The sequence below is a fragment of the Moraxella sp. genome (assembly GCF_030525845.1).
Taxonomy (GTDB): Bacteria; Pseudomonadota; Gammaproteobacteria; order Pseudomonadales; family Moraxellaceae; genus Moraxella.
The window spans coordinates 1-57,671 of sequence record NZ_JAUNDY010000005.1; the positions used below are offsets into that span (position 1 = coordinate 1).

At 43.3% G+C, this 57,671-nt stretch carries 50 protein-coding genes (1 of these 50 running past the window's edge); 31 read left to right on the top strand and 19 right to left on the bottom strand.

Annotation, left to right across the window (positions count from 1 at the left end; all coding sequences use genetic code 11):
- Window positions 1–39 precede the first annotated feature (39 nt).
- Window positions 40–4,899 carry a type ISP restriction/modification enzyme gene (locus Q4B79_RS03090; protein ID WP_303085060.1) on the top strand — a complete coding sequence of 1,620 codons (4,860 nt, stop codon included), beginning with the start codon at window positions 40–42 and terminating at the stop codon, window positions 4,897–4,899.
- Window positions 4,900–4,949: 50 nt separating this feature from the next.
- Here the strand turns inward: Q4B79_RS03090 and trmA are convergent, their stop codons facing one another.
- Window positions 4,950–6,077, bottom strand: coding sequence for a tRNA (uridine(54)-C5)-methyltransferase TrmA (gene trmA / locus Q4B79_RS03095; protein ID WP_303084966.1), 1,128 nt, complete (start codon window positions 6,075–6,077; stop codon window positions 4,950–4,952).
- Between the two features lie 113 nt (window positions 6,078–6,190).
- Here trmA and Q4B79_RS03100 point away from each other — a divergent pair, with 113 nt between their 5' ends.
- Window positions 6,191–6,733, top strand: a complete 543-nt coding sequence (locus Q4B79_RS03100) for an ATP-binding protein (RefSeq protein ID WP_303084967.1) — start codon at window positions 6,191–6,193, stop codon at window positions 6,731–6,733.
- 22 nt (window positions 6,734–6,755) lie between these two features.
- Here the strand turns inward: Q4B79_RS03100 and Q4B79_RS03105 are convergent, their stop codons facing one another.
- Complete coding sequence (locus Q4B79_RS03105; RefSeq protein WP_303084968.1) at window positions 6,756–7,901, bottom strand: beta-ketoacyl-ACP synthase III; 1,146 nt, start codon at window positions 7,899–7,901, stop codon at window positions 6,756–6,758.
- A 187-nt stretch (window positions 7,902–8,088) separates the two neighbouring features.
- Here Q4B79_RS03105 and Q4B79_RS03110 point away from each other — a divergent pair, with 187 nt between their 5' ends.
- Window positions 8,089–9,480 (top strand): DUF3482 domain-containing protein, encoded by a 1,392-nt coding sequence (locus tag Q4B79_RS03110; RefSeq protein ID WP_303084969.1) that lies wholly within the window; start codon window positions 8,089–8,091, stop codon window positions 9,478–9,480.
- A gap of 235 nt (window positions 9,481–9,715) precedes the next feature.
- On the opposite strand, the gene Q4B79_RS03115 is transcribed toward Q4B79_RS03110, so the two are convergent.
- Window positions 9,716–9,823: a hypothetical protein gene (locus tag Q4B79_RS03115; protein ID WP_303084970.1), complete on the bottom strand. Its 108-nt coding sequence runs from the start codon at window positions 9,821–9,823 to the stop codon at window positions 9,716–9,718.
- A gap of 11 nt (window positions 9,824–9,834) precedes the next feature.
- On the opposite strand from Q4B79_RS03115, the gene Q4B79_RS03120 reads away from it, so the two are divergent.
- The 4 genes from Q4B79_RS03120 (at window position 9,835) to Q4B79_RS03135 (ending at window position 15,075) form a co-directional block, all read left to right on the top strand.
- Entirely contained in the window at window positions 9,835–10,215 is a 381-nt protein-coding gene (locus Q4B79_RS03120) for a hypothetical protein (protein WP_303084971.1), read from the top strand.
- Window positions 10,208–10,744, top strand: coding sequence for a formyltransferase family protein (locus tag Q4B79_RS03125; protein ID WP_303084972.1), 537 nt, complete (start codon window positions 10,208–10,210; stop codon window positions 10,742–10,744). Before Q4B79_RS03120 ends, Q4B79_RS03125 begins: the two co-directional genes overlap by 8 nt.
- 463 nt (window positions 10,745–11,207) lie before the next feature.
- Window positions 11,208–12,809: an isocitrate lyase gene (locus Q4B79_RS03130; protein ID WP_303085061.1), complete on the top strand. Its 1,602-nt coding sequence runs from the start codon at window positions 11,208–11,210 to the stop codon at window positions 12,807–12,809.
- A 100-nt stretch (window positions 12,810–12,909) separates the two neighbouring features.
- Entirely contained in the window at window positions 12,910–15,075 is a 2,166-nt protein-coding gene (locus tag Q4B79_RS03135; protein WP_303084973.1) for a malate synthase G, read from the top strand.
- A 236-nt stretch (window positions 15,076–15,311) separates the two neighbouring features.
- On the opposite strand, the gene dld is transcribed toward Q4B79_RS03135, so the two are convergent.
- The 3 genes from dld to clpB form a co-directional block, all read right to left on the bottom strand.
- Window positions 15,312–16,991 (bottom strand): D-lactate dehydrogenase, encoded by a 1,680-nt coding sequence (gene dld, locus Q4B79_RS03140; RefSeq protein WP_303084974.1) that lies wholly within the window; start codon window positions 16,989–16,991, stop codon window positions 15,312–15,314.
- Between the two features lie 51 nt (window positions 16,992–17,042).
- Entirely contained in the window at window positions 17,043–17,555 is a 513-nt protein-coding gene (locus Q4B79_RS03145) for a hypothetical protein (RefSeq protein ID WP_303084975.1), read from the bottom strand.
- 101 nt (window positions 17,556–17,656) lie between these two features.
- On the bottom strand, window positions 17,657–20,233 hold the full coding sequence (clpB, locus tag Q4B79_RS03150; RefSeq protein ID WP_303084976.1) for an ATP-dependent chaperone ClpB: 2,577 nt from the start codon (window positions 20,231–20,233) through the stop codon (window positions 17,657–17,659).
- 260 nt (window positions 20,234–20,493) lie between these two features.
- Here clpB and Q4B79_RS03155 point away from each other — a divergent pair, with 260 nt between their 5' ends.
- The 8 genes from Q4B79_RS03155 to Q4B79_RS03190 all read left to right on the top strand — a co-directional run bounded on the left by Q4B79_RS03155 (window position 20,494) and on the right by Q4B79_RS03190 (window position 26,348).
- Window positions 20,494–21,048 (top strand): carboxymuconolactone decarboxylase family protein, encoded by a 555-nt coding sequence (locus Q4B79_RS03155; RefSeq protein ID WP_303084977.1) that lies wholly within the window; start codon window positions 20,494–20,496, stop codon window positions 21,046–21,048.
- Between the two features lie 253 nt (window positions 21,049–21,301).
- Entirely contained in the window at window positions 21,302–21,664 is a 363-nt protein-coding gene (locus Q4B79_RS03160; protein WP_303084978.1) for a roadblock/LC7 domain-containing protein, read from the top strand.
- Between the two features lie 50 nt (window positions 21,665–21,714).
- Window positions 21,715–22,203, top strand: a complete 489-nt coding sequence (locus tag Q4B79_RS03165; RefSeq protein WP_303084979.1) for a PAS domain-containing protein — start codon at window positions 21,715–21,717, stop codon at window positions 22,201–22,203.
- Entirely contained in the window at window positions 22,203–22,949 is a 747-nt protein-coding gene (locus Q4B79_RS03170) for a phosphate/phosphite/phosphonate ABC transporter substrate-binding protein (RefSeq protein WP_303084980.1), read from the top strand. Before Q4B79_RS03165 ends, Q4B79_RS03170 begins: the two co-directional genes overlap by 1 nt.
- Before the next feature lie 185 nt (window positions 22,950–23,134).
- On the top strand, window positions 23,135–23,734 hold the full coding sequence (locus tag Q4B79_RS03175) for a hypothetical protein (RefSeq protein WP_303084981.1): 600 nt from the start codon (window positions 23,135–23,137) through the stop codon (window positions 23,732–23,734).
- Between the two features lie 120 nt (window positions 23,735–23,854).
- Window positions 23,855–25,150 carry a hypothetical protein gene (locus Q4B79_RS03180; protein WP_303084982.1) on the top strand — a complete coding sequence of 432 codons (1,296 nt, stop codon included), beginning with the start codon at window positions 23,855–23,857 and terminating at the stop codon, window positions 25,148–25,150.
- A gap of 9 nt (window positions 25,151–25,159) precedes the next feature.
- On the top strand, window positions 25,160–25,708 hold the full coding sequence (locus Q4B79_RS03185) for an ATP/GTP-binding protein (protein ID WP_303084983.1): 549 nt from the start codon (window positions 25,160–25,162) through the stop codon (window positions 25,706–25,708).
- A gap of 16 nt (window positions 25,709–25,724) precedes the next feature.
- A complete protein-coding gene (locus Q4B79_RS03190; RefSeq protein WP_303084984.1) occupies window positions 25,725–26,348 on the top strand; it encodes a hypothetical protein in 624 nt (207 codons plus the stop codon).
- 11 nt (window positions 26,349–26,359) lie between these two features.
- On the opposite strand, the gene Q4B79_RS03195 is transcribed toward Q4B79_RS03190, so the two are convergent.
- Complete coding sequence (locus Q4B79_RS03195; protein ID WP_303084985.1) at window positions 26,360–26,902, bottom strand: ATP-binding cassette domain-containing protein; 543 nt, start codon at window positions 26,900–26,902, stop codon at window positions 26,360–26,362.
- Window positions 26,903–26,975: 73 nt separating this feature from the next.
- Window positions 26,976–29,147, bottom strand: coding sequence for a TonB-dependent siderophore receptor (locus Q4B79_RS03200; protein WP_303084986.1), 2,172 nt, complete (start codon window positions 29,145–29,147; stop codon window positions 26,976–26,978).
- Window positions 29,148–29,362: 215 nt separating this feature from the next.
- Here Q4B79_RS03200 and Q4B79_RS03205 point away from each other — a divergent pair, with 215 nt between their 5' ends.
- From Q4B79_RS03205 to purU, 4 genes are all read left to right on the top strand, one after another.
- The gene (locus Q4B79_RS03205; RefSeq protein WP_303084987.1) at window positions 29,363–30,391 is read left to right on the top strand and encodes an ABC transporter substrate-binding protein; all 1,029 of its coding nucleotides are present in this window, start codon (window positions 29,363–29,365) and stop codon (window positions 30,389–30,391) included.
- A gap of 162 nt (window positions 30,392–30,553) precedes the next feature.
- Window positions 30,554–31,477 (top strand): ABC transporter permease, encoded by a 924-nt coding sequence (locus Q4B79_RS03210; RefSeq protein WP_303084988.1) that lies wholly within the window; start codon window positions 30,554–30,556, stop codon window positions 31,475–31,477.
- Window positions 31,474–32,268 (top strand): ABC transporter ATP-binding protein, encoded by a 795-nt coding sequence (locus tag Q4B79_RS03215; protein ID WP_303084989.1) that lies wholly within the window; start codon window positions 31,474–31,476, stop codon window positions 32,266–32,268. The genes Q4B79_RS03210 and Q4B79_RS03215 overlap by 4 nt, the downstream gene beginning before the upstream one ends.
- A 22-nt stretch (window positions 32,269–32,290) precedes the next feature.
- Entirely contained in the window at window positions 32,291–33,148 is an 858-nt protein-coding gene (gene purU, locus Q4B79_RS03220; protein ID WP_303084990.1) for a formyltetrahydrofolate deformylase, read from the top strand.
- Between the two features lie 51 nt (window positions 33,149–33,199).
- On the opposite strand, the gene ndk is transcribed toward purU, so the two are convergent.
- Together ndk and Q4B79_RS03230 are read right to left on the bottom strand one after the other, a co-directional pair.
- On the bottom strand, window positions 33,200–33,631 hold the full coding sequence (gene ndk / locus Q4B79_RS03225; RefSeq protein ID WP_303084991.1) for a nucleoside-diphosphate kinase: 432 nt from the start codon (window positions 33,629–33,631) through the stop codon (window positions 33,200–33,202).
- Between the two features lie 132 nt (window positions 33,632–33,763).
- A complete protein-coding gene (locus Q4B79_RS03230) occupies window positions 33,764–35,947 on the bottom strand; it encodes a carboxy terminal-processing peptidase (protein WP_303084992.1) in 2,184 nt (727 codons plus the stop codon).
- Window positions 35,948–36,187: 240 nt separating this feature from the next.
- Between Q4B79_RS03230 and nagZ the strand changes: the two genes are divergently transcribed.
- The 5 genes from nagZ to uvrB all read left to right on the top strand — a co-directional run bounded on the left by nagZ (window position 36,188) and on the right by uvrB (window position 42,248).
- Entirely contained in the window at window positions 36,188–37,261 is a 1,074-nt protein-coding gene (nagZ, locus tag Q4B79_RS03235) for a beta-N-acetylhexosaminidase (RefSeq protein ID WP_303084993.1), read from the top strand.
- Between the two features lie 2 nt (window positions 37,262–37,263).
- Window positions 37,264–37,914 carry a leucine efflux protein LeuE gene (leuE, locus tag Q4B79_RS03240; RefSeq protein ID WP_303084994.1) on the top strand — a complete coding sequence of 217 codons (651 nt, stop codon included), beginning with the start codon at window positions 37,264–37,266 and terminating at the stop codon, window positions 37,912–37,914.
- Window positions 37,915–38,029: 115 nt separating this feature from the next.
- Complete coding sequence (locus Q4B79_RS03245) at window positions 38,030–39,376, top strand: lytic murein transglycosylase (protein ID WP_303084995.1); 1,347 nt, start codon at window positions 38,030–38,032, stop codon at window positions 39,374–39,376.
- 147 nt (window positions 39,377–39,523) lie between these two features.
- The gene (locus tag Q4B79_RS03250; RefSeq protein ID WP_303084996.1) at window positions 39,524–40,039 is read left to right on the top strand and encodes a DUF2059 domain-containing protein; all 516 of its coding nucleotides are present in this window, start codon (window positions 39,524–39,526) and stop codon (window positions 40,037–40,039) included.
- A gap of 127 nt (window positions 40,040–40,166) precedes the next feature.
- A complete protein-coding gene (gene uvrB, locus Q4B79_RS03255; protein WP_303084997.1) occupies window positions 40,167–42,248 on the top strand; it encodes an excinuclease ABC subunit UvrB in 2,082 nt (693 codons plus the stop codon).
- Between the two features lie 12 nt (window positions 42,249–42,260).
- Here the strand turns inward: uvrB and Q4B79_RS03260 are convergent, their stop codons facing one another.
- A complete protein-coding gene (locus Q4B79_RS03260; protein WP_303084998.1) occupies window positions 42,261–42,482 on the bottom strand; it encodes a PspC domain-containing protein in 222 nt (73 codons plus the stop codon).
- A gap of 265 nt (window positions 42,483–42,747) precedes the next feature.
- On the opposite strand from Q4B79_RS03260, the gene Q4B79_RS03265 reads away from it, so the two are divergent.
- The 4 genes from Q4B79_RS03265 (at window position 42,748) to Q4B79_RS03280 (ending at window position 46,905) form a co-directional block, all read left to right on the top strand.
- A complete protein-coding gene (locus Q4B79_RS03265) occupies window positions 42,748–44,418 on the top strand; it encodes a formate--tetrahydrofolate ligase (RefSeq protein ID WP_303084999.1) in 1,671 nt (556 codons plus the stop codon).
- A 640-nt stretch (window positions 44,419–45,058) separates the two neighbouring features.
- The gene (locus Q4B79_RS03270) at window positions 45,059–45,937 is read left to right on the top strand and encodes a DegV family protein (protein WP_303085000.1); all 879 of its coding nucleotides are present in this window, start codon (window positions 45,059–45,061) and stop codon (window positions 45,935–45,937) included.
- A gap of 134 nt (window positions 45,938–46,071) precedes the next feature.
- Window positions 46,072–46,548 carry a transcription elongation factor GreA gene (gene greA, locus Q4B79_RS03275; RefSeq protein ID WP_303085001.1) on the top strand — a complete coding sequence of 159 codons (477 nt, stop codon included), beginning with the start codon at window positions 46,072–46,074 and terminating at the stop codon, window positions 46,546–46,548.
- A 3-nt stretch (window positions 46,549–46,551) separates the two neighbouring features.
- Window positions 46,552–46,905, top strand: coding sequence for a SirB2 family protein (locus Q4B79_RS03280; RefSeq protein ID WP_303085002.1), 354 nt, complete (start codon window positions 46,552–46,554; stop codon window positions 46,903–46,905).
- Window positions 46,906–46,947: 42 nt separating this feature from the next.
- Here the strand turns inward: Q4B79_RS03280 and Q4B79_RS03285 are convergent, their stop codons facing one another.
- Both Q4B79_RS03285 and Q4B79_RS03290 read right to left on the bottom strand, forming a co-directional pair.
- Window positions 46,948–47,418 carry a Dps family protein gene (locus Q4B79_RS03285; RefSeq protein ID WP_303085003.1) on the bottom strand — a complete coding sequence of 157 codons (471 nt, stop codon included), beginning with the start codon at window positions 47,416–47,418 and terminating at the stop codon, window positions 46,948–46,950.
- 138 nt (window positions 47,419–47,556) lie between these two features.
- Entirely contained in the window at window positions 47,557–48,243 is a 687-nt protein-coding gene (locus tag Q4B79_RS03290; protein ID WP_303085004.1) for a YcxB family protein, read from the bottom strand.
- A 130-nt stretch (window positions 48,244–48,373) separates the two neighbouring features.
- Here Q4B79_RS03290 and serS point away from each other — a divergent pair, with 130 nt between their 5' ends.
- Window positions 48,374–49,639: a serine--tRNA ligase gene (gene serS / locus Q4B79_RS03295; RefSeq protein ID WP_303085005.1), complete on the top strand. Its 1,266-nt coding sequence runs from the start codon at window positions 48,374–48,376 to the stop codon at window positions 49,637–49,639.
- A 348-nt stretch (window positions 49,640–49,987) separates the two neighbouring features.
- Here serS and Q4B79_RS03300 read toward each other — a convergent pair whose 3' ends face one another.
- Window positions 49,988–50,296 (bottom strand): lipoprotein, encoded by a 309-nt coding sequence (locus Q4B79_RS03300; RefSeq protein ID WP_303085006.1) that lies wholly within the window; start codon window positions 50,294–50,296, stop codon window positions 49,988–49,990.
- Window positions 50,297–50,506: 210 nt separating this feature from the next.
- Here Q4B79_RS03300 and tkt point away from each other — a divergent pair, with 210 nt between their 5' ends.
- Both tkt and Q4B79_RS03310 read left to right on the top strand, forming a co-directional pair.
- Window positions 50,507–52,510, top strand: coding sequence for a transketolase (gene tkt / locus Q4B79_RS03305; protein ID WP_303085007.1), 2,004 nt, complete (start codon window positions 50,507–50,509; stop codon window positions 52,508–52,510).
- Between the two features lie 77 nt (window positions 52,511–52,587).
- On the top strand, window positions 52,588–53,304 hold the full coding sequence (locus Q4B79_RS03310) for a hypothetical protein (protein WP_303085008.1): 717 nt from the start codon (window positions 52,588–52,590) through the stop codon (window positions 53,302–53,304).
- 304 nt (window positions 53,305–53,608) lie between these two features.
- Here Q4B79_RS03310 and cydX read toward each other — a convergent pair whose 3' ends face one another.
- From cydX to ccmI, 5 genes are all read right to left on the bottom strand, one after another.
- On the bottom strand, window positions 53,609–53,722 hold the full coding sequence (gene cydX, locus Q4B79_RS03315) for a cytochrome bd-I oxidase subunit CydX (RefSeq protein ID WP_303085009.1): 114 nt from the start codon (window positions 53,720–53,722) through the stop codon (window positions 53,609–53,611).
- Window positions 53,723–53,732: 10 nt separating this feature from the next.
- On the bottom strand, window positions 53,733–54,872 hold the full coding sequence (gene cydB / locus Q4B79_RS03320) for a cytochrome d ubiquinol oxidase subunit II (protein ID WP_303085010.1): 1,140 nt from the start codon (window positions 54,870–54,872) through the stop codon (window positions 53,733–53,735).
- A gap of 2 nt (window positions 54,873–54,874) precedes the next feature.
- A complete protein-coding gene (locus tag Q4B79_RS03325) occupies window positions 54,875–56,458 on the bottom strand; it encodes a cytochrome ubiquinol oxidase subunit I (protein WP_303085011.1) in 1,584 nt (527 codons plus the stop codon).
- Window positions 56,459–56,675: 217 nt separating this feature from the next.
- The gene (adk, locus tag Q4B79_RS03330) at window positions 56,676–57,326 is read right to left on the bottom strand and encodes an adenylate kinase (RefSeq protein WP_303085062.1); all 651 of its coding nucleotides are present in this window, start codon (window positions 57,324–57,326) and stop codon (window positions 56,676–56,678) included.
- Window positions 57,327–57,507: 181 nt separating this feature from the next.
- Window positions 57,508–57,671 carry the final stretch of a c-type cytochrome biogenesis protein CcmI gene (gene ccmI, locus Q4B79_RS03335; RefSeq protein ID WP_303085012.1) on the bottom strand. Its footprint extends 1,102 nt past the window's final position, so only the last 164 of its 1,266 coding nucleotides appear in the window; its start codon lies off the right edge, out of view; the stop codon is at window positions 57,508–57,510.

A 57,671-nucleotide genomic window follows, 5' to 3' on the forward strand; every position in this document is an offset into this window, starting at 1 on the left:
AACCAACAAACCAAACAACCAACCAAAACATTATCGGATATTTTAGAACAATATCAAGCCCTTTCGCACAGCCAGCGTGAAAAAGGCACTTATTTTGAACGCCTTTGTATTGATTATCTAACCACCGAAAACCATTACAAAACCCTTTATCAATCCGTCCTCCCCTTTGCCGACTGGATTAGCCAGCACAAACCCACCTTTCCAAAAACCGACACAGGCATAGACCTTGTTGCCATAGGGTTTGACGGTGCATTAACCGCCATTCAATGCAAAAATTATTCAGCCGATTATCGCATTGCCAAATCCGACATTGACAGCTTTTTTACCGCTTCTGGCAAAAGCGATTTTAGTCATCGCCTGATTATCGCTACCACCGACCACTGGTCGGACAATGCCCAAAACGCCCTAAGCGACCAGCAAATTCCTGTCAATGTCATCAGCCGTACAGACCTTGAAAACAGCGTCATTGACTGGGAGCGATACACGCCCAATCAAACGCCCATCTTGCACACCAAAAAGACATTAAGAGACCACCAGTCAGAAGCCCTAAATGCCGTCAAAAAAGGCTTTGAAACCGCCAATCGTGGCAAACTCATTATGGCGTGCGGTACTGGCAAAACTTTCACATCACTCAAAATCGCCGAAGACCAAGCAGGCATTGGCAAAATGGTGTTGTTTTTAGTGCCAAGTTTGGCTCTTTTATCCCAATCTTTGACCGAATGGACACAGCAGTCCGATACTCCCATCTATGCCTATGCCGTCTGCTCTGACAGCGATGTGGGTAAACAAAAAGACGATGACCTACTACAAACCCAAATCCACGAATTACAATTTCCCGCCACCACCAATGCCAAGTCTTTGTGCAATGCCATAAAAAGCCGTGCCAATGACACCGCAATGACGGTAATTTTTAGCACTTATCATTCCATTGAAGTCATCAGTCAAGCTCAAAAGCTGGGTTTGGGCGAGTTTGAGCTAATTATTTGTGATGAAGCCCACCGTACCACAGGGGCAACCTTTGAAAATACAGACGAAAGCCATTTTGTCAAAATTCATCACAATGACTTTATTCAAGCCAAAAAACGCCTATATATGACCGCCACCCCCAGAGTGTATAGCAACAGTGCCAAAAAGACCGAAGGGGTAGAAGCCATTTATTCTATGGATAATGTAGAATATTATGGCAATAATTTTCATACCATCAGTTTTAGCCGTGCGGTCAATTTAGATTTACTGGTAGATTATAAAGTATTGGTACTGGCGGTATCCGAAAGTCATATCAATCGCCGATTAGAAAAGTTATTAAATGACAATGGCAATGAATATAAAGTAGATGATGTTGCCAAAATTATTGGTTGTTGGAAGGCTTTATCCAAATATGGGGTAGAAAATGATTTGTCTGATGATAATTTGCCAATGAAAAGAGCGGTTGCTTTTTGTCAAATTATTGATAAAGAATATAAAGGCAATAAACATAAAGTTAGCTCAAAAGCCATTAGCGAAATGTTTGGCGATGTGGTAAGAGCTTATCAAGAGCAAGAAATAAAATGGTTGCAAGAAAAACACAAAAAAGAGGATATAGAATTAAATCCATCATTACAATTAAAATGCGAAGCCAATCATATAGACGGCAGAATGAACGCTAGTGAAAAAGCAAGCAAAATCAACTGGCTAAAAGCCGATACAGCGGACAATACTTGCCGTATTTTGTCCAATGTCCGCTGCTTATCCGAAGGGGTTGATGTACCTGCTTTGGACGCTGTTTTGTTTTTGACCCCAAGAAGTTCACAAATTGATGTGGTGCAATCAGTTGGGCGAGTAATGCGAAAAGCGACAGGCAAAAAACGAGGCTATGTCATTTTGCCCATTGTCATACCAGCAGGGGTAGAGCCAGAGGTTGCCCTTGATAATAACGAAAATTACAAAGTGGTATGGCAAGTATTAAATGCCTTGCGTTCGCACGATGATAGATTTGATGCCATACTCAATAAATTAGAATTTGGGGCAGGTTCGGATAAAATTGAGATTACCGCCATCGCCGATAATATCAAAGCAAAAGTCAAAAAATCCAATAAAACAACCACTCGTGGCAAAAATAGCATTGGACAAAAAGACGATGAAATACCAGTACAAGGCGAATTGGATTTTAATATCACAGATATTGAACGAGCTTTGGTTGCCAAAATCGTCAAAAAATGTGGCAATCGTATGCACTGGCAAGAATGGGCGGCTAATGTTGCTCAAATTGCCAATACACATACCGATAGAATAAAAGCCATCTTAGAAAATACCGAAAACCACACACAAATTAAAGCCTTTAATGAATTTGCAAATCAATTGCGAAATGATTTAAATAATTCCACCACCGATAATGAAGCCATAGAAATGCTCTCACAGCATTTAATCACAAAACCAATCTTTGATGCATTATTTGATGACCCAGAATTTACCAAAAAAAATCCAATGTCTGTGGCATTGGATAAAGTCATCAATGCCCTAGCATTAACCAATATTTCAGACAAAGAAACCAAAGAATTAAATGAGTTTTATGATGCCATTGCCATTCGTGTGAGCGGAATTAAAGAACCTGCTCATCGCCAAAGAATTATCAAAGAATTGTATGATAATTTCTTTCGCACTGCCTTTCCAAAACTTTCTGAAAAAATGGGGATTGTCTATACGCCCATAGAAGTGGTGGATTTTATCATTCATTCTATTGAGCATATTTTAAAAAGTGAGTTTAATGCCAGTCTTAATGATAAAGGCGTACAAATCATTGACCCATTTACAGGTACAGGTACTTTTATCACACGGCTATTACAAAGCGGTATTATTGAGAATAAAAATTTACCGCAAAAATATCAAGAAATCCACGCCAATGAAATGCTCCTACTGGCTTATTATATCGCCACCATCAATATTGAAAGCGTCTATCATAGCTTGATTATTGATGATTATAAACCATTTACAGGAATATGTTTGGCGGATACTTTTGCAATGTATGAACACAATTTGATTGCTCTAAGTGATAATAGTCAACGCCAAAAACGACAAAAAGAGCTGGATATTACGGTAATTATGGGTAATCCACCTTATTCGGCAGGGCAAGAGAGTGCCAATGATAATAATGCTAATATGAGTTACCCTTATTTGGACGAAAAAATTAGAAATACTTATGCTGAGTATAGTAATGCTACCAATAAAAACTCACTGTATGACAGTTATATCCGTGCCATTCGTTGGGCAAGTGATAGAATTAGCAATAAAGGTGTGATTGGTTTTGTTACCAATGGCGGTTATTTGGATAGTAATAGTGCAGACGGATTAAGAAAATGCCTAGCCGATGAATTTAGCAGTCTTTATATTTTTCATCTGCGTGGTAATCAACGCACATCAGGTGAACGCTCTCGTAAAGAAGGCGGTAAAATATTTGGTTCTGGCAGTAGAGCACCGATTGCCATTTCTATTTTGGTTAAAAATCCCAATTCAATGACCAATGGGCAGATTTATTTTTATGATATTGGCGATTATTTAACTCGTGATGAAAAGTTGGCGATTATTGATAACTTTAAATCCATTGAAGGCATCAAAGAATGGCAAACCATTGTTCCTGATGAATTTAATGATTGGCTTAATCAAAGAGATACCAATTTTGATAATTATATCTCAATGGGTGATAAAAAAGATAAAAATGCAGTGGTTGTTTTTGAAAATTATTCTCGTGGAATAGCAACTGCTCGTGATGCTTGGTGCTATAATTTTTCAAAAAAATCATTAATTCATAATATGTCATCAATGATTACTACTTATGAGAATGAAATTGGTAAAAATAAAGATGACTTAATTATGGATAATACTGTTATTGGTTGGTCTGGTGATTTGATTGCACGACTTGAAAGACAAGTAAAATCCCCATTTAACAAAAACAATATCAGAAAAGGTTTGTATAGACCATTTACTTTTCAAAATTTATATTTTGATAAGCTGTTTAACGAAAGACAATATCAGCTACCAAGCATATTTCCAACACAGGATACAGAAAACTTAGTTGTATGTGTAACTGGTATTAGTGGCGGAAAAGAATTTTCTTGTTTAATAACAGATAAAATTCCAGATTTGGGCATGATTGCAGTTAATCAATGCTTCCCCTTATATCTTTATGAACCAATAACCATTACTTCAAATCACCCATTATTTCAAGGACAATCTTTTGATGATTTTAAGAGAAAAGACGCAATTAGTGATGAAGCCTTTGAATATTTTCAATCGTATTATAAAATGCGTAGAATATCAAAAGAACAAATTTTTTATTATATCTATGGTCTTTTGCACAGCCAAGATTACCGAGAACGCTATGCCGATAATTTATCCAAACAGTTGCCACGCATTCCACGAGTCAAATCGGTAGATGACTTTTTGGCATTTGAAAAAGCGGGGCGAGCATTGGCAGATTTGCATCTAAATTATGAAAGCGTACCAATGTATGATAATATTATTTTACAAGGCGGCATTAGCCTTGTTGATGATAAAATCATCGGTGGTAGTGATGATGATTTTTATGTGAGTAAAATGAAATTTGGCAAGCGTAAAAATACACAAACAGGTAAAAATGAAGATGATAAAACGGTGATTATTTATAATGAAAACTTTACCATTTCTAATATCCCATTATCCGCTTATGATTATGTCGTCAATGGCAAATCAGCCATAGAATGGGTCATAGAACGCCAATCTATCAAAACCGATAAAGCCAGTGGCATTACCAATAATGCCAATGATTGGGCGTGCGAGACAATGAATAATGCTCGCTATCCATTAGAATTATTACTGCGTGTCATTACGGTAAGTATAGAGAGTATGAATATCGTGAATAATTTGCCCAGTCTTGTGATTGAGTAACGCAATAAAAAGCGGATAAAATCTTTATCCGCTTTTATACTTTTTGAGCTTTATTCTTTACTAAGCCAAACCCCACTTTCAATATGATGGGTATAAGGAAATTGGTCAAATAAAGCAAAGCGTTTGATTTTATGCGTGGTATTTAACACTTGTAAATTATCAAATAAAGTATCAGGATTACAAGAAATATAAATGATGTTATCAAATCCCGCCAAAATCTTTAAAGTTTCATCATCAATCCCTGCTCGTGGCGGGTCTACAAATATGGTATTAAAGTCATAATCCTTGATATTAATACCACTTTCAATCAATCTCCTAAATTCTCTTTTTCCTGCATGAGCCTCGCTAAACTCCTCTGCTGATAGTCGAGCAATGGCGATATTATCAATTTGATTGTGTTCTATTGCCCATTTGGCAGAATTGACTGATGATTTTGCCATTTCGGTGGCTAATACTTTATTAAAATATTTCGATAAAGGCAAAGTAAAATTACCATTACCGCAGTATAATTCTAATAAATCTTTTTTATTTTCAATATTATCCGCCACATCGCAGGCAAAGTTTAGCATTTTTTGACAAACAAAAGCATTGGGCTGGCTAAATCCACCTTCAATTTGCTGATAATAAAAGTCAGTCGCTTGCCCTTTGATATTGACCGTCATTTTTTCAATCACAAAATCATCAAACAAAACCAATTTTTGTCCACGACTTCTGCCAATGAGTTTAATGTTTAATTCATTTGCCAAAGTATTGGCTAAGGCTTGCCACTTGTCATCTAATTTTTTATGATAAATGAGTGTAACGAGCATTTCTCCTTTTAATGTATTTAAAAAGTCAATTTGAAATAATTTGTCTTTTAAGATGGCATGGGCTTTTAATTTGTTTAATAAAATGGGCATTAATTCATTAATGGCGGTACTGGCAATAGGAAAATCAGAAATTTCAATAACCTTTTTGGATTTACCATCTCTTTCAAACATGGCATAAAACATGTCATCAAGCCCTGTTAATGCCCCATTTCTATCAGTATGCCAAATCCTAAATTCGGCACGCTGGCGAAAATGACTGATTGGCGATGGGTAAATTTCCAACTCAGGTGGATTAAAAGGAGTAAATTGGGTGGAAAGACGCTCAACTTTGGTGGATAATTGAGCTTGATAATCATTGTTTGTATACATGTCTGTGCAATTCATGGCTTGATTGATTGTTCAAAATTACCATTTTATAAAAAAGTTATCCAAAAAGCAAATCCATATGTTATAATCTTAAATCATCATCATCAATAACATGCATGCAAAATCAAAATCCTGACACCCAAAAAATTCTTATCATCGGTGCAGAATGCACAGGGAAATCCACACTATGTCAGGCTCTTGCCAATGAGTTTAATACCATATTTACTCCTGAGTACATGCGAATCTATCTAAATCACAAACCCGATGGTTATATTTGTCAATACAAAGATTTAATTTTTATTGCACAAGGGCAAATCCATCAAGAAAAACAACTAGCAAAAACAGCCAATAAATATCTATTTTGTGATACTTCATTATTATTACTCAAAGTATATAGCGAGCATTATTTTAACAACTGTCCGCAATTCATCTTAGATGCCATTCCAAACCTAACATACAGCCATATTTTTGTGACAGATAATATTGGTATTACATGGGTTGCAGATGGACAACGAGATTTACCAAATGGGCATGACATGATTTATCAAAAAATCATTCAAACCTTAGATTTTTATGGATTAAGTTACCATCATGTCTCAGGCGAATTATCGCACAGAATAAATCAAGTTCGACAAATTTTACACAATAAAAAGGGCTGATAAACAGCCCTTAATACTTAAATCATGCTTTTTTGACGATGACCGAACCAATGGAATAACCCGCCCCAAACGAGCAGATAACCGCCACATCGCCACTTTCGATGCCATCTTGGCAACGGTGAAACGCAATCATGGGACTGGCTGAACTGGTGTTGCCAAATTCATCAATCACAATAGGGGCGATGGATTTGTCTGCTTCTTTACCCATGATGGTGCGTAAAATCAAATCAATCATGTTGATGTTGGCTTGGTGTAGCCACAGTTTTTTGACCTTGTCGGTGCTGATTTGATTTTCTGCCAAATGCGTGCTGATGATTTCGGATACTTTGGGGCAAACTTCACGAAATACCTTGCGACCCTCCTGCAAAAACAGCTTGTCAGTAACAGGCTCGTCTAGGTCAGGATACATGGTGGTTTTGGCGTGCAAAAACTCACTTCTGTCCATAAAACCAAATTCGTTTTTGATGTTGGTGGAAAATTGCGTCCACAATTTGCTGTCCAAAATCTCATAACCTTTGGGGGTGTCCAACTGCTCAACAATGGTTGCTGCTGCTACATCACCAAAAATAAAGTGGCTATCACGATTTCGCCAGTTAAGATGAGCGGACGGAATCTCCACATTGATGATGGCAATGCGTTTACCAAGCCCTGCCTTTATCATGCCGACCGCTTGGGCGATACCAAAAGTCGCCGCACTACACGCCACGTTCATATCAAAGGCAAATCCGCCCTCCATACCAACCGCTTGCTGAACCTCAATGGCGATGGCAGGGTAGACGCGCTGAAAGTTGGAGCAAGCACAGATGATGCCATCCAAATCCGCTCCCGTTAACCCTGCATTGGCGAGTGCTTCATTTAGGGCATCTGCCCCCATTTCTGCCATGATGGACAGCTCCTCGCCCAATTTGCGAGCGGGGAAAGTGGGTGCCATGATATTGGGATCTAAAATGCCTTTTTTGTCAATAACATAGCGAGATTTGATGCCAGAGGCTTTTTCGATAAATTCAACCGTAGAATGTTGCAAGGCGACTTTTTCGCCAGCTTCGATGGCTTGGGCGTTGTCACGGTTATAATTATCCACATAGGTATTAAATGCCGTTACCAACTCCTCATTGGTAATGGAATCTTTGGGAATGTGAAGTCCTGTGGCGGTGATACAAATGGTCATCAATTTCTCCTATGTTTTGGCTTTTGATGATTTGAAAAATTTAGTTACAAATTTAAGTTAGTGTACCATACTTTTTGCTAAAAAAATAGCATACGTTTGTAAACTTTTTACAATCACAACATTCTTAGGCTGTTATTTTTGACAAAATCAACTTATAATAACATAAAAATTTCATCACTTATCTTATATGCCCAACCAATCTGACCGCCCCATCAAACTTGCCGTCATCGGACACACCAATGTTGGTAAGACCTCTCTTATGCGGACTTTGCTACGAAATGAGGATTTTGGCGAGGTAAAGAACGCCTCCGCCACCACACGCCATGTAGAAATGGCAACATTACACACCCAAGATGGCATACCGCTAGTAGCACTATATGACACACCCGGTCTAGAAGATGGGTCAGGCGTGATGGATTTTATTGTGGAGCATACCGATGGCAGAGCCGATGGCATAGACCGCCTCCGTGCGTTCTTAGAGGCAGTCTCAAACCAAAGTAACCTACTTGATGGCGATTATAGCCAAGAAGCCAAAGTCATTAACGCCCTGCTCTCCTCGCAGGTCGCTCTATACGTCATTGACACACGCGAACCCATCTCTTCTAAGTACAAAGACGAACTGGCGATTTTGGCAAGCTCTGGCATACCCATCTTACCTGTGTTTAATTTTATTAAAGATAAAAACACCCAGTTTGAGGCATGGAAAGACATGCTCTCACGTAGAGCATTACATGTGTACAATCTATTTGACACCATTGCTTTTGATTTTGATAGCGAAATGGCACTGTGGGAGAATCTTGGCACGATGACCCACCATCAGGCATTTGACCAGCTCAAAGATGAACGCACTAAGTTGTGGCAACAGATGGTTGAGACTGGCAGTGTCATGATTGCTGATTTTTTGATTAATGTGGCAAGTTTTCAGAAAAAAATTGGGGAGCATGATGACCCAGAACCTGTACTAAATGCCATGCAACACACCACCCATCAAGCCTTTAATATTTTACAAGACAGACTGCTAGAATTATACAAATTTTATCATACCCCACTACAACAAGATGAGCTTATCATTCATGGTTCGGAGCAAGACATGTTTGATGGCGAATTTTTGGCACGTTATGGCATTCGCACCGCTGGGGGAAGTATCGCAGGCATTGTCATCGGTGCTAGCATTGATGTGGCAACGCTTGGAGCCAGTCTGGGGCTTGGTACTGCCATCGGTAGCGTGGTAGGCGGACTACTACCAAATAGCACCACCATCAAAGACAAAGCACTAGGCGTAAAAACCCTCAATATCAGCGATGACACCCTACTTGTACTCGCTACAAAAAGTCAAGCTCTGCACCACACCCTAAGACATCTAGGGCATGCCAATCTTAACCAAATCAACATCAGCCACCAAGACCATCTTGTATGGCAACCAAGCAAGCTCCCCGCCCCACTCAAAAAAGCACGAACTTATCCCAATTATTGTGGCTTAGATGAGTCTTATGACGCCAAAAAACACTTACGCTTGGCACTTGCCAACGAACTTAGCGAAACCCTGCTTGAACATTTATTACAGCCAAAATCCATTTGATGTTTACAAACAGTCAATCTCATTACATACACTTTATTACAAATTATAAATACAAGATAGATAATTAACCCAGACAGGTGGGATAAATGTGGGAAATGGTGGGGGTGGCTGGGGCAAGTTAGGATAGGATTTGAAGTGATATTGCATAATGTGCAATGAAAAAGGCTTTGATGATTTTGAGTGCCAAACTTGAATTTATCAAAGCCTTTTATTTTTTGGTGGGATTATGGCTGATTTAGGCGGACTGAGCAAAAAGGTCAGGTTGGGAGCGGTCTTGGTATTCTTTTCGCATACGGGCTAAGATTTCATAAATGTAGGGCAAAGACAAATTGAACTTTTGCACCAGCTCACTATGTGGCGGTGGTAAATGGCGAACTGGTGGCACATTTGGCAGTTTCAACTCGTCCTGCACTTGTTGAAGCTCGTGCTTGCCGATTGGTGGTAATGCCCGAATGGCAAGGGGCTGGCATTGGAATGCGGTTTTTAAATGCCGTATGCCAAATGTGGCTTGAAGGTAACAACCGCTACAACAAACCCCTGCGAACCATTTTTCACACCAGCCACCCAAACCTTGCACAGGCGTTAAGGCGTGATAAGAAATGGACGCAGATTAGCGGTAGCCTATACACTAAATCATCCAATAAATGTAAAGACGGTAAACTATTAGGGCGTTATGGCGGACATTTTAGAGCGGTGCAGGGCTTTCGCTATTTGGGAGAAAATTTTGATGAATAAATTAAAAGTAATGATAGTCGGGCAAAAATGGCTTGCCGAACAAGTTTTGGTGTGGTGCTTAACCCAGCCAGCGATTGAAGTGGTTGCCGTATCGCCCCCAAATGAGACAGACCGCTTGGCAAGGCTGGCAACCACCCACCAAATCCCTATTACTGTCCACAACAAAACCCTAAGTGCCGACCAAGTGCCAACTGGGGTGGATATTATTCTAACCGCCCACGCTTATTGTTTTGTAGAAAAGCAAGCAAGGGACAAAGCAAGGCTTGGAGCGATTGGCTACCATCCAAGCCTGTTGCCTAAATATAAAGGCAAAAACGCCGTCAAACTCGCATTTGATAATGGCGACAAGATTGTAGGCGGTTCACTCTATCAGCTTGACGATGGTTGGGATACAGGGCAGGTGCTGGCTCAAAAGTCGGTAACGGTTGATGATGGCGATACATTGACAAGTTTGTGGCAAGATAAGTTAGCCCCGATTGGGGTGGAGTTGTTTAGGGGGTATTTGATTGAGTTGATTGACAACCTATAAATGCAATACTATTTTGCAATATGCAATAAAAAAGCGTGGTAATTATCACGCTTTTTTGGGGGAAATTTTACGCTTGGCATCAAAATTAGAAATAATTTAGCAATAAATAGAGAATTTTTGTACCAAAAATCTATTTTTCTTATAAAAACGCCATAGAATTTTAAAAAAATCCACTTATTTTTAGATGCTAAAAAATACATTTGACCAACAGCAAAAATCGTCATCACACATAAAAATAATAATATCTTTCAATATGTTAAAAAGCCAATCATTAACCATACCAAAGAGTGATAACCATAAATCAATGGGACTATTTTTTAAATAAATAATCAAGATTTAAGTAGACTATTGGATTAATGGGTTAAATTTTTGTATTCTAGGCACATGAAAACGAGCATCTTGCAAGATTTCATAAATGGGCAGTTGAACGGTCGAAAGACCTCCATGAACTTTAAGGAAAATTATCATGACTTATCAATCCGCACTAGAACACGTTCGTAAAGTAAAAGAAAAACTAGGTGGCACATGGCACGCCATTCGCCCAGAAGATGCGGCACGTATGATGGTACAAAACCGCTTCCACACAGGTCTTGACATCGCCAAGTACACCGCTGCCATTATGCGTAAAGACATGGCGGAGTACGATGCCGACCACACCAAATACACTCAATCACTAGGTTGCTGGCATGGATTTATCGCCCAACAAAAAATGATTGCCAACAAAAAATACTTCGGCACAACGAGCAAACGCTACATCTACCTATCAGGCTGGATGGTTGCAGCACTTCGTTCTGAGTTTGGTCCACTTCCTGACCAATCCATGCACGAAAAAACTGCCGTGCCAAAACTCATCGAAGAAATCTACACTTTCCTACGTCAAGCAGATGCCAAAGAGCTAAACGACCTTTTCCGTGCATTGCAAAAAGCTGAAGCTGCTGGCGACACCGCAAAAGCCAAAGAAATCGAAGCTCAAATCGACAACTTCGAAACTCATGTTGTGCCAATCATCGCTGACATTGACGCAGGTTTTGGTAACGAAGAAGCGACTTACCTACTTACCAAGCAAATGATTGAAGCAGGTGCGTGTGCCATCCAAATCGAAAACCAAGTATCAGACGCCAAGCAATGCGGACACCAAGCAGGTAAAGTAACCGTGCCACACGAGGACTTCCTAGCCAAAATCAACGCGGTTCGCTATGCGTTCTTAGAGCTTGGTGTGGACGAGGGTGTTATCGTTGCTCGTACCGACTCAGAAGGTGCTGACCTAACCCAAAAAATCCCAGTATCTCGTGAGCCAGGCGACCTAGCCAGCAAGTACATCAGCTACCTAGAAACCACCGAGATTGACATCAGCGAGGCAAAAGAGGACGAAATCCTTATCAAGCGTGATGGCAAACTACACCGCCCAACTCGCTTACCATCAGGTCTATACCAATTCCGTGAAGGCACTCAGCATGACCGTGTTGTTCTTGACTGCGTAACCTCACTACAAAACGGTGCGGATATGATTTGGATTGAGACCCCAACCCCAGATGTGGCAGGTATCGCAAGCTTTGTGAATGACATCAAAAAGCAAGTACCAAATGCCAAACTGGTGTACAACAACTCGCCATCATTTAACTGGACCATCAACTTCCGTCAACAAGCTTATGACCGCTGGGTTGCCGAAGGTAAAGACGTTTCAGGTTATGACCGTGCCAAGCTGATGGACGCTCAATATGATGACTCAGAGCTTGCTCGTGATGCAGATGAGAAAATCCGTACTTTCCAAGCAGACGCAGCTCGTGAAGCAGGTGTATTCCACCACCTTATCACGCTACCAACTTACCACACCGCTGCCCTTTCTACCCACGAATTGGCAAAAGGTTACTTCGGTGATGAAGGTATGCTTGCGTACGTTGCTGGCGTACAACGCAAAGAAATCCGTGGCGGTATCGCTTGCGTGAAGCACCAAGCAATGGCTGGCTCGGACATCGGCGATGACCACAAAGAAATCTTCTCTGGTGAAAATGCGTTGAAAGCTGGCGATGCCACCAAAAACACCATGAACCAGTTTGGCGGTTAATTTGCTAAATTAAATTAAGCTAAAACTCTAAAACGGTGTTTTACTGTCAAGGTAAAGCACCGTTTTTGTTAAATGAAACTTAAATTTTAAGGACAAAACAATGGCAACAACTCGCATTCAAAAAGGCTCTTTGGCAATTGACAAAATCTTATTTGATTTTATTGAAAATGAGGCTTTGCCCATCGCCAAACTTGACAGCGACACTTATTGGAAAAACTTTGAGCAAGTGGTGCTTGACCTAACCCCAAAAAACAAAGCCCTACTTGCCAAACGAGATGACTTTCAAGCCCAAATTGACGCTTGGCACAAAAGCAACACTTATGAACTGGGTGCGTACAAACAATTTTTGACCGACATTGGTTATCTTGAACCAGAAGTGGCGGACTTTAGTATCACTACCGAAAATGTCGATGATGAAATCGCCACCATCGCAGGGGCTCAGCTTGTTGTGCCTGTACGAAACGCTCGCTATGCCCTAAACGCTGGCAACGCTCGTTGGGGTTCGCTCTATGATGCCTTGTATGGCTTTGATGTCATCAGCGAGGCGGACGGAGCAGAAAAAGGTAAGGGCTATAACCCTGTGCGTGGGGCGAAGGTCATTGAATTTGCCAAAAATTTCCTTGATGAAACTTTTCCCTTAACGGACGGTTCGCACGCTGATGTAACCGCTTATGCAATTGACAATGGCAAATTATCCGCCAACATTGGTGATAAAACCACCACCTTGCAAAATGCTGAAAAATTGGCAGGCTTTAATGGGCAAGCTGATAACCCAAGCGAAATTATCCTAAAAAATAATGGCCTACACGCCATCGTCCAAATTGACCGTGAGCATTTGATTGGTAAAGATGACAAAGCAGGCGTGAAAGATGTGATTTTGGAATCTGCCGTTACCACCATTCAAGACTTGGAAGACTCAGTCGCTGCCGTTGATGCTGAGGAGAAGGTTGAGGGTTATCGCAACTGGCTTGGGCTGATGAAAGGCGATTTGTCTGAGCAAGTTGAGAAAAATGGCAAAACCATCACTCGTACCCTAAACAGCGATCGCACCTATACCGACCTAAACGGCAACACTCAGACTCTGCACGGACGTTCGGTCATGCTCCTGCGTAATGTGGGGCATTTGATGACCAACCCTGCAATTCTTGTGAATGGCGAGGAGATTTTTGAAGGGATTATGGACGCTCTTATCACACCAATGCTCACCGCCATTGACATTCGTGGCGAGAATACCTTGCGTAACTCTCGCACAGGCTCAATGTACATCGTCAAACCAAAAATGCACGGCTCAGAGGAAGTGGCGTTTGCGGTAGAATTGTTTGAAAGAGCTGAACAAGCCATCGGTTTGCCTGCCAAATCTCTCAAAATCGGCATCATGGACGAGGAACGCCGTACCTCTGCCAACCTGAAAAATTGTATCGAAAAAGCTAAAGACCGCACCATCTTTATTAACACAGGCTTTATGGACAGAACGGGCGATGAGATTCACACCGCCATGCAAGCAGGGGCATTTGTGCGTAAAGGCGAAATCAAGGGGCAAACTTGGTTTAATGCTTATGAAAAACGCAATGTCGGCATTGGTCTAGCGACAGGACTTCTTGGCAAAGCCCAAATTGGTAAAGGCATGTGGCCTAAGCCTGACGAGCTGGCTGAGATGTACCGCACCAAGATTGAACATCCGCAAGCAGGGGCAAGCTGTGCGTGGGTACCAAGTCCGAATGGGGCGACCATTCACGCCATTCACTACCATCAGTGCAATGTGGCAAACCGCCAAACCGAGATTAAGTCGGAGCAAATGCCAAACATTGACGAGCTTTTGACCATTCCTTTGGCGACCGATACCAACTGGACGGACGAAGAAAAGCAAAAAGAGCTGGATAACAACTGTCAAGGCATCTTGGGCTATGTCGTGCGTTGGGTAGATTTGGGCGTGGGCTGTTCCAAAGTGCCTGACATTAACAATGTCGGCTTGATGGAAGACCGTGCGACTTTGCGTATTTCAAGTCAGCACATCGCCAACTGGCTCGCTCACGGTATCGTTACAGAAAGCCAAGTGTGGGATACCCTAAAACGCATGGCAAAAGTCGTGGATGAGCAAAACGCGTCTGACCCTGCCTATCGCCCCATGTCAGCAGATTTTGACAATAACATCGCTTTTCATGCGGCGGCTGACCTTATCTTTAAGGGAGCGACCGAGCCAAGCGGTTATACCGAGCCACTTCTGCACAAAGCTCGTTTAAAGTTAAAAGGTTATCAGGGCGACTAATCGCTTGTGATAAAAGCCCCAAACTGTGATGGTTTGGGGTTTTTGTTTGTGATAACCACATCTTAAAATATTTAAACATATTGCCAAACAAAACAACATCAAGCCACCCAAACAGTTTTACGACACTAAATCGGTTACCGCCGCCCATTTATGCAAAAATAAGACAATAAAAAGACAGGTATTTTAACCTGCCTTCTTGCAATATTCTTGCAAAACTTCAAATTTTTATCAAACAATCAACACCCACAGCCCCAATGTCGCTCCTTGCTCGTTTTGCCAATACCCACATTAAAGGTGTTGGTAGGGTCAAGCGTTTGGTAAAATTGTGCCAAATTGTCCTCAGCATGGTACAAATGCCCCACGTTATGCTCGGCTGGGTATTTTGCCCCACGTTTGTCCATGAGTGTCAAAATCTCATGTTCTACCTCTTGGGGGTCATAACCCTTTTTGACGATATAATCTTGGTGAAAGACATGGCAGAAAAAATGTCCGTAGTAGAGTTTGTGCAAGATTTTATCATCAATCTCTTTGGGCAAGGTTTCAAACCAATCCTCATCATTACGCCGTAACGCCACATCAATCGCACAAATGTCCGCCACCGTATCTGTATGTACCGCCCGATAACGCACGGCTGAACTTGCCACCGCAAAACGGTGGAGCATGGCGGATTTCTCCTCAACCTTGTCGCATTCAAAAAAGTCGCTTTGGCTGTCTTTGAAAGTCTCCGTCAAATATGCCAGCGTCTCGCCCACGCTCTCGCCAGACACCTTTAAAATCAAATGATGTTCGTATTTATCCCGAAAATCCATCATGCGTTTTGGCAAATGATTACCCCCAAATTGGCTGACGCATTGCATGACATTATCGGTAAAATGCTTACCTAAAAAGGGCAATTTTTTGGCGATGTTGTCGGTTTTGGATTTTAGGGCAAACAGTTTGGGCAAATTTTGCGTACCAAAACGCTCTATCGCCAAAAAGGTATCTTTGCCATATTCGCACGCCATGTCAAAGGCATTGCGGTGAATGTATTCGCCAGAAATGGGTAAATGGGTAAAATCGGTAAGCATATCACGGCGTAGGGCGGTGAGTTTGGCAGTGTCGTTCGTGCCGATATAAAAGACCTTTGCTCCTGTTTGAGCAGGGAAAGTATCAAGTCGCACCGCAAAGACCGCCAATTTACCTGCCGACCCTGATGCCTCAAAATGACGAGCGCCGTCCGCATTAAAACGGGCTGGTGTGTCTGCATTCACGTCTCGCACGTGCGTCTGATAGCTGTCATCATGCCCACGCCCTGTGGTGGGTAGGTTGTCGGTGGGGTAATTGCCATTTTGTAAGTTGGTTAAAATTCGCTCAGGCGTATCACCAAGCTCAATACCCAGATGATTGATGAGTTGTAATTTACCGTCTTTGTCCACTTGGGCAAAAAGTGCCATTTCGGTAAAGGCAGGGCCTCGTTGCACCAATGCACCACCTGAGTTGTTGCACACGCCACCGATGACAGAAGCACCGATACAAGATGAGCCGATGACCGAGTGAGGCTCTCGTCCATGCGGTTTGAGTAAAGTTTCAAGCTCATTTAGGGTGGAGGCAGGCAAGCAAACAACTTGGGTGGCTTGATTAACGAGGCGAATGCCCTTGATACGCATGACACTAATCACCACCGTCTCACGAGTGGTGTCGGTGGGCGTTGAGCCACCCGTCAGCCCTGTGTTGGAGGCTTGGGAGATGATGACTACGCCTGCTGATACGCACGCTTGTAATACTTGCCAGTATTCAAGGAGCGTGGCAGGACAGACCACCGCCAACGCCCTGCCCTGCCCAAAACGATAACCGTGCGTAAAACGCTCCATTTGGGCAGGTTTGATAATGACATGGCTTGTGCCGACAATTTGGGTTAGGGTTTGGATTAGGGTCATAAAAATATCCTGCCAAAAATAGAGATAAGGACAAATTTTTCAGAGGCAAAATCATTGGGCTTTGCTTGGTTTTTCCTCAAAGTCCATCATATCACACATCAATAAAGATACAAACATTATTGCCAATAATTCTTCATCGGCTGACAAGGTGGCAGTCACGTCGCCCTCTCTATAATATTTGTCAAGCACGGACATATATTGTTGATAATCCGCCTCGTTATATTTATCAAGGTCAATACCCTCACCAAAAGACCTAAGGTCGCCTGTGCGCAGCTCCTGAAACATCTCTTGACCAAGTGGCGTGTCAAAGAATTTGTCCATGAGCTTTTGCTCATTTTCGGTCAAAATCTCATCAAGGTACGTCCCTGCTAATCTATCCATGCTTGGTTTGAGTGCGTTGCCCATGCATTGTTGTTTTGCGATATCCGCACCGTCAAAGTTTTCCTTAAGGGATTCCATCATGGCTTGATTAAATATCAGCTCGGTAAAATCAAGGGTTGACCCTGTATAGGCAAACACCTGAGTGGATAAAAATAAGCACGCACCCAATAGGTACTTTTTCATGACAACTCCAATATGGGAAATATTTGGATTATCTTAGCATAATCATGGGGGTGGTGCAATGAAAAACACCCTAATATACTTAGGGTGTTTTTTTTGCCACATCAATTCAACTTTAACTTACCAAAGGTCAGCCGTCCATTCTCCAAGCCCACCAAAATGGTCTCGCCCGCCACAAACTCTCCTGCCAAGATTTTTTGAGCAAGTGGATTTTCAATATGCATTTGAATGGCTCGTTTTAAAGGTCTAGCGCCAAACACAGGATCATAACCAATTTCAATGAGTTCATCAAGAGCATCATCAGAAATCGTTAATCCAATGTCCCTCTCAGCAAGACGACTTCTTAATCGTGTTAATTGAATATCGGCAATCCCACGCATCTGTGCTTTTCTTAACCCATCAAAAGTAACCACTTCATCAATACGATTGATAAATTCTGGTCTAAAATGGGCTTGGACGGCATTCATTACCACAGCACGAATTTCATCAGCACCAACATCATCACCTAAGGCTCGCACATCGGCTGACCCCAAATTAGAAGTCATCACAATCACAGTATTTTTAAAATCCACCACTCGTCCGTGCGAATCAGTGAGCCGTCCATCGTCCAAAACTTGCAGTAGAATATTAAACACATCTGGGTGAGCTTTCTCTACTTCATCAAAAAGCACAACACTATATGGCTTACGGCGAACCGCCTCAGTCAAAACCCCACCCTCTTCATAACCGACATATCCAGGGGGAGCCCCAACCAAACGGCTCACGCTATGTTTTTCCATAAATTCTGACATATCAATCCGCACCATCGCTTCATCTGAGTCAAACAGGAAATTGGCAAGTGATTTGGTCAGCTCGGTTTTACCCACACCAGTAGGTCCTAGAAATAAGAATGAACCACTTGGACGATTAGGGTCAGAAAGCCCTGCACGACTACGGCGAACCGCATTGGCAACCGCTGTTACCGCTTCATCTTGACCAACAACGCGTGCGTGTAAAATCTCTTCCATTTTTAGGAGTTTTTCTCGCTCACCTTGTAGCATTTTTGCCACAGGAATACCTGTTGCCATTGATACCACTTCGGCAATTTCATTATCCGATACTTTATCTCGTAACAATTTGGTTTCGTTACTATCGCCTTTTTCATCGTGTTCAAGCTGTTTGGTGAGTTCTGGAATCACGCCATATTGCAAACGCCCTGCTTCGGCAAAATCGCCTTCTCTTTGAGCTTTTTCTAAGGCAATGCGAGCCTTATCAAGTTGTACTTGTATATCTTTGGTGCCAGCAACTAAAGCTTTTTCAGACTTCCAAATTTCATCAAGCTCACTGTATTGTTTGGATAATTCATCAATCTGCTCTTGTAGATGAATGCTCTCCGCTTTGGCACTTGCACTGTCATCATTTTTCACCGTTTCTAATTGCATTTTTAACTGAATAATACGGCGATCGAGTTTATCCATAACTTCTGGTTTGCTATCTAATTCCATTTTGATACGGCTTGCCGCCTCATCAATCAAATCAATCGCCTTATCAGGAAGCTGACGGTCGGTAATGTAGCGATGCGACATTTTAGTGGCAGCGATAATCGCACTGTCCAAAATACGCACACCGTGATGAAGTTCATAACGCTGTTTTAAACCACGCAAAATGGCAATGGTGTCTTCCACGCTTGGCTCATCAACCTGTACCTTTTGAAAACGGCGTTCTAAGGCAGGGTCTTTTTCAATATATTGACGATATTCATCAAGCGTTGTCGCACCAACACAGCGAAGTTCGCCACGAGCCAGAGCAGGTTTTAGCATATTGCCAGCGTCCATTGCACCGTCTGTTTTGCCTGCACCAACAAGGGTATGCAATTCATCAATAAATAAAATAATATCGCCATCGTGTTTGGCAAGGTCATTCAATACTGCTTTTAAGCGTTCTTCAAATTCGCCACGATATTTTGCCCCTGCCAATAATGCACCTAAATCCAATGATAAAACTCGTTTGTTTTTAAGACTTTCTGGTACTTCACCATTGACAATGCGTTGGGCTAAGCCTTCGACAATCGCGGTTTTACCCACCCCTGGTTCGCCAATTAAAACAGGGTTATTTTTGGTGCGTCTTGATAATACTTGCACAGTACGGCGAATTTCATCATCTCGTCCGATGACGGGGTCAAGTTTGCCTGCCAATGCACGTTCAGTCAGGTCAATGGTGTATTTGTCTAAGGATTGTCGGGTATCTTCGGCATTTTGTGTTTTCACGGTGTCTCCTCCACGAATGTGGTTAATGATGGTTTGTAATTTTTGGGCGTTTGTGCCATTGTCGGTCAAGAGTTTTTGGGTGTCGGAAGTTTGCGTTAGGGCAAACAGCACCCACTCTGTCGCCACAAAATCATCGCCTGCTTTGGTGGCAAATTTGTCCGCCAAATTTAGCACCTGCACCAAATCAGGGGCAAGGTTTGCCTGACCTGTGGGCGTGGATAATGTGGCAAGAGCGTCTAATTTTTTGTTAAGGGCGGTCTCTACGCCTGCCAAATTTGCCCCCGCTTGGGCGAGCATTGAACGCACGCCTTCATCGTCAAGCATTGCCGATAACAAATGCACGGCAAAAATGGCGGTGTTGTCACGGCTGACGGCTAGGGATTGGGCGGATTGCAAAAATGTGTGGATTTTACTGGTAAATTTATCAAAATTCATGGTTACTCACTTTTTTGTTTGCTTATCAAATATATGCTTGACAAATGACAAATTTTCAATAATAAATTTTTTGATGACTGATGAAATTTTTATAAGTTTTTGAGTTTTAATGAAATTTATAAATTTTTAAAAGACCCTTGTAATTTTTCGACTTATTCCCATATAGAATTTAGTTTGTTTTTTATCTGAAATTTTGTTTGCTTGAAGTGTATATAAAAGCAAATAAAAATCATTCTCTCAACTGTTGATAGGAGACCCTCATGACTCGTCTAACCCTACATACCCTAGACACCGCCCCAGAAAAAGCCAAAGAGCGTGTCGAAGCGGTACAAAAAGCCAATGGCTTTATTCCAAATTTGATTGGCGTTTTGGCAAACTCGCCACAAGCCCTTGAAATGTACCAAGAAGTGAGCAAAATGAACAGCAAAAACTCGCTCACGCCTGAGGAAATCGAAGTGGTGCAAATCACTTGTGCAGTACATAATCGCTGTGATTTTTGTGTGGCAGGACACACCAAAATCGCCGAAGTCCGCCTCAAAATGTCGCCTGCGGTAGTGGAAGCTCTACGCAGTGCCACCAACATTGATGAAAACCCCAAATATCAAGCGTTGGCACAGTTTACCGTAGCACTCATGGATAAGCGTGGTCAAGTCTCTGATGAGGAGCTAAACGCCGTTAAATCAGCAGGTTATAGCGACCAAAATATCCTAGATGTCATCATGGGCGTGGCATTGGCAACCCTATGCAACTACGCTAATACGGTCGCCAAAACCGACATCAACCCTGAGCTATCAGCATTTGCTCCAAACCGCTAATCATTGACATTTACCATGATAGACATGACTGGTTCGATTGGGGTATTTATTATATAAATACCCTCATAAAATTTATAAATCAACCTTGTCATGCACTTAAAAAACCCTTATAATTTTGAGGGTTTTTTGATGTCAAAATTTTATCTTTAATACAAATGCCAACGCTTGTATTTGTTGCCAGACATTGTATAATAATCCTGACTCATTACTTCGTGAGTTTTTGTACACCCAAACCAACATAAGGAATACACCCATGCGTACTGACATGTTTCAACAAATTCTAGATGACCTAAACAGCTCCTCAGCGGATGTAGAAGCTTCCGCCCTGATTTCTACTGACGGTTTGATGATTGCATCCGCCTTACCATCAGGTATTGATGAAGACCGTGTTGGTGCGATGTCTGCAGCCCTACTTTCACTGGGCGACCGTGCAGGTGCTGAACTGGCTCGTGGTAAAATTGACCGCCTTTTGGTACAGGGCGAAAAAGGCTACGTCATCATGACCTCAGCAGGTGGCGAAGCAGTTCTTACCATTCTTGCCAAGCCAAATGCCAAACTCGGTCTTATCTTCTTAGACATTAAGCGTGCCGCCGAAGCCTTAGCAAAACTCATCTAACTAGGCATTTTATATTCTCATCTTTAACAAGTTAATAAAGGAGACTTGTTTTGAGCATTCAACTAGAAAACATGGCAAAACCCACCGATGATGCTAGTGAGCATACATTGACATTTTTTGATGGTACAACTCGCACCGTTTATGACACAGGCGTAGAACGTCCTTTTCCTGATGGTAAGCTCATCGTATCACGCACCGACCTAAACGGCGTACTAACCCACGTCAATGATGCATTTGTTGAAATCAGTGGTTATACCGAAGACGAACTCATCGGCAAACCACAACATATCCTACGCCACCCTGATATGCCAAAAGGGGCTTATGCCGACCTTTGGAGTACCGTAAAAGCAGGCAAAAAATGGCACGGCTACGTCAAAAACCTTTGCAAAGACGGTTCTCATTATTGGGTATATGCCACCGTTGTACCAAACGTCAGACGTGGCGAGACTGTCGGCTATACCTCCGTACGTCGCAAGCCCAGCCGTAGTAAAATCGAAGCGGCAATCGCCCAATACGCAGTCATGAAAGGAGCAGAATAATGGCACATAATTTTTTGATTGCCCCTGATTTCTCGCCTGAGCGTTTTGCAGGTTGGCATATGTTTAATACGCTACTTCAAAAGCGTTCGAACCAAGCCTTGCATCTTATCACGCCTGCCTCACATGCCGAACAAAACGAGAGTGTTGCCACAGGCACAGTGCAGTTGATTTATGCCAACCCCTTTGATGCCGCCAAACTCATTCGTGAAGACGGCTATCGTGCCGTCGCTCGCCCTATTGGTAAATCAGATGAGATGGTCATCGCTTCCTCTGCCAAAGGCGACATCAAAACACTCGATGACCTAAAATCGGGTGCAACCATCGCCATGACCGACAACCGTGATGTGAAACTCATCGGCATGAGATTGCTTGAAGCGGTTGACCTTACCGAAAATGACGTAACATTTAACATCGTTGAGACCTATCAGGCGGCTGCTCGTGCGGTCATGAAAGATGAGGCACAGGTTGCGTTTTTTATTGCTGAGGTTTATAACACCCTCTCCAATCTTACCAAATCACAGCTTAATGTTCTCATCGAAAGCGATATTGCCACCATCTCTCACGTCATCTTGGTAAAAGATGATTTTGGTGAGGCTGATGCTATTACCAAAGTTATCTTATCACTAAAAGACGATGCAGACGGTCAAGCGGTGCTTAGCGAGCTTGGTATGCCTGATGGTTTTGAACCAATGGAAGAAGAAGATGCCGAGTTTATGATTGACCTAATGGAAACATTGCTCGACTGATTTACTGGGGCGGATTGGTGGCTCGGTTCGCCCCTTTCAGATTTTATTTTATTAAACAAAAAGTTTTCAACCTTACTAAGCCTTATTAAAACTCTGATATTGGCTCGCTAAAATTTTTATAAGATTAGGATAACCACACAATCCAACACAGCGTACCAAAATACGCCATAAGCCAACAAAACACCATGAATAGACACGCTCACGCCGACTTATATCATTGTTTTCGCCACCATTCTCGTGCCATATTGCGAGAACCATCGAATGAGGCATATCACAAAGAACGTCTTCGTATCGCCAAAAAACTAGATGAAAGCGAACCTCTGCAAGGAGCATTATCAGATTATTTTTTTGGGTGTTGGTATGACGTGCCGATGATATCTAGGGAATTTATTGAAGAATTTCAGCCCCATCTTAGCACACAGGCGTGGCAAATTATCAGTGACTGCATTGCCAAAAAATACCATCTTCAAAAAAATAACTTGCTTGCAACACGCTGGAGTGTAATTACCACACCAACACTAGATGTGCCAAGCCACAAACTGCGTACCAGCAGTGATGACGCAACCTATATCGCTCAAAACCTCTCTGATGCAATGTTGCTGGCTCATAACAACAAACAGCATGATGAAGTGGCAAGGTTGGAAAATGAGTTTTTTGAACATTGCCTAGCATGTCATGATTTGGTGGCGTTTATGAAAGCGTGGTTTAAGCTAGGCAGGGAAGGCTGGCTATTTGATGAGAGGTGGGTAGCATGCAGAACCAAACTTGAACAAATCGCCAGATAAAACCCCAATAACAACCAAAAATCATCATTTCATTCACACAAATTGAACGAACCTGCCATCACACCAAAAGAAAAACAATCAGATGACACCACGTTCGTAATGACAACTCATGGAGACATTATGAGACTAAAAATACTTATCGCAGGTTTTTCAGGGCCTAGTGCCAGTGCATTAGCCCTGCTATTACAGCGTAACTACCCAGAGGTCCAATACCTGATTTTAGAGCGCTGTTTTAGCAATGATTTGCGACTGACGTTACCCACACTAGGTTCTGATGCAACCGATGCGTTTGCCGCCATCATCAACCTAGATGGCGTGGGCATGTCGCTGTTTGAAGACCAATACATCAAAAAGCTGGTAGATTTTATTGATTTTCGCACCTCCTTGCTATTAACTCGTAGTAAAATCCACCTTTGGCAAAATGCAGATTTTCTACCCCATAACACCAGCTTTTTTCTAGGAACACCTTATACCAAGGTAGATATGGAAAACGCCCTAACCCAACTCATTAATGTCGCCAGACATCTACAAAGCAACCCTGCTGATGCCGCCAAAAATCGCGCCCTAATCCACAAAAAAGCATTGGGACACCTAGAAGAAGAGGGGATTGATGAAGTATTACCACCACTTATTCAAGACCCTAACAGCAACATTAACATCAAATTTATCCGTACGCTGACCGACACTTGTTTTAGTGGTGTATGCCCCAACGGTGTAATACATGAGCTTACCGAGATATTTTCCCAAAGCACCCCTTTTAAGCTACTTGTTGGCAGCCAAACTGTTTATGTTCACCCCAAAAATGCCATTGCATTAGTGTATGATTTGGAGAGATTGGTTGACTATTTTTCAGTGGCAGGAAACTGCCATGTGTTAAAAACCAATCTCATTAACACTCCCATGACCGACAGCGAGTTTAACGTTATCTTAGTCAGTGCCAAACAAGAGGGCTATTATCGTTACTCGCCAAACGCCTTGCTTTGGCAAATTTACTCCACAGTGCTACCCAAGCGCATTGATGTACCCAGAAATACCCTAAAACTTAAAATCCGCTATATGCCTAATTTTGCGAGCACTAAGGATGTGCCAGACTATGTCCATGCTGTCTTATCTTCTTGTCTGGTTGTCCCCAAAAATCTTGAACAGCTAGAAGCCATATTTGGCGAGCTAACCCAAAAAAACCCCTCTGCCTTACATCGTATATTTTTACTTGCTATTTTGTCAGGCGTGGCAGACGTAGACACCCTAAAACGTTCATTTTACATCGACAATCCCTCACATAAAGTTCTAAGTGAAGTCGATCGAAATCTTCTTAAAACACCAGAATCCACGCCCACTCCCACACCCAATAAGGGCATCACCCAAGCCACCAAAACAGGGTTCTTTAAACGACTATTAAGCAAACTGTCATTTTAGGAGACGACCATGAGTATCATCGATGAAATGCGTGAACAGACTTATAAGCTCATCATTGCAGGTCCTGTGGGTGCAGGTAAGACCGCCGCCATTCAGGTTTTATCCGATAAAGGCGTGGTTACTACCGATGAGATTGCCTCAGATGAGGTAAAGTTTATGAAAAAAACCACCACCGTTGCGATGGATTATGGTGTCATGATACTAGACAGCGGCGAACAAGTGAGAATCTACGGTACGCCCGGTCAAAGACGTTTTGATTTCATGTGGGAGATTTTGAGTGAAAACGCCTTGGGCTTGATTCTGCTACTTAATGCCGAAGAAGCAGATCCTGTGGCAGATTTGGATTATTATTTAGATGCATTTTCGCCACTGATTGACAGCAGTGCTTTAGTGGTGGGTATCACGCACGCTGAGGAGATGGACTGGGATTTGCACGACAAGCTCTCCGCACGACTCATGGAGCGTGGTATTGCCGCTAACGTCATGGTTGTTGACGCCAGAGAACGTGAAGAAATGAGACGCATGGTGCGTTCATTGGTCTATATGATTTCTGCTTAATTTACTTAATTTCACTATGTCAAATCATCAAAATCCTTATCTTATGCTCACGCCATCAGGTGTTATGTATGCTTTTTCCGATGCCAACCCTGATGCCAAACTTGAATCCCTACAAGCCCTCATCTCAGAAAATCACTGTATGCTGACTGAGGATTGGCTGGATAAATATTCTCATGAGTGGCTAGAAGAATTCATCGAAAAAGGCTGGGTGCAACACCTGTCACAGGATTTACCTGTTTCGAACATGCCCCTCGATAAATTCTTGCCCTATGTCGTGGCAAGCCTATCAGGAACACGCAAAGCTGCCATCGGCTCAAACGAGGGATTTTGTCTGGCTCGCATTGGCTACACGGCCGATGAAGCGGATAGACTGGCAGTGGCTGGGGCTGATTTTTTTGATTTTTTTGTTCGCCAAAAAGAACGTGGGCTTGCCATCGCAAACCAAGCCGTCTCTCTCTTTGATGACATTGAACTACTCATGCCAACCACCAGCTTCATGTTTTTGTGGATTGACGGCGTGGGCTATGTGCTTATCTTGGACGGCGAACCCTTAACCAACAACCGTGCCTTAGTGGAGCTGGTCTGGGCGATTAAGGCCTCAGGACTTAGATTTCACACCGACGAAAACGAAGATGGCTAGACCATCTATCATCACATCACGCTCTGCAAAATCAGTCTTTGGCTGTGAAACGCCATGAGCGTGCTACGATGTCCCACGCTCACGATGATGGCAGTGGGTAATGAGTCTTTTAATAGCTGATACAATGCAAATTCGGTCGGCTCATCAACCGCTGATGTCGTCTCATCAAGAAAAATCACCGCAGGTTTAACAAGTAACGCCCGCACGAACGCCACTCGTTGTAATTCACCGATAGAGAGGGCGTTAAGCAGGGCAAAAAACCAAAATGCCTGTGCATTCATGTCTTGGAGCGAGCTGTATAATTTGTTGTAAAATTGGGTATTTAGGACACTGATTTTGACCTCTAAAAGCACAAAAAAGATAAGTAGCCCAATCATAGTAAGGGCTTTGGCGGTGTTTTTAGCGGTCAAGCAAGGACGAGTAATGTACCAAAATTTTCGTCCAAAGCTTGTGAATTTTAGTCCATAGACACACACGGACAGCGACAACACCACCCAAAAAAATGCTTTAAATAGCCAAAAAATAGCCGTGATGAGTTCTATCTGCCAGTCCACAGTCGCCCCAATGATGATTTTTAAAATAAAACAAACCCCTTTTCATCACGAAAAAGGGTTTGATGTATAAAGATTAGTGTTTAAAGGTCAAAGTCGCACGCACGTTGCGTGGCTCGCCATAAGACACAAGCTGGGCGTTTGGCGATGTACCGACGAGATAGTCTTTATCGGTCAGGTTTTTGACCGCCAGACCCACGCCCCAGTTTTTGGCTTCGTAGCCTGCTTTGGCGTCAAGCACGGTATAGGCAGGCAAGTCAATAAAATGCTTGGTTGCCAAGCCATTGTTATTTACCGCCGTACGCCATGCGGTGCGTTCGCCTTGATAACGAAGCCCACCGCCAACATACCAGCCCAAACGGTCAGGGCTAAAATGATACTGGGTGGATAGGGATGCAGAATGCTCAGGGATTTGGCTGATACGCTCGCCGACATTGGATGCTAGGCTGTTTTCTACGATTTTGGCGGTCGGAATGTAGCTGTATGAACCTGAGATGTTCCATTGGTTGTTCATCACATAGGCGGTTTCAAATTCAAAACCTTTGGTGCGTTGTTTGCCCACAAGTTCGCTGTATCCTGCACTTCTGCCATTGTCATCATAAACGGTTTCGGCGACATTTTTGCGAGTTAGGTCATAAACGGAGGCATAGCCTTGTAGTTTACGGTCAAAGCCTTGAAATTTAACACCAATTTCGGCGTTTTGACCTTTTTCGGGGTCAAGCACATCGCCGTTTTTGTCGGTACTGGTATTTTGCAAAAATGACGTGCCAAAGCTGACATAGGGGGCAAATTTGCCTTGATAATCATACATGGCGGACAGACTGCCTGTAATGGCATTGTCAGATGCTTTGGCGGTGCTGTCATTTAGGCGGTTGTTCACTTTGGTGCTTGCCCAGTCGTGGCGAAGGCTTGCCCCAAAGATAAAATCGTTAAAACGCATGCTATCTTTGACATACAAACCTGCGTACTGGGTATGCGTGAGCAAATCACGCTCAGTATTTGGCGTAGCCGTGCCTGTGTAGGTATAATCTGGGGCGTTGGCGTTAAATTTTTCGTTGGCATCAGCACGAGTGATGACATAATCGCTTTTTTCACGAAGCAAATCCAAGCCAACTGTAACATCATGGTCAAGTTTGCCTGTGCTAAAATGGGTCTCAACACGGTTATCCATCGTCAACATGGTGTCGTTTTTGTCTTGGGTGTTGACTCGGCGAGTGATAAGACCATCTTTATAAAAGTTGCTATAACCGCTTGCTAATGTGGGGTTGCCGTCCGTGTCGGTTTTGGTATAGGCAAAAATGGATTTAAAAGTGTAGTTGTCATTTAAGATATGCGACAAATCATAGCCCACACGCAGGGTGTTTTGTTTGTCCACGTTTTGAGGTAGCCCAAAAAAAGTGCTGGACGGATATTTTTCGTGAGCATTATTGATGGTGGTAACACCAGTACGTAAATTGGTGCTGTTGTTGTGGGGCAAGCCTTGCTGGCGAATGTATTCACGCCATTGGTAGCTACCTAGTACCGTTAAGTTGGTTTTATCGCCCAAATCAAACGTATAACTTGGGGCGATGTAATTGTCCTTAAAATACACATGGTCGGTGGCATCATCACGGTCGGCAAAGCGTCCATTGAGGCGAAATGCTCCCTTTTTACTGTCATTGGGGGCATAGTTCAAATCATAAGAAAATTCTTTGGCGTTAAAGCTCCCCAGCGTGATTTTACCTTTGGCAAAGGTTTCATCATCAGGGCGTTTTGAGGTGATGTTCACGATACCACTTGGCAATGCCATGCCATAGCCTGTGGTGGTTGTGCCTTTGACAACTTCGATGCTGTCTGCCCCTGCCACGTCCCACGCTCGTAGGTTATTTGATGACATTTGCACACGCATGCCGTCCACATACATCTGATTGCTGGCGACTTGTCCACGAATGATAAAATCGTCCCAGCCCCGTCTGCCCTGCACGCCTGACGACACGCCCGCCACGTTTTCCAAAAGCTCAGCAACGGTGGTGGCTTGTTTTTGCTCAACTTGGGGTGGGGTCAGTACGCTTAGTGATTGGGCGGTGTGATATAGAGGCGTGCTGTCTTTTAGGGAGTTGGGTTTGATGGCGACATATTTGCCTGCGTCTTTGGAGATGGTAATGTACTCATGTTCCAGCTCTACACTGGGTGTTTCATCGGTATTGGCAAAGGCACAGACGCTAAATAATAAACCAGCACTTAGTGCAGATAAAGGAAATTTACGCATAATAAAAATTACCCAACAAAAATGATAATAAATTTTAATTATACAAATAAATACAACTGCAATACAATTTCAAATATGATTTATATTCTCAAATCAATTATTTAGTTTTTTAAAATTAAACTCACAAAACAACACTGACACCAAAAACTATTGTCATCATTCCCCAACTATTTTATAATGCAAGTACCCATTATTATCACATTAAGGATTTTGTTATGGTTGCAATTAGCACACATAAATTCCCCAAGCTCATCGGCATCAGCATGCTCTGCACATTACTTTTTGCTTGTGGTGGCGACAAACCTGCCGACAATCAAAGCCAGACTTCCACCCCTGCCACGTCAGCTGTTGACAACAAATCCATTGCCATTACCTCCATCGTAGAACACCCAGCCTTAGATGCGGTACGTCAAGGAGCATTAGAAGCCCTAGCAGCAGAAGGTTTCAAAGAAAACGAAAATCTTAGCGTAAACTTCCAGTCCGCACAGGGCAACCCTGCCACCGCAGGACAAATCGCCAAGCAGTTTGTTGCAGACAATCCAGATGTTATCATCGCCATCGCTACCCCAGCCGCCCAAGCGGTCGCTTCTGCCACCACCACCATTCCTGTGGTGTTTTCGGCGGTTACCGAGCCTGTGGAAGCCAAACTCGTCTCCAAACTTGACGGCTCTGGCACCAACATAACAGGCGCCTCAGATGTGTTACCACTAGCACCTCAAATTGACCTTATTAAGGAACTGATTCCAAATGTCAAAAACATCGGCTTTGTATATAGTCCAGGCGAGGTAAATTCCACCGTTACCCTAAGAAATCTAAAAGCCATTACCGAGCCACAGGGCATTCAAATCATTGAAGCTCCTGCCCAAAAATCCAGTGACATCTCAATGAGTGCCCAAAGCTTGGTAGGTAAGGTAGATGTGATTTACACCTCCACCGACAACAATGTCATCAACGCCTATGAAGCCCTAACCAAAGTCGCCAAAGAAGCCAAGATTCCTTTGGTATCGTCTGACCCCAGCGTGGTTGAGCGTGGTGCAAGTGTTGTTTTGGGCGTAAACTACCATCAACTAGGTATTGAAACAGGGAAAATTACCGCCCGCATCCTAAAAGGAGAAAAAGCTGGCGATATTGCTATATATAGTGCCAAAGAGCTTGATCTGATGGTCAATCAAGACAGTGCCAAAGAACAAGGGCTACAAATACCACAATCCATTTTGGATAAAGCCAAAAACGTGGTAAAATAACACCCAATACAAAAACTAGGCGTACCCACGCCAATTTTATACAGATGATACGGCCAGCTAAGTTGTGCCATGTATCATCGCATAATTTAGATAACATCAAGCGTGGGACACCCCCAAATGCACGCCAGTTTAGGCGTGTGTTTTATTTTCATTGGAGTAGATATGTCGTTAATTGCCTTTTTGGGGGCGTTAGAAAGTGGACTCATCTATGCGATTATGGCACTGGGCGTGCTGATTTCATTTCGCATCTTAGATTTCCCTGATCTGACCGCAGACGGAAGTTTTCCTTTGGGTGGTGCTGTGGCAGGCGTGGCCATCGTCGCAGGTTTCAATCCTTGGTTAGCCTGCCTTTTTGGTATGATGGCAGGCATGGTAGCAGGCATGATTACTGCATGGTTAAATGTCAAAATTGGTATCTTACACCTATTGGCTGGCATATTAGTCATGACAGCACTCTATTCGGTCAATCTGCGTATTATGGGCGCTCCAAACCTATCCTTGCTTGGCGAGCCAACAGTATTTACCCCCTTTATTAGTGGTGATAACGGCACTTGGGTGCGAGTGGCTGTCGCTGGGGTGGTGGTTTTAGCGGTAAAATTTCTCCTTGATTGGTTTTTTAGCACCGAGACGGGACTTGCCATGCGTGCCACAGGCTCCAACCCAAAAATGGCACAAGCACAAGGCATTAACACCTCCGCGATGGTCATTCTTGGTATGGCTATTAGCAATGGACTTATCGCACTGTCAGGGGCATTATTTGTACAAACGCAAGGGGGTGCAGATGTGTCCGTTGGGATTGGCACGATTGTGGTGGGATTGGCTGCCGTCATCATTGGCGAGACGGTGCTAAGTACCAAAAAAATGATACTCATCACGCTCTCTGTCATCATCGGTGCGGTGCTCTACAAGCTACTCATTCAAATCGCCCTGTCTAGTAAAACGCTACGAAGCATTGGTTTTGGTCCGCAGGATTTAAACTTAGTTACCGCCCTTTTGGTAGCTTTCGCCCTAATCCTACCCAAGTTTCGTGCCAGAATCCTAAGTGCATTTAACTCAAATAAAAACACCTCAGGGGGTGCGTCATGATGATTGCCAAAGACCTGCGTTTAACCTTTAATGCAGGTACACCCATCGAAAACCCCGCCCTACGTGGTCTATCCCTACATATCAATGATGGCGAATTTGTTACCGTCATCGGCACAAATGGTGCTGGTAAATCCACCTTTTTAAACACCATCAGCGGTGCACTTCGCCCTGACACAGGCTCCATCATCATCAATGGTACAGACGTTACCAAAAAACCCACCCATCAACGCAGTCATTGGGTCGCTCGTGTGTTTCAAGACCCTATGGCTGGCACTTGTGAAGCCCTAACCATCGAAGAAAACATGGCTCTTGCCTATAAACGTGGTGGCATGCGAGGCTTGTTACCTGCCTTAAATAACAAAAACCGAGAACTCTTCCGAGAAAAACTCGCCATCTTAAACCTAGGGCTAGAAAACCGTCTAACTGACCGTATGGGATTACTTTCTGGTGGACAACGTCAGGCGGTAAGCCTACTCATGGCAAGCCTGCAACCCTCCAAGATTTTGTTACTTGACGAACACACCGCCGCCCTTGACCCCAAAACCGCTGCTTTTGTTTTGGAGCTTACCGACAAAATCGTTACCGACGGCAAACTAACCACCATGATGGTAACGCACTCCATGCCCCAAGCCTTAGCTCACGGCACACGCACCGTCATGCTACATCGTGGTCAGGTGGTGCTTGATGTCTCAGGCGACGAACGACGTGGCATGACTACCCAAGACTTGCTAGACATGTTCGAAAAAACACGTGGCGAAAAAGTCGAAGATGACAGCTTAATTTTAGGATAACCCCCAACTTGGAAACCACATTATGAACCAAAACATCGCAACATTGCTCGTAACCTGTGCCGACCAAGCAGGGATTGTCCAGGCTGTCTCTGGATTTTTATACCATCACGGAGCAAACATCATCTCGCTAGACCAGCACACCACCGAAGCCTATGGTGGCAAATATTTCATGAGGGTGGCGTTTCATTTAGATGATTTAATTAATAAAAAATCCCAAATCATCGACACCTTTGAAAAAAATATCGCCAGCAAATACCAAATGACATGGCGACTGTCTTGTGCTTTTGATGTCAAAAAAGTCGGCATTCTAGTCTCAAAAGAAAATCACGCCTTACTTGAACTCTTGTGGCGGTACAATCGTGGTGCTCTACCCTGCCAAATCACCCAAATCGTCTCAAATCATGAGGATTTGCGTGCTGATGTTGAACGTTTTGGCATTGAATTTATTCACATTCCTGTCAATAAAGACAACAAAGAAGAAGCCTACCAAAAAATCCATGACATCATGCAAGGCAATGACCTTTTGGTGCTCGCCCGCTACATGCAGATACTCACGCCTACCTTTGTAGAAAAATGGGAAAACAAAATCATCAATATCCACCATTCGTTCTTGCCCGCCTTCGTGGGAGCAAATCCCTACAAACAAGCCTTTGATAAAGGCGTAAAACTCATCGGTGCGACCGCTCACTACGTAACAAGCGAGCTTGACCAAGGTCCCATCATCGAACAAGATGTCAAACGTGTCAGCCATGCCTTTGCCGTAGAACAGCTAAGAGAGCTAGGCAGGGACATTGAGCGAGAGGTACTATCTCGTGCCGTCAAATGGCATTTGGAAGACCGTATCATCTTAGATGGCAACAAAACCGTCGTGTTTAAATAACTCAAAAATAAAAAAACCGAACCATCAGGCTCGGTTTTTTGTTTGGGGTCATTAACGAGTGCGTGGGCAGATTTCGTTATCAGCGAAGAAATACTTAATCTCACGCTCTGCTGATGTCGTGCTGTCAGAGCCATGAGCAGCGTTCTCATCAATGCTGGTCGCAAAGTCAGCACGGATAGTGCCAGCGGCAGCTTCTTTTGGGTTGGTTGCACCTAGAATATCACGATGAGCTAGGACAGCATTTTCGCCTTCTAGCACAGACACCACCACAGGACCTGAGGTCATGAATGATACTAGGTCATTAAAAAAGCCACGTTCTTTATGCTCGGCATAAAAACCCTCAGCCTCTTCTTTTGAAAGATGTTTCATTTTGGTGGCGACAATTTTTAGACCATTTTTTTCAAAACGAGCAAAAATCTCGCCAATGTGGTTTGCACCGACAGCGTCTGGTTTAACAATAGATAGCGTACGTTCGATAGCCATGATAATTCCTTAAAATGAAATAAAAACAATCTTGCCATGAATGGGGCATACCTAATACCCTAGACAAAATCCCAACAATTATAACTAAAATTTTAAAAAAATCCTAGTATTGGTTTAAAAATAACAACAAAATCAGTGATGATTTGTGCCATCGTGCGATTCAAACATCAAAGTCGCCGCCTCAACCACAAAAACCTCACTCTCAGGAAGCTGTGGGCGTTCGCTCTCTTTCATTAGGCTACGCTCCTCAGCAAGGGCATCGATGCTGGCTTGATAGGTAGACCAATTAGTATAAGGCTTCTCGCCTGTGGCCTGACGACGAGCATTTTCAGCAGCGAGAGTTTTTTGTTCTACAAGCTCGTTTTTGGCACGGCGTTTATCAATATTAACATCAACAGGTTTTTTATCATCATCCAAAGCTCGAATGTCATTTAAGGTGGTCAAGTATTTAAATTGCGGATTGCTTTTTTGGCGTTCGTTAGATGATGCAATCAGCGTATCCATGAGATTTTTGGAATATTTACCCTCTTTTGTGAAAGTGGTTGCCGAAATGGTATCCCACTCCAAAGGATTTTTGTATTCACGCTCGCCAAACTCAATCCCCTCATAGATATTAATGAGTGGTACATCAGGCACTACGCCTTTGTTTTGGGTACTACCGCCATTGATGCGATAAAATTTACGCTGGGTAATCGTCATCGAACCCAACGCCAAATCATCACGCTGTACCTGTGCCGAGCCTTTGCCTGTGGTCGTACTGCCCACAACAAGCCCACGCCCATAATCTTGAATCGCTGCTGCAAAAATCTCAGACGCTGAGGCAGAACCTAGGTTAATCAGCACCGCCATTTGTCCATCATACAGCTGTTTACCGCCGTCTTTATCGGTAAAAATTTGGACATTGCCTTTGTTATCACGGATTTGTACGAGCGGTCCTTCTTTGATAAAAAGCCCCAGCATTTTGGTCACTTCATCAAGCGAACCACCTGGATTATTACGCAAATCCACCACCATGCCATCGATGTTTTGTGCATTAAGGGCTTTGATGGCTTTTTCGGTGTCCAAGCTTACCGAGCGATATTCGTCCGCCCCTGCACCACTGCGACGAGCCTGAAAATTTAGATAAAAACTAGGAATTTCAAGCACACCCACACGCTTAACATCCCCTTTATAAGGCACTTCTATTACACGATGATGTACGCCAGATTCTTCTTGTTGTATCACATCACGTACGATAGTAACGTTACGTGCCGAGCTATCTGGGGTGTTTGGCTGTTTGACGCGAATGGTAACAGATGTACCCCTAGTACCACGAATGAGTGCCACAATCTCACGAGTGCTATACCCCACCACATCGACCATCTCGCCACCGTCTTGGGCGACTCCGATGATGAGATCATTCATCTTAACTTGTCCTGTTTTTTGGGCAGGACCCCCATCAACAAGCGTTACAATGCGAGTATAATCAGGGTTTTTGCGGTCAGGTCTGATGGATACACCAATGCCCTCTAACTGTAAATTGGACTGGATTTGCATTTCATTGGCTTGGATAGGAGCATAGTAGTTGCTGTGTGGGTCGTAGGTCAATGTCGCCGCATTTAAAATCGTCTCCATAATCTCGTCATTTTTTATACGAGCAAGCTGTCCTTGTTGGCGATTTAAACGATTGAGTAAAATTTGACTGGGCGTACGCTCATCGCCCTTTACCAAATCCTGTCCACGAGCCAGTTCAGGGTTTTCCAAAAACGCCTTGTCTTTGGCTTTATCATTTTCTTGGTTTAGTGTCATGCCAATCAAGGCATATGTGATTTGTAGTCGCCAAAATTCTTCTTGCTCGCTTTTATTGGCAAAGCGTGATGCCTCCTCTCTGTCAAGCACGATGGATTTGTCGGTTTTTAAATCAACCTCATTGGCCAAGAGGGCTTTGGCAAATTCATAATACTCATTTGAGCGTGTACGATAACGCTCAAACACCTCAATCCCTGCCGACAAATCACCACGTTTTAGGCGTTCGGCAAAATTATCACGGTATTTTTGATTAAACTCATCGATGTCCGACTGCAAAAACAATGTGCGATTAGAATCTAACTGGTCATAGTACATCGATAAAATCTTAGCACCCATCTCCTTGTCTAATGGCTGTTCTAGATAATGTGTCTTATCAAGCAGTAGTGCCACTTGGCGTGCGGTTACTTTTTGTTCGGCAGTAGGCTCAAATCCCACCTTGTCGTCCGCCATCGCCACACTCATGGTATTTTGGGCAAAAAACACACCCACAACGGCAGTCGCTGACAAGAGAAGCTGTTTTTTTGACATCGCAATTTTCCTAGTTGTGTGATTTTGCCTATCATAACACAACTTTATTGCTTGTTTATCTAAAATTGTGATAATTTTTAATAATTTTCTATAAATCTAGCAAGATATTACGCCACACTTCCAATCCCCGCCAATAACCAACCCACATCAATAACAACCCTAACAGCACACCAAAAATTTTACCATCGTAGGGTTTTTCATGGCATAATAAGCAACACTTTTGACAAATGAGCAATAAACATGGCAACTGGTATCATCATGGCGGACGTGGACGGCTTAACATTGACCGATGACGACCAAGTATTTTTGGCAAATGACGCACTGGGGGGCGTGATTTTATTTAAAAGAAACGTAACAAGCCCCGACCAAGTACGCAACCTGACCGACCACATCAGGGCGGTTAACCCCACCCTCATCATCTCTGCCGACCAAGAGGGTGGACGAGTGGCACGTTTTCGTGATGGCTTTACTCCCTTGCCTGCGATGGGGCGACTTGGCGAAATTTATGACAACAATCAAGCACTTGCCCTATCGCTTGCCTACGACACGGGGTATCTGATGGCATGTGAAGTGCTGGCGGTGGGCGTGGACATCAGCTTTGCCCCCGTGCTTGATATTGACGGATGCAGTCTTGTGATTGGCGACCGTGCTTTTCATGCCGACCCTGACGTAGTATCTGCATTGTCATCACGTTTTATAGACGGCATGAATGACGCTGGCATGAAAGCCACAGGCAAACATTTTCCCGGTCATGGCTCTATCACTCCTGATTCGCACGTGGCGGATGCGGTGGATGAGCGGACGCTCGATGAGATTTGGGGCTGTGATTTGGTGAGTTTTCGGGCAAATTTATCCAAACTCTCCGCCCTCATGCCCGCCCACGTCATTTTTAGCCAAATTGATGACAAACCTGCTGGCTTCTCAAAAGTGTGGCTACAAGAGATTTTGCGAGACAAATTGGGTTATGACGGCGTGCTGTTTTCGGACGATTTGTCCATGAAAGCCGCCCATGTCGCAGGGGACGTGACGGCTCGGGTCAAATCCGCCATTGATGCAGGGTGCGACATGGCTCTGGTGTGCAACAGTCGTGATGACGCTGTCCGTGCCCTAGAATTTGCCAAAACCATGCCAGAGACACCAAACCGCTTTGCCAAGATGAAAAGCGTCATTCCTAAGTGGCGGGGGGGTTTGGAGGCGACCTGCCAAACTTTCCCCCATTATCAAACCGCCAAAGTCAATGTACTAAAAGCATTTTTTGCCGACACGTTGGTGGCAAGTGATGAGAAAGACCCAACGAACTACACTCAGGCTTAACCATGTTTGGCATTACTGATTTAGCCACCTATCTGGTGGGTGTTATCATCATCATCGCCCTGCCCGGTCCCAATAGCCTATACTGCCTATCAACCTCAGCAGAATACGGTAAAAAAGCAGGGGTCATGGCAATGATGGGTATTTTGCTTGGCGATGCCTTGCTGATTTTGGCGACAGTATTTGGTGCAGGTACACTCCTAAAACTCTACCCAGCCGTCTTTGATGTCATTAAGCTCATTGGTGGCTGTTATTTGGCGTATCTTGGGGTGCGTCTTATCATGGGAGCATACCAAACCTTTAAACATATCCACAAAATAAAACACAAAAATTTCTCACCAAAATCCACCAAAAAACACAATTATTTTTATCGTTCATTATCACTTAGCCTTACCAACCCAAAAGCGATTTTATTCTTTTTGTCGTTTTTTGTGCAGTTTGTTCGCCCTGATTATGATAAGCCGTTTTTGACGTTTTTTGTATTAGCAGTTATTTTACAAATGGTCAGTTTTTTATATTTAAGCTTATTAATCATCAGCGGTAAAAAGCTGGCAGATACATTTAGTGGTCGCCCTATTGTCATGATATTTGCCATGCTTGGGGTGGGGTTTTTGTTCATTGGATTTGGGGTAAATTTATGGCTGGCAAAACTATAAAATAGCACCCCAGCTTTAAGGGTGGATTGTACATTCTCCCAAACGCACTCTTTTTATTGCCAAAACCATCATAACCGTGTACAATGTTAAGATTTAATTAGTACATTGTAAGTTTATGACTCATCATTCCATCTTTCGCCTATCTGCCATCGCCGTCGCCACAATTGGTGTTTTATCGTGCGTGTCCACCCAAAAAAACCAAAACCCAGCTCCCATTGTCCATGACACACCCCAGCCATCTAGGGTGATTATTGTCAAGCCAACTTCGCCCACCTCGCAGATTACCCCAGTCGCCCAAGACCAAAACACACCAACTCACACCCCAAATCCATCAGCGGTAGAAAATCGCTATTATGGTCATTTTGGCGACTGGAAAAGCGATTTTATCGCACGTACCGTTGCTAGTGGTTACTCTACCCATGCGGTAAATCAGCTAATGAATCACGCCAGCCTAAATTCACAGGTCATCAGTCTAGATGGTCGCCAAGCCGAATTCTCAAAAATGCCGTGGTCCTATATCGAATCTGCGGTAACTTCCTCACGCATCTCAAACGGCAAAAACAAACTCAAAGAGTACCCCTCCCTTCTATCTAGAATCGAAAGCCAATACAGCACCCCAAAAGAAGTGGTGGTTGCCATTTGGGGAATAGAATCATCGTTTGGGGCTGGCATGGGCTCTACCAATTTGGTGGACGCATTATCCAGTCTTGCTTTTGATGGTCGTCGTCGCCAGTTCGCTGAGGGCGAGCTTATTGCCATGCTCCAAATGATAGAACGTGGCGATGTCTCTCGCTCACAGCTACAAGGTTCATGGGCAGGTGGCATGGGGCATACCCAATTTATCCCCTCCACATGGATAAAATATGGCACAGACGGCAATGGCGATGGACAAAAAAACCCATGGACCATCTCTGATGCCTTAACCTCCACCGCTCATTATTTAGGAGCAAGTGGCTGGGTTCGTGGCATAGATGCTTATTACGAGGTAGAGCTACCTGCTCAGTTTAACTACCAACTACTAGGACAACAACAATCTTTGGATGCATGGAAATCGCTAGGCGTAGTCTCAGCAAATGGCGAGTATTTTGGCGGTCAAAGCTCCGCCCAGCTGTGGCTACCTGCTGGCGTCAATGGCCCTGCTTTACTACTGACACCCAACTTTGATGTCATCAAGGTATACAACAACTCATCAAGCTACGCCCTAGCAGTCGCCACCCTCGCCAAACGACTTGCAGGCAAAAACGGCATCAACAAAAGCTGGCCTCGCCATGAACAGCCACTTTCTCGCCATGAAGTCATCACCCTACAAGAAGCCCTAAATGCCAAAGGCTATTCAGCAGGTAAGGCGGATGGCGTAGCAGGGGCGAACACATCTCGTGCTTTTGCCAGATGGCAGGCGGATAACGGGCGTATCCCAGATGGCTTTATCAGTCAAAACTCGGTGCGTGGCTTGATTAAATGAGTGTTTAAAATCGGTACATTGTGTGCCGATTTTTTTATGTTACTAAGATTTAAGTTTTGATTTGCAAATGATTACAATTTAATGCTTTAAATTTTGCATAAAGTCTGATAAATTATCGGTTTTAATGCCACTATTTTTGGAGTTTTTATGAAAATCAAAGCCCTTATTCTGATTACCGCTTTATTCTCTGGTGGTGCTTTTGCTTCGCCCAGTGCCAAATCCCTAAATGAGCTTGCCAACATTACCTCTTATGAAGAGATGTTTTATGGAGCGATTTTTGAACCACTAGAAATACAGCGCATGATGATGGCACAGGCTCTAACCCAAGATAGCAATGTCTCTGATGACCAACGCAAACAAGCCCTTGCTGTTTTTGACAAATACGCCGAAGGGTTAGTGGAAGTGCTTGACACCCAAGCCATCAAAGACAGCCTCAAAAACTCCTACATTAATGCCGCCAAAGGCTTTACCCAAGCCGAAGTTGATGCCTTAGTTGCTTTTTATGGTAGCGAAGATGGAAAAAACGCTCTCAACAAACGTGATGCCATCTTTGAATCTTACATGAAATCTGCCATCGACAACCACAAAAAAACCATTGAGACTTACGAGAAAAAACACGCCAAAAAAATGGAAGATGACCTCAAAAAAATCCTCAAAAAATAAAACCGACAACACAGGAATGGTGCTTATCATTCCTGTTTTTATTGATAAATCTCCCCAAGTTTTGTCTTTCTCTTTAAATTACCGCATTCGCCCTCATAAACACCTTATATTTTTGCGGTAAATCATCATGAAAACGCCCAACATCTCTCGCCACGAACGCACCCAAGAACAGCTTGCAAAACAGCTAGATGACAACAAAAAATCCTTTGTCATGCATACGCCATTTACCCCCAGTGGCGACCAACCACACGCCATCAAAGCCTTAGTTGATGGGGTTAATGCAGGCAAAAAAGACCAGCTTTTGCTTGGTGTAACAGGTTCAGGCAAAACCTACACAATGGCAAAAGTCATCGAGGCGCTTGGTCGTCCTGCCATCATCATGGCACACAACAAAACACTCGCCGCCCAACTCTACGGCGAATTTAAAGAATTTTTCCCTCACAATGCCGTGGAGTACTTTGTCAGTTACTACGATTATTATCAACCCGAAGCCTACGTGGTTGCCAGCGATACCTTTATAGAAAAAGATTCTGCCATTAACGACCACATCGACCAAATGCGACTGTCTGCCACACGTGCCTTATTAGAGCGTCGTGATACCATCATCATAGCGAGTGTCTCTGCCATTTATGGTTTGGGCGACCCTGAAAGCTACCTTAAAATGCTGCTGCATGTCGTGGTGGGCGACAGGGTAGACAGAACCGCTCTCATCAAAAGACTGGTAGAATTACAGTATGAACGTAACGAGCTGGATTTTGGTCGTGGTACATATCGACTACATGGTGAGACACTTGACATCTACCCTGCCGAGAGTGAGCAGTTGGCAGTACGCATTATGATGTTTGATGATGAAGTTGAAAAAATCACTTGGTTTGACCCCTTGACAGGCAAAAACATCAAGACCATTCCACGCATTACCATCTACCCAAAATCCCATTATGTTACCCCAAAAGACAAGCTGGAACTAGCCATATCGTCCATCAAAGATGAACTTGCCTTACGTCTTGACTATTTTAGAGCAAACGATAAGCTTGTCGAAGCCCAACGCCTAAAAGAGCGAACTCAATACGACCTTGAAATGATGCAACAGCTTGGCTACTGTAACGGCATCGAAAACTACTCTCGGCATCTCTCAGGGCGACAAGCAGGCGAAGCACCACCCACGCTGTTTGATTATTTGCCTGATGATGCATTGGTTTTTTTAGATGAAAGCCATGTTACCGTCCCCCAGATAGGAGCGATGTACAAAGGCGATAGAAGTCGCAAAGAAAACCTTGTCAATTACGGCTTTCGTCTGCCATCGGCAATGGATAACCGCCCCATGAAGTTTGAAGAATGGGAGAGTGCTGTGCCGACACGGATTTTTGTCTCTGCCACGCCTGCCGAATACGAACTTACGCACAGCGAGCAAGTGGTAGAACAGGTAGTACGCCCCACAGGACTTATCGACCCCATCATTGAGATTCGCCCTGTACTAACTCAGGTCGATGATGTACTAGGCGAGATTAATCTTCGCAAACCTCGCAACGAACGTGTTCTCATTACCACGCTTACCAAACGCATGGCAGAGGATTTGACCAGCTATCTAAAAGAGTATGGCATACGTGTGGCATATCTGCACAGCGACATTGATACCGTTGAACGCATGAAAATTATCCACGAATTACGAACAGGCGTACATGATGTGCTGGTCGGCATTAACCTACTTCGAGAAGGGCTAGACATGCCAGAAGTCAGCTTGGTAGCGATATTTGATGCAGATAAGGAAGGGTTTTTACGCTCTGAACGTTCACTCATTCAGACCATCGGACGTGCCGCTCGTCATGTTGATGGCAAGGCGATTTTGTACGCCGATAGCATTACCCCCTCCATGCAAAAAACCATTGACGAGACCAACCGCCGTCGTGCCAAACAAATTGCTTTTAATGAAGCACATGGCATAACCCCAAAATCCGCCACTCGCACCATCACAGATAAGATTGACACAGGCGAGATTGAAAGCGTGGAAGCACCCAGCATTCAAGCACCGTTTGACTTAGAAGAGGATTTGGGGGTAGATAAGGAAATTTTACGCCGTCCTGCCCTGATGGTAAAAGAAATCTCTCGCCTTGAAAAACAAATGCGAGAGCTTGCCAAAGAGCTAAAATTTGAAGAAGCCATGAAAATTAGAGACAAAGTATCATTATTAAAAGAAAAACTCAATCAATAAACCCAGCTTATGCTAAGTCATCACATAAGAATCAGCGGTTGCCTTTGGCATGATAATCCATAAAATAAAATAAATCAACACGCCAGGGACGGCAACGCTTAGTACAGAAATGCCTACGAATAATATCCGCACCATCATCACAGACACCCCAAAATACTCTGCGATACCACCCATTACCCCTGCAATCATGCGATGATTACAGGAACGATGAAGTTTATATAGTCGTTGTGCCATAATAAGCCTTAATAAAACCCACAAAATCATTGTGATTTTTTGTGCTAAGATAACACCCAAATCAATAAATTGCCATCTTTTTTACCTGATATCACTTATCTTTACTTAACATTACAAAAAATCAACGTTTAACTTATATAAACCAAAACAATTGTTTTGACCATTACCCAAACCCACATGCATTTGATGAGATTTTGCAGATACAGCACTAGGATTTTTCACACAAAACCGCTATAATGAGAAAAACAATTATTTAGGACTTATCATGACTCATCTTAGCGATGCCCAAATTGCCAAAAACGCCCTTGCTCATGCCAGCACCATCGACAAAATCGCCAGTAAGTTAGGTCTATCACCTGATGACATCGAACAATACGGCAAATACAAAGCCAAAATCCACCGACATACTCCCACCCCAAACAAAAACAGCAAGCTCATTTTAGTCACTGCCATCAACCCCACCCCAGCAGGCGAAGGCAAAACCACCCTATCCATCGGACTTGCTGATGCCCTATCACACATCGGCAAAAAAACCATGCTTGCCCTAAGAGAGCCATCACTAGGACCTGTCTTTGGCATTAAAGGCGGTGCAGCTGGGGGCGGTCAATCCCAAGTCATTCCTATGGAGGATATTAACCTACATTTTACAGGCGATTTTCATGCCATTACCAGCGCCAATAATTTATTGTCCGCCCTCATTGACAACCACATCTATCAAGGCAACGAGCTAGGCATTAATCCCAAAAAAGTCGTGTGGCGACGTGCCTTAGACATGAACGACCGTCAGTTACGCCACATCATCGGCGGTATGGGTAAGCCCACCGATGGCGTCATTCGCCCTGATGGATTTGACATTACAGTCGCCTCTGAGATTATGGCGGTTTTTTGTTTGGCAAGCGACCTAGATGACCTAAAATACAGGCTGGGCGAGATGATTGTAGCCTATCGCTTTGACAACACACCTGTTTTTGCCAAAGATTTGGGAGCTCAGGGGGCGATGACTGCCCTGCTCAAAGAAGCATTTTTGCCAAATTTGGTGCAGAGCATTGCTGGTACGCCTGCCTTAGTACACGGCGGTCCATTTGCCAACATCGCACACGGCTGTAATTCTGTGGTCGCCACACGTCTTGGCTTGTCTTTGGCGGATTATGTGGTTACAGAAGCTGGATTTGGGGCGGATTTGGGGGCTGAAAAATTTTGCAATATCAAATGCAGATTATCAGGTCTAAACCCCGACGCTTCGGTCATCGTGGCAACGGTACGAGCCTTAAAATGGGGCGGTGGCACTCCCAAAGATGCACTTGCCAAAGAGGATTTGATCGCCCTCAAAAAAGGCTTACCAAACCTACTAAAACACATCGATAACATGAAAAACATCTTTGGCATTCCTGTGGTGGTCGCCATCAATCGCTTCGCCTCCGACACCAAAGACGAGCTTGCCCTCATCGAAAAGGCATGCCAAGAAAAAGGCGTGGCGGTGTCGCTGTGTGAAGTGTGGGAGCATGGAGCCATCGGTGGCGTGGATTTGGCACAAAAAGTCGTGTCAGCCACCGAAACATCTCGCCCCTTGACATATCCTTATGAATTAAGTGATGACATTCCCAATAAAATCCGTGCTCTCGCCACAAAAATCTACGGTGCTGATAGTGTAGAATTTAGCTCACAAGCACTACTTAATATCAAAAAAGCAGAAAAATTGGGTTTATCCCACCGACCAATTTGCATGGCAAAAACCCAATATTCACTCTCTGACAACCCCAAACTCTTGGGCAGACCCACAGGATTTAATATCCATGTCCAAGATGTCAGCATTTCAAATGGTGCTGGATTTTTGGTGGTGCTGTGTGGCGAGATGATGAAAATGCCTGGACTACCCAAAGTCCCTGCTGCACTTAGCATTGATGTGATTAATGATGAGATTGTGGGGTTATTTTAAAATACGTCTTGCTTTACATTTAAACAAATCACGCCACTTGGGGTACACTTCACTTTTGTGCATCATTAAAATATAAGTCGTACCCCACCTTTATAACATTATTTACACATTGAAAATAATTTAAAGATATTTTTTCTCATTTTAATCACAAGTACAAAAGTGAGAGTACACTCCGATAAACGACAAACATAACAGCGAATATATCCCAAATTGTTTCCAAAACAATTCATCAGTCCACTTAAACCCCATCAAACCCTTTGATGTTTGCTTTAAAAATCCAAAGCAAATTAAGCTCATTTATGTCCACATCAATACAATAAATATAGCAAATCTTAACTCATTATTTAGAGTAAATTCAGTCCAAACTTAACCAACACCAAAAAAAGCATTACTAGGTTTTTAAAACAAGCTCAATATTCTTATCCTTAAAAAATTAAACAAAAATATTTACTTTTTAAATAATTTTCTTTACAATAACTATCCAATTGGAGGGATATTGAGTGTGAGCCATCGTACACTATATTTAATTTGTATTTTGGGCATTCAATAAAGCAACACATTAATTATCAATGTCGCCCCCCCCCCCCCATTTTTCGCCCTAGATTATATCGTCTACGGCACATTGAAAAAAAAGAGCATTATGAAACGCATTGTTATTAGCACATCATCATCTTGTCTAAATTACATCAATACACCACACGCTGTCCGCTTTGTACCATTTCACATCATCATAAACGGCAAAGACCACATCGACCTAAAAGACACTAACACAGCCCACCTAAGTCAATTACTTATCGAATACCCCAACCTATCAGTCAAGACCAGCCCTCCCACCGAACAAGAAATCAGCCAGCTCTTTGAAGAGTTATACGCCGAAGGGTACGAAGAAGTATTGGTTTGTACCATTTCATCTGCCATCAGCCAAAGCCACCAGATTTTTGACACCCTAAAAGCCAGATATGTCGGACGCATGAATATCTTTGTGTACGACACCAAAACCCTAAACATCGATGAAGGCGTGTTGGCATTTGAGGCGGACTTTATGATGCAAGAGGGTAAGCCCATGCTTGAAATCATCGCTCGCCTAGATGAAATCCGCAAAAACAGCCTATTTATGTTTACCCTATCGGATTTGCACCACCTTATCCGCAGTAAAAAACTCTCCGCCTCTGCTGGTTTTTTTGCCAGCCTACTCGGTATCAAGCCTGTCATGTGGGTATCTGACGATGGCAGGGTCGTTCCTCGTGAAAAAATCCGCAAAATCGAACGCAGTATCAATTATATGGCAGATACCGCCATGACCTATGTTGGCAATAAAGATGCCTTTATTTACATGGCAGACACCACGCTAGGGCTATACACTGACATCCTCCAAGAATTACTATCCGATGCATATGGGATACGCAACACTCCTGTTATCCCCGTCTCCACCGTCTCGCTTGCTAATCATGGGCCTGATGGCATTGGACTAGGTGTATACAGAGGTAAACTTCCTAAGCTTGTTAAATACCTCAAATAACCAATATGCAATAATACTTGCAATCATTGCTTGTCCTCTGTATAATACCGTCATTGCTAATTTAGCAAACAACCTGCGAACACCACCCCATTTGGCGTGGTGTTTTTAGCTATTTGTTTTATTTAGGAGAAAACATGCAACGTTATCCCATGACCCCACAAGGACATGCTGCCCTAGAAGCGGAGCTAAAACACCTAAAAACCATCGAACGTCCACGCATTACCACCGCCATCGCTGAGGCTCGTGAACATGGCGACCTAAAAGAAAATGCCGAATATCACGCTGCTCGTGAACAACAAGGTCTGTCCGAAGCACGCATTCGTGATATCGAAGCCAAACTGGGCGGTGCTCAGGTAATTGACCCTACTACCCTGCCCCAAGATGGGCGTGTGGTATTTGGCGTAACCGTCATTATTGAAGATGTGGATACAGGCGAACACAAACGCTATAAGATTGTCGGCGAAGATGAAGCTGATGTAAAAGTTGGTAAAATTTCTGTTGCCAGCCCCATCGCCAAAGGTCTTATCGGTAAATCCGAAGGCGATGAAGCCAAAATCCAAACCCCCAGCGGCGTGGCAGAATACGAAATCATCGAAGTGCTATACGAGTAAGCTATGACACACCTACACATGCTGATGGCAGGAATTACTGTCGTGCTGTTCTTGTATCAAGCAGGGTTGATTTTTTCTGGCAAAATGCTAACCTCATCTCGCCATTTCACAATCATCAGCCACATCATCTATACACTACTTGTGCTTAGTGGCGGTTATTTGCTTTGGCAGTTGTGGCAGGTGGCAGGGATTCAGCATTGGGCGATTGCCAAAATCATCCTACTTATCGTAGCAATCTCAGCCAACATTAAAGCCCTACGTAACCCAACCCTAAACCAAAAGAAAGCTGGCATGATGGTGGCTGGTATCGCCTATGCAGGCATTATCTTGCTTGCCTTCACCAAGCCCATGCTATAAAAAAAAGACCCCAAACATCACATTTGGGGTCTTTTTCATGGGTTAGCCCAAAAACGCACTGTACATCCAGATTTCTTTTTCTTGGGCTTGAACATAACCTGTTACGATGTCGCTTGTGCCTTGATCGCTCGCTTCTTCGGCAAGTTCTGCTACTTTGCGTTGTTCGGCGATAAGAGCTTGCAAACCTTTCACAACACCCTCCACGCATTTACGACCTTCAAAAACACCTTTATCCTCGCTAATGCTCGAACGCTGAGCAAAATCAGTATAAGCATGTAGCGGTGTACCACCCAATGTCAAGATACGCTCTGCAATCTCATCAATTTGAAGTTGCAGTTCAGTATAGAGTTCTTCAAATTTTGGGTGCAAGGTAAAAAAATGCTCGCCCTTGACATTCCAATGATAGCCACGCACATTGATATAAAACAGATGGTAGCTTGATAATAGGGCGTTAAGCGCCTTGATGACAGGGGTTAATTCTACATTAGCAAGACCGATTTGATTGGTGCTCATAATTGCTCCTCTGATGAATTGATGTCTTTTTTACCATTCTAACACACATATACGATGAGTAAAATGAATGATTTTTATGACTGTGATAAATTTAGTCAATAAATAACAAGGCACAACCACAACTGTTATTCATGATTGTTATAGGGTCATATTTTCTACTTTCAAGCCTTTTGATGTTATCTCTTGTAGATGCTTAATCAGTGTATGAATGGGAAAATTCTGCTTGCTCATGCGTTTTGGGATAATTTGACTGCCCTTTTGCCCTTGATACTCAAACATCGCAAACACAAAGTCCTCCGTCTCATCCCATGACGTTACCGCCGTCCATGGAATGATGGCTTGCTGTGCTGGCACAGATTTCATGGCAAAGCTCTGCTGGGTGTGCCCACGTTTTTTTTGCATGGCTTGGATTTGAGAGAGTTGCTCGCCGTTCATCGGCATACTTATCACAAGCCCTTTTGGTTGTATGCCTAGCTTCATTTGATTCATCTCTGGTGGTAACTTAACTTCTGATAACTGCTTATCAAATTCACGCTTGGCATACCATTTTAGCCCCAAAGTTCGCACCAAAAGATAGCCTGCACACAGCCCCAAAGACAGCCAAAAAATAATGGTCGAATAACCACTAACAAACGCAATACCCAAGATAGAAACCAATGCCACAACCCCTAGCACAATCCATTCTTTGTTTCGCACCGAACTCAATCCAAAACCATCGCTACCCTTTTGAAAAAGAGCAAGTTGGGCATTTTTAAATTCCTGCTCACTCATGTTTAGAGCAATCGGTTGCATGGTGTAAGGATAAAGTGCTTGTTGTTTAGTCATTACAATTCCTTAGAAGATAAATTGGCTTTATTCTAACATCATTAACCAAAATTTTCATCAAAAAATCTAAATGGGATTTTACCAAAAAATTTGCTATAATAAGTCAATTTATATCATTTTAGGAAAAACAATGCTAGACCCAAAACTACTCCGCTTTGACCTTGAAAACCTAAAAGTCCGCCTTGCTACTCGAGGCTATGAGCTGGACATTGCCTTTTGGCAAGAGATTGAAAACAAACGAAAATCCTTACAGGTAGAGACCGAAAACCTACAAGCCCAAAAAAATGGAGGGGCAAAAGAAATCGGCATTCTAAAAAGAAATGGCGAGAACACCGATGCCCTAATGGCACAAATGAGTGACATTTCTGACAAAATGAAGGCTTGCGAAGACAAATTGCGTGAACTTCTTGCCACCATTGAGCGTGAGAGCCTAAAAATCCCCAACCTACCAGACGAGTCCGTCCCTGTCGGTGAGGACGAAGCAGACAATGTAGAAGTCCGTAAATGGGGCGTGCCACGCACGTTTGAATTTGACATCAAAGACCACACCGATTTGGGGGAGGACTTGGGATTGCTTGACTTTGAAATGGCAAGCAAGCTGACGGGTTCAAGATTTAGCGTTTTAAAGGGGCAACTTGCTCGGCTTAACCGTGCCTTAGTGCAATTTATGCTAGACACCCACACCAATAAAGGCTACACCGAAATGTATGTGCCTTATATGGTTAATAGTGAGAGCCTAAAAGGGACAGGGCAATTACCCAAATTTGAAGAAGATTTGTTTAAACTGCGTGGCGATAAAGAATACTATCTTATCCCCACAAGTGAAGTGCCTTTAACCAATATGGTGCGAGATACCATCATTGAGCCTACTGATTTGCCGATTCGCCTTACCGCCCACACCCCATGTTTTAGAAGCGAGGCAGGCAGTGCAGGGCGTGATACTCGGGGGCTTATCCGTCAGCACCAATTTGAAAAAGTAGAAATGGTGCAAATCGTCAAACCCGAAACTTCCATGCAGGCGTTGGAGGAGATGACCGCACAGGCGGAGAGTATTTTGCAGGCGTTAGAGCTTCCTTATCGTGTCATCACGCTTTGCACAGGCGACATGGGGTTTAGTGCAACCAAAACTTATGACATTGAAGTGTGGCTACCCTCCCAAAACACTTACCGTGAGATTAGTAGCTGCTCTAACTGTGGCGATTTTCAAGCCCGTCGCATGCTCGCTCGCACCAAAGTGGACAAAAAAACCGAGCTTGTCCACACCCTAAATGGTTCAGGTCTTGCGGTTGGACGGACTTTGCTTGCAGTACTAGAAAATCACCAAAACGCAGACGGCACAGTAAGTATCCCTAAGGCATTGCAACCTTATATGGGTGGATTAACACAAATCGGCTAATAGCACCGCAAGGCGAAACCAATAAAAGATAGCCATTATTATGTTGCAATGATGGCTTTGGGCTTATCAGGTCTTGTGCATTTTTTCTGTATTGGTCAATTTTTTAGTGATATTATCAAGAAAAGAAAAAGCATTCTTAATTTTGTCCCCGCGTTATATTTATTTTGTGCGTTTTATGGTTTGGGGGGCTTGCCAATCAATTTAGTGTATTAAAGGCGGTTTTGTATTTAATCGCATTATTGGCATTTCATTTAATAATGAATACTTTATATCATCATTGTACCAAAGATTATCCATCAGATGGTTATTAAATAAAAATACACGCGGTAGATTGCGTGTATTTTTTTATTATTCACAAGCACCTTGCTCGATTTTTTTAATATTTAAAACGGCAACCGCATTGCATTTATTGCTAAATGTTTTTTTAAAGATTTGACCATTTTGGGAAATGGTGGCACAGACAGGCTGATATACCGTAGGGCATTGCAGTTCTTTGGCATTGTCGCCATAAATCACGTCATGAAACACCACGGCTGTCCGTTCGGGGATTTTGACAGGGGAAATAGTCTGTGTTGGGTTTAGGGGGTCGTCTTTGGGGGTTTGGCAGGCGGTCAGTGCAAATGCTAGGCTAATGATAAAAAGTGTGGGGCGTTTCATTGTTAATTTCCCAAATAAAATAAAGACTATCATAACATATTTTAAATTAACCAAAAGTATTAATTTTGCTTTGATAAAAAATACAACAAATTGTTATAATATAATTGCCTTGTAGGATAAATAATAGTACGGCCACCCAAAATTCTACCCCCAATTTCACAAAATTATGTTAAAATATCTCAAAATTTCACAACTTTTGAGATTGTTGTTATGACCACTTTGCCCACCTTTAACCCTCCTTTAAACGAACGCCACACCGCCAACGCCATTCGTGTTTTGGCGATGGACGCTGTACAAAAAGCCAACTCTGGACACCCTGGTGCACCAATGGGAATGGCGGACATTGCCGATGTGGTTTGGCGTGAATTTTATCGCCACAACCCAACCAATGCCAAATGGGCAAACCGAGACCGTTTTGTACTCTCCAATGGACACGGTTCAATGCTCCATTATGCTTTACTGCATTTAACTGGCTATGATTTGACGATTGACGACATTAAAAATTTCCGTCAATTACATTCCAAAACCGCAGGACACCCAGAATACGGCTACGCAGACGGCATTGAAACCACGACAGGTCCACTGGGGCAGGGCATTGCCAATGCGGTGGGCTTTGCTTTGGCGGAAAAAACCTTAGCAGGACAATTTAATCGTCCAAACTTTGATGTAATTGACCATTATACTTATTGCTTTTTGGGCGATGGTTGCTTGATGGAGGGTATTAGCCACGAAGTTTGCTCGCTGGCTGGAACATTAAATTTGGGTAAACTCATTGTTTATTATGATGATAATGGCATTTCCATTGATGGTGAGGTGGAGGGCTGGTTCTCAGACGATACCGCCAAACGCTTTGAATCTTATAACTGGCAAGTATTAAAAGTAGATGGGCATAATGCCGATGAAATTCGTCAGGCGACAATTGCCGCCCAAAATGAAAAAAATAAACCTACGCTGATTATTTGCAAAACCATCATCGGTCTAGGAAGTCCCAACAAACAAGGTAAAGAAGATTGCCACGGTGCGCCACTTGGGGCTGACGAAATAGCACTTGTGCGTGAAACTTTGGGCTGGGCAAATGAGCCATTTGACATTCCTGCGACGATTTATGAGGCGTGGAATGCCAAAGACAAAGGCGAAAAATTGGAAAGTCAGTGGAATACTTTATTTGAGGGTTATAAAAATGAGTATCCAGAATTGGCAAAAGAGTTAGAACGCCGTTTAAATGGCGAATTGCCGTCAGATTTTGAACAAAAGGCAGATGAGTTTATCAAAGCCTGCAACGAAAAGGGCGAAACCATTGCCACTCGTAAGGCAAGTCAAAATACGATTGCCTCATTTGCGAGCATTTTGCCTGAATTTTTGGGCGGTAGTGCCGACCTTGCAGGGTCAAATTTAACCTTATGGAAAGATGCCAAAGGCGTGCAAAACCACACCGATGGTAATTATGTACATTATGGTGTGCGTGAATTTGGTATGACAGCGATTGCCAATGGTGTGGCACTACACGGTGGCTTTATTCCATTTACCGCAACCTTTTTGATGTTTATGGAATATGCTCGTAACGCTGTGCGTATGTCAGCCTTGATGAAACAGCGAGTGATTCAAGTCTATACCCACGATTCTATTGGGCTTGGCGAAGATGGTCCAACCCATCAGCCTGTGGAGCAGATTGCGTCCTTACGCCAAACGCCAAATCATCATACTTGGCGTCCGTGTGATACGGTAGAAACTGCTGTTGCGTGGAAACAAGCGATTTTAAGTAAAAATACGCCAACCGCTTTAATTTTATCTCGTCAAAATTTACCATTTAATCAACGCAGTGATGAACAAATTGCCGATATTGCCAAAGGGGCGTATATTTTGGCACAAGAAAAAGGCGACTTAAAGGCGATTATTATTGCTACAGGGTCGGAAGTTGAATTGGCAATGGGGGCGTATGAACAGCTTGATGGCGTGCGTGTGGTGTCTATGCCGTGTGCCGAAGTTTTTGTGAAACAAGACAAGGCTTATATCCAAAGTGTCTTGCCAAGCCATATTCGTGCCAGAGTAGCGGTAGAAGCAGGTATCGCCGATTATTGGTATAAATTTGTTGGCTTGGACGGTAAAGTGATTGGTATGACCTCGTTTGGTGAATCCGCTCCTGCCAAAGATTTATTTAAACATTTTGGCTTTACGGTTGAAAATGTGGTGAATGTGGTTAAAGAAGTGATGTAATGTTTTAATTGTGTTTGTGAATAAAAGATGGTATTATGGAAATATAATATCGTCTTTTTTTTATTTTGGAAAACATTATGGATATTGTCGCCAATTATTATGCCATCAATAACAAACAAATCACATATTACCAACAACTGGCAAATCAAGGGAAAAAGGACTTACTGCAAGTTTTGAACAACTTGCCCAATGATGATAATTTTGTTAGTATTGGCGAATTATGGGAGGGCTTGCATTATATTCTAAGTGGTTATGGTGCAGACTCGGTTTATACAACCAATTTACCGCAAGATGACAAAACCGCAATTTATTGTGCATTTTTTGGCGGAGAATGGGCGATTCAGGCAAATATAACCAATCATGACAAAGAGCATTTTTGGGGTGCAGAATTAACCAAAAACATTATTGAAAATTCTGAGCAATATTTTTGGTCAATCAATAGCGATGACTTTTTATTTTTATCTGTCATTAAATACACGAACAATACCCCTACCAATCTTCTGGAAAAAATTAATCAAAGTTTAGATACAAAAGATATAAAGAAGAGTTTGGAAAAGTATCCAACCTTTGAAACACTGGCTAAAATGGCTCGTAGCGGACATTATTTGTATACATCATATTGGCATGATGTGAATTATCAAATATTATCAGAGCATCTTAAAAACGCCTTTATAAGATTGAAAAAATTTTATAAAAATGCTTTGAATAATAATTTGTCAGTATTGGTTGTGATTACACGTAATTTTGATGAAAAAAGCAGTATAGATAATTGCACCATCACAAAAATGATTTAAAAAAATAATCAACATTGACCGCATTTTTAATGAAAATGCCGTATAAAAAATAAAATAGCACACCAAATACAACGCCCTGTTTATTCTCAACCAAAGTTGCCAGTCGATAAGCTTACTTATTCCAATAAGAAAAACATAATCTGATTTTGACTTTAAACAAGACATCATAGAGTAGATTGGCACACCAGAATAACTCCTAAAACAACCCAAAGGCGGATTTGCGTCAAAGTTTTTGGATTTATGATTTTTTAGCCTTAGATATCAAAAAGCACCCAAAATGAGTGCTTTTTGTGATTTGGGCTGGTTAATCATTTTTTAAAGACGACTTCCGCTCATCTTCAAACTCAATCCATACTGCGCTAATGATGGCGAGTAGAACAGCAAAGCCCAAACCCAAAATCCACGCAAAATACCACATAATGCCGCTCCTAATATAAAGTGTGTTCGTTTTCTTTGATATAAGCTTTGGTTACTTTGCCACGCATGACAGCATACGCCCAACTGGTGTAGCTTAGCACGATTGGCAAAAGTAAAACCACCACATAAAGCATGACCATCAGCGTCAAATGACTAGAAGCACTGTCCCATACCGTGAGGCTTGAACGTGGGTCGCTTGACGAAGGCATATAAAAAGGGAATAATGCCACACCTGCCGTCATAATTACGCCAAGCACCGCAAGGCTAGATAAGACAAAAGCAATCAGCGTGCGTCCTGCTTTCATGGCAAGCATTGCCACAATCGGCATGACGATACCTAGTGCAGGAAATGCCCACAACGCCCCATTTGCTTTGAAATTGGCGAGCCATGCCCCTTTTTCAGTGGTAACGACTTTGCTGATGGGGTCAATGAATGCTCCTTTGTCCACTTGGCTTGTGATGACATAGCCGTCCAAATTTGCCACCCATACCCCTGCCAAAACAAATAAGATAGACATGATGATGGCACTGATGGCGGTGAATTTTTTGGTGCGAGCTTGGATTTCGCCTTCGGTGCGGTGTGCCAAATACACGCCCCCTTGCATGATGAGCATGGTGGCACTCACAAGTCCGCACAAGATGGCAAAGGGATTGAGCAAGGCAAAAAACGACCCTGTATAAGTGGAGAATAAGTATTCATCAAAGCTAAATGGCACACCCAAAAATAAGTTGCCAAACGCCACCCCAAAGACCACCGCAGGCACAAACGAACCAACAAACAGCCCCCAATCCCACGCATTTCGCCAAGTAGGGTTATGCACCATACTACGGTATTTAAAGCCCACAGGACGCAAAAACAATGCCCAAAGCACCGCAATCAGAGCCCAATAAAAACCACTAAACGCAGTCGCATAGACAAGGGGCAAGGCTGCAAAAATCGCCCCGCCTGCCGTGATAAACCAAACTTGGTTGCCCTCCCAGTGGGCCCCAACGGTATTGATGACCACACGGCGTTCTTCGTCTGTTTTGCCCACGAAGGGGAGTAGACTGCACACGCCCATGTCATGACCATCCATGATGGCAAAGCCAATCAGAAGTACACCAACCAGTAGCCACCAGATAAGTTTTAAAGTTTCATAATCAAATAACATTTTTATGCTCCTTTAACATCGGCAGGTTGTTCGCCAAAATAGCGTCCCGTACCAAGACTGGCAGGCCCTAGTCGGACGTATTTTTGCATGAGATACACTTCAATCACAAGCAAAATGGTATAAAACGTGATAAAACCAATCATCGACCATACCACCGTACTGGTGCTGAGCGTGGAGACAGACAAATGGGTGGGTAATACCCCATATACCGTCCAAGGTTGGCGACCATATTCGGCGACAAACCACCCCATCTCTACTGCAATCCAAGGGGCAGGGAGCATGACAACGGCGAATTTGAGCAACCATTTTTTCTCGGCAAAAGTGCCTTTGAGGGCATAAAATAAGCATAAGGCAAACAAGACAAGCATCAAAAAGCCCAAGCCCACCATAATGCGAAATGTCCAAAACATCGGAGTAACGCTAGGGACACTATCATCGACGGCTTTTTGTACCATGTCTGGGGTTACGGTTTTGATGTCATCGGTGTATTTTTTAAGAAGTAGACCAAAGCCCAAATCATCTTTGTATTGCTCAAATTTGGCAATGGTGGCAGGCGAGCTTTCGACCCCTTGGGCTTTGTCGGCACGCATTTGGTCAAGCAAATCCACCGCTACCGCTCCATTCATAATGCGAACACGGTTAAGCTCTTTGATGTCATGGATACCCAAGATTTCCTTGTCAAACGAACGTGTACCGATGACCCCCATGACATAGGGAATATGCACCGCCCAGTCGTTTTTTTGTTCGACTTGATTGATGCTGGCAATGACATTAAAGCCAGCAGGAGCAGGCTCGGTTTCCCACATAGCCTCCATGGTGGCAAGCTTGGTTTGCTGAGCTTGTCCAATAGAATAGCCAGATTCATCGCCTAACACAATCACGCTACATACAGACGCAAAGCCAAAAGCCGCCGCTACATGAAAACTGCGTTTGGCAAAGGCAATATCACGCCCTTTGAGCAGATACCATGCCGAAATACCAAGCACAAAGATGGACGCAACCACATAACCTGCTGAGACGGTGTGAACAAATTTGTTCTGAGCGTCTGGGTTTAGGACGATTTGGGCAAAGCTGGTCATCTCCATTCGCATGGTGTGATAGTTAAACTCAGCTCCCACAGGATTTTGCATCCAGCCATTTGCCACCAAAATCCACACGGCGGATAAGTTTGTGCCCAGTGCCACACCAATGGTGGTCATCAAGTGCTGAACTCGACTAAGCTTATCCCACCCAAAAAAGAACAGCCCTACCATTGTGGATTCCAAGAAAAATGCCATCAAGCCTTCAATGGCTAGGGGTGCTCCAAAAATATCGCCCACATAGTGCGAATAATATGCCCAGTTTGTACCAAACTGAAACTCCATCGTAATCCCAGTCGTTACCCCCAAGGCGAAGTTAATGCCAAAAAGCTTACCCCAAAAGCGGGTCATGTCTTTCCAGATTTCTTTGCCTGTGATGACATAGGTAGCCTCCATGATGACCAACAGCCACGTCAGTCCCAATGTCAAAGGCACAAACAAAAAATGATACATCGCTGTGATAGCAAATTGCCATCTCGACATCTCTACCAAAGATTCGGTTATCATCAGATACCTCCTTTTGTGAATGGATAATGCCAATTTGGAATAACCATATCACAAAACACCCAAACATGCAACAAAAATACAACAAATATGCTGATTTCCTACAAAACACCCAGTCAATCACTTACCACACCATCAAACGATGCTTTGCCACTTACAAAAAAACCATGCCCAAGATTTCTTATGGCATGGTTGATGTGTTATCGCAACTTGTCTGAGGTTACTTTAATACCGCAAAAATCTCATCTTTGACAGCATCGATAGACTTAGTGCCGTCAAAGCAATGATAGCTTGGTGCATTTTCGCCTGATTTGGCAACTTCTTGATAATGTCCAACCAATGTAGCGGTTTGGGTGTGATACACCGACAGACGGTCTCTTACCACCTCTTCTTTGTCATCATCACGTTGCACCAAATCCTCGCCAGTAACGTCATCTTTGCCCTCGACTTTTGGTGGGTTATGGATGATGTGATAGGTACGCCCAGAGGCAAGATGGGCTCTGCGACCAGACATACGACTGACAATCTCATCATCAGGCACGCTAATTTCAATCACATAATCAATATCCACCCCTGCCTGTGCCAATGCCTCTGCCTGCGGAATGGTACGTGGAAAACCATCAAAAATACAACCACCCACACAGTCAGGCTCTGCCAAACGGTCTTTTACCAAATTAATAATCAAATCGTCAGACACTAACTGCCCTGCATCCATGACACTTTTGGCGATTTTACCAAGCTCCGTGCCGCTCTTGATGGCACTACGAAGCATGTCCCCTGTGGAGATTTGAGGGATATTGAATTTTTCAGCAATGAGTTTGGCTTGTGTGCCTTTACCTGCACCAGGTGGACCTAATAAAATAATACGCATCATCATACTCTCCTACATGATAAATTAGGTGCGATACCTTGTTTTTAAAACAGCTCGCACAAAACACAAAAAACTTAAAATACCACATTGTAACTTTATGTAATCACAATGATTGCGTCCCACACTATACTCCACATCCATTCATTATTCAAGCGGTTTTTATGAATATGTCGTTTGGTATTTATGGGACAATCTGAGAAATCTGCAATTGTACTGAATTTTGACCCTTTTTTAGAATCACAGGATTTGCCATAAAATCCCCAGATTCGCTCAATGCCCCCCCCGTGTGGCTGATACGAGCATTAACCACAAAACTTACTCCGTCTTCACGGCCTGCTGTCAAGG

Bases quoted from the DNA above. Each gene is read 5' to 3' on its own strand.
- trmA (WP_303084966.1), bottom strand. From the start codon at position 6,077: ATGTATACAAACAATGATTATCAAGCTCAATTATCCACCAAAGTTGAG.
- Q4B79_RS03100 (WP_303084967.1), top strand. From the start codon at position 6,191: ATGCAAAATCAAAATCCTGACACCCAAAAAATTCTTATCATCGGTGCA.
- Q4B79_RS03105 (WP_303084968.1), bottom strand. From the start codon at position 7,901: ATGACCATTTGTATCACCGCCACAGGACTTCACATTCCCAAAGATTCC.
- Q4B79_RS03110 (WP_303084969.1), top strand. From the start codon at position 8,089: ATGCCCAACCAATCTGACCGCCCCATCAAACTTGCCGTCATCGGACAC.
- Q4B79_RS03125 (WP_303084972.1), top strand. From the start codon at position 10,208: ATGAATAAATTAAAAGTAATGATAGTCGGGCAAAAATGGCTTGCCGAA.
- Q4B79_RS03135 (WP_303084973.1), top strand. From the start codon at position 12,910: ATGGCAACAACTCGCATTCAAAAAGGCTCTTTGGCAATTGACAAAATC.
- dld (WP_303084974.1), bottom strand. From the start codon at position 16,991: ATGACCCTAATCCAAACCCTAACCCAAATTGTCGGCACAAGCCATGTC.
- Q4B79_RS03145 (WP_303084975.1), bottom strand. From the start codon at position 17,555: ATGAAAAAGTACCTATTGGGTGCGTGCTTATTTTTATCCACTCAGGTG.
- clpB (WP_303084976.1), bottom strand. From the start codon at position 20,233: ATGAATTTTGATAAATTTACCAGTAAAATCCACACATTTTTGCAATCC.
- Q4B79_RS03155 (WP_303084977.1), top strand. From the start codon at position 20,494: ATGACTCGTCTAACCCTACATACCCTAGACACCGCCCCAGAAAAAGCC.
- Q4B79_RS03160 (WP_303084978.1), top strand. From the start codon at position 21,302: ATGCGTACTGACATGTTTCAACAAATTCTAGATGACCTAAACAGCTCC.
- Q4B79_RS03170 (WP_303084980.1), top strand. From the start codon at position 22,203: ATGGCACATAATTTTTTGATTGCCCCTGATTTCTCGCCTGAGCGTTTT.
- Q4B79_RS03175 (WP_303084981.1), top strand. From the start codon at position 23,135: ATGAATAGACACGCTCACGCCGACTTATATCATTGTTTTCGCCACCAT.
- Q4B79_RS03180 (WP_303084982.1), top strand. From the start codon at position 23,855: ATGAGACTAAAAATACTTATCGCAGGTTTTTCAGGGCCTAGTGCCAGT.
- Q4B79_RS03185 (WP_303084983.1), top strand. From the start codon at position 25,160: ATGAGTATCATCGATGAAATGCGTGAACAGACTTATAAGCTCATCATT.
- Q4B79_RS03190 (WP_303084984.1), top strand. From the start codon at position 25,725: ATGTCAAATCATCAAAATCCTTATCTTATGCTCACGCCATCAGGTGTT.
- Q4B79_RS03200 (WP_303084986.1), bottom strand. From the start codon at position 29,147: ATGCGTAAATTTCCTTTATCTGCACTAAGTGCTGGTTTATTATTTAGC.
- Q4B79_RS03205 (WP_303084987.1), top strand. From the start codon at position 29,363: ATGGTTGCAATTAGCACACATAAATTCCCCAAGCTCATCGGCATCAGC.
- Q4B79_RS03210 (WP_303084988.1), top strand. From the start codon at position 30,554: ATGTCGTTAATTGCCTTTTTGGGGGCGTTAGAAAGTGGACTCATCTAT.
- Q4B79_RS03215 (WP_303084989.1), top strand. From the start codon at position 31,474: ATGATGATTGCCAAAGACCTGCGTTTAACCTTTAATGCAGGTACACCC.
- purU (WP_303084990.1), top strand. From the start codon at position 32,291: ATGAACCAAAACATCGCAACATTGCTCGTAACCTGTGCCGACCAAGCA.
- ndk (WP_303084991.1), bottom strand. From the start codon at position 33,631: ATGGCTATCGAACGTACGCTATCTATTGTTAAACCAGACGCTGTCGGT.
- Q4B79_RS03230 (WP_303084992.1), bottom strand. From the start codon at position 35,947: ATGTCAAAAAAACAGCTTCTCTTGTCAGCGACTGCCGTTGTGGGTGTG.
- nagZ (WP_303084993.1), top strand. From the start codon at position 36,188: ATGGCAACTGGTATCATCATGGCGGACGTGGACGGCTTAACATTGACC.
- leuE (WP_303084994.1), top strand. From the start codon at position 37,264: ATGTTTGGCATTACTGATTTAGCCACCTATCTGGTGGGTGTTATCATC.
- Q4B79_RS03245 (WP_303084995.1), top strand. From the start codon at position 38,030: ATGACTCATCATTCCATCTTTCGCCTATCTGCCATCGCCGTCGCCACA.
- Q4B79_RS03250 (WP_303084996.1), top strand. From the start codon at position 39,524: ATGAAAATCAAAGCCCTTATTCTGATTACCGCTTTATTCTCTGGTGGT.
- uvrB (WP_303084997.1), top strand. From the start codon at position 40,167: ATGAAAACGCCCAACATCTCTCGCCACGAACGCACCCAAGAACAGCTT.
- Q4B79_RS03260 (WP_303084998.1), bottom strand. From the start codon at position 42,482: ATGGCACAACGACTATATAAACTTCATCGTTCCTGTAATCATCGCATG.
- Q4B79_RS03265 (WP_303084999.1), top strand. From the start codon at position 42,748: ATGACTCATCTTAGCGATGCCCAAATTGCCAAAAACGCCCTTGCTCAT.
- Q4B79_RS03270 (WP_303085000.1), top strand. From the start codon at position 45,059: ATGAAACGCATTGTTATTAGCACATCATCATCTTGTCTAAATTACATC.
- greA (WP_303085001.1), top strand. From the start codon at position 46,072: ATGCAACGTTATCCCATGACCCCACAAGGACATGCTGCCCTAGAAGCG.
- Q4B79_RS03280 (WP_303085002.1), top strand. From the start codon at position 46,552: ATGACACACCTACACATGCTGATGGCAGGAATTACTGTCGTGCTGTTC.
- Q4B79_RS03285 (WP_303085003.1), bottom strand. From the start codon at position 47,418: ATGAGCACCAATCAAATCGGTCTTGCTAATGTAGAATTAACCCCTGTC.
- Q4B79_RS03290 (WP_303085004.1), bottom strand. From the start codon at position 48,243: ATGACTAAACAACAAGCACTTTATCCTTACACCATGCAACCGATTGCT.
- serS (WP_303085005.1), top strand. From the start codon at position 48,374: ATGCTAGACCCAAAACTACTCCGCTTTGACCTTGAAAACCTAAAAGTC.
- Q4B79_RS03300 (WP_303085006.1), bottom strand. From the start codon at position 50,296: ATGAAACGCCCCACACTTTTTATCATTAGCCTAGCATTTGCACTGACC.
- tkt (WP_303085007.1), top strand. From the start codon at position 50,507: ATGACCACTTTGCCCACCTTTAACCCTCCTTTAAACGAACGCCACACC.
- Q4B79_RS03310 (WP_303085008.1), top strand. From the start codon at position 52,588: ATGGATATTGTCGCCAATTATTATGCCATCAATAACAAACAAATCACA.
- cydX (WP_303085009.1), bottom strand. From the start codon at position 53,722: ATGTGGTATTTTGCGTGGATTTTGGGTTTGGGCTTTGCTGTTCTACTC.
- cydB (WP_303085010.1), bottom strand. From the start codon at position 54,872: ATGTTATTTGATTATGAAACTTTAAAACTTATCTGGTGGCTACTGGTT.
- Q4B79_RS03325 (WP_303085011.1), bottom strand. From the start codon at position 56,458: ATGATAACCGAATCTTTGGTAGAGATGTCGAGATGGCAATTTGCTATC.
- adk (WP_303085062.1), bottom strand. From the start codon at position 57,326: ATGCGTATTATTTTATTAGGTCCACCTGGTGCAGGTAAAGGCACACAA.